This window comes from Flavipsychrobacter stenotrophus (assembly GCF_002954265.1).
Classification (GTDB): Bacteria; Bacteroidota; Bacteroidia; order Chitinophagales; family Chitinophagaceae; genus Flavipsychrobacter; species Flavipsychrobacter stenotrophus.
This window is the reverse complement of sequence record NZ_PPSL01000003.1, coordinates 461,374-519,044: the sequence shown is the minus strand read 5'-3', so window position 1 is coordinate 519,044 and position 57,671 is coordinate 461,374. Positions and strand designations below refer to the sequence as shown.

General features: G+C 43.9%; 48 protein-coding genes and 1 tRNA gene (1 of these 49 running past the window's edge). 21 read left to right on the top strand and 28 right to left on the bottom strand.

The window, feature by feature from the left end:
• Positions 1–467 carry the beginning of a hypothetical protein gene (locus CJD36_RS12175; protein WP_105039449.1) on the bottom strand. The gene continues 604 nt to the left of window position 1, outside the view, so the window shows 467 of its 1,071 coding nt (coding positions 1–467); the start codon lies at positions 465–467; its stop codon lies off the left edge, out of view.
• 359 nt (positions 468–826) lie between these two features.
• Between CJD36_RS12175 and CJD36_RS12170 the strand changes: the two genes are divergently transcribed.
• Both CJD36_RS12170 and CJD36_RS12165 read left to right on the top strand, forming a co-directional pair.
• A complete protein-coding gene (locus CJD36_RS12170; RefSeq protein ID WP_105039448.1) occupies positions 827–1,213 on the top strand; it encodes a hypothetical protein in 387 nt (128 codons plus the stop codon).
• Positions 1,214–1,565: 352 nt separating this feature from the next.
• Positions 1,566–1,964, top strand: a complete 399-nt coding sequence (locus CJD36_RS12165; protein WP_133162622.1) for a hypothetical protein — start codon at positions 1,566–1,568, stop codon at positions 1,962–1,964.
• Between the two features lie 31 nt (positions 1,965–1,995).
• Here CJD36_RS12165 and CJD36_RS12160 read toward each other — a convergent pair whose 3' ends face one another.
• The gene (locus CJD36_RS12160) at positions 1,996–2,394 is read right to left on the bottom strand and encodes a 5-fold beta-flower protein (protein WP_105039446.1); all 399 of its coding nucleotides are present in this window, start codon (positions 2,392–2,394) and stop codon (positions 1,996–1,998) included.
• Positions 2,395–2,526: 132 nt separating this feature from the next.
• Between CJD36_RS12160 and CJD36_RS12155 the strand changes: the two genes are divergently transcribed.
• The gene (locus CJD36_RS12155; RefSeq protein WP_133162621.1) at positions 2,527–3,222 is read left to right on the top strand and encodes a hypothetical protein; all 696 of its coding nucleotides are present in this window, start codon (positions 2,527–2,529) and stop codon (positions 3,220–3,222) included.
• Positions 3,223–3,370: 148 nt separating this feature from the next.
• Here CJD36_RS12155 and darG read toward each other — a convergent pair whose 3' ends face one another.
• The 3 genes from darG to CJD36_RS12140 all read right to left on the bottom strand — a co-directional run bounded on the left by darG (position 3,371) and on the right by CJD36_RS12140 (position 5,272).
• Positions 3,371–4,420: a type II toxin-antitoxin system antitoxin DNA ADP-ribosyl glycohydrolase DarG gene (darG, locus tag CJD36_RS12150; RefSeq protein WP_105039444.1), complete on the bottom strand. Its 1,050-nt coding sequence runs from the start codon at positions 4,418–4,420 to the stop codon at positions 3,371–3,373.
• A gap of 8 nt (positions 4,421–4,428) precedes the next feature.
• Positions 4,429–5,085 carry a type II toxin-antitoxin system toxin DNA ADP-ribosyl transferase DarT gene (darT, locus tag CJD36_RS12145; protein ID WP_105039443.1) on the bottom strand — a complete coding sequence of 219 codons (657 nt, stop codon included), beginning with the start codon at positions 5,083–5,085 and terminating at the stop codon, positions 4,429–4,431.
• Between the two features lie 113 nt (positions 5,086–5,198).
• Positions 5,199–5,272, bottom strand: a tRNA-Ile gene (locus CJD36_RS12140).
• A 149-nt stretch (positions 5,273–5,421) separates the two neighbouring features.
• On the opposite strand from CJD36_RS12140, the gene CJD36_RS12135 reads away from it, so the two are divergent.
• Positions 5,422–6,138: a DUF4476 domain-containing protein gene (locus tag CJD36_RS12135; protein WP_161499293.1), complete on the top strand. Its 717-nt coding sequence runs from the start codon at positions 5,422–5,424 to the stop codon at positions 6,136–6,138.
• 39 nt (positions 6,139–6,177) lie between these two features.
• Here CJD36_RS12135 and CJD36_RS12130 read toward each other — a convergent pair whose 3' ends face one another.
• On the bottom strand, positions 6,178–6,699 hold the full coding sequence (locus CJD36_RS12130; protein WP_105039441.1) for a hypothetical protein: 522 nt from the start codon (positions 6,697–6,699) through the stop codon (positions 6,178–6,180).
• A 57-nt stretch (positions 6,700–6,756) separates the two neighbouring features.
• Entirely contained in the window at positions 6,757–7,422 is a 666-nt protein-coding gene (locus tag CJD36_RS12125; protein ID WP_105039440.1) for an ABC transporter ATP-binding protein, read from the bottom strand.
• A gap of 190 nt (positions 7,423–7,612) precedes the next feature.
• Here CJD36_RS12125 and CJD36_RS12120 point away from each other — a divergent pair, with 190 nt between their 5' ends.
• The 9 genes from CJD36_RS12120 (at position 7,613) to CJD36_RS23090 (ending at position 15,089) form a co-directional block, all read left to right on the top strand.
• The gene (locus tag CJD36_RS12120) at positions 7,613–7,834 is read left to right on the top strand and encodes a DUF2795 domain-containing protein (protein WP_086100095.1); all 222 of its coding nucleotides are present in this window, start codon (positions 7,613–7,615) and stop codon (positions 7,832–7,834) included.
• Positions 7,835–7,929: 95 nt separating this feature from the next.
• The gene (locus CJD36_RS12115) at positions 7,930–8,589 is read left to right on the top strand and encodes a hypothetical protein (protein WP_105039439.1); all 660 of its coding nucleotides are present in this window, start codon (positions 7,930–7,932) and stop codon (positions 8,587–8,589) included.
• 7 nt (positions 8,590–8,596) lie between these two features.
• Positions 8,597–9,700 (top strand): tetratricopeptide repeat protein, encoded by a 1,104-nt coding sequence (locus CJD36_RS12110; RefSeq protein ID WP_105039438.1) that lies wholly within the window; start codon positions 8,597–8,599, stop codon positions 9,698–9,700.
• 109 nt (positions 9,701–9,809) lie between these two features.
• Positions 9,810–10,217, top strand: a complete 408-nt coding sequence (locus tag CJD36_RS12105) for an RDD family protein (RefSeq protein ID WP_105039437.1) — start codon at positions 9,810–9,812, stop codon at positions 10,215–10,217.
• A 71-nt stretch (positions 10,218–10,288) separates the two neighbouring features.
• Positions 10,289–12,064 carry an acyl-CoA dehydrogenase family protein gene (locus CJD36_RS12100; protein ID WP_105039436.1) on the top strand — a complete coding sequence of 592 codons (1,776 nt, stop codon included), beginning with the start codon at positions 10,289–10,291 and terminating at the stop codon, positions 12,062–12,064.
• A gap of 319 nt (positions 12,065–12,383) precedes the next feature.
• Complete coding sequence (locus CJD36_RS12095) at positions 12,384–12,968, top strand: adenylate kinase (protein ID WP_105039435.1); 585 nt, start codon at positions 12,384–12,386, stop codon at positions 12,966–12,968.
• The gene (obgE, locus tag CJD36_RS12090) at positions 12,968–13,969 is read left to right on the top strand and encodes a GTPase ObgE (RefSeq protein ID WP_105039434.1); all 1,002 of its coding nucleotides are present in this window, start codon (positions 12,968–12,970) and stop codon (positions 13,967–13,969) included. The genes CJD36_RS12095 and obgE overlap by 1 nt, the downstream gene beginning before the upstream one ends.
• Before the next feature lie 69 nt (positions 13,970–14,038).
• Positions 14,039–14,635, top strand: a complete 597-nt coding sequence (locus CJD36_RS12085) for a hypothetical protein (protein WP_133162620.1) — start codon at positions 14,039–14,041, stop codon at positions 14,633–14,635.
• Between the two features lie 34 nt (positions 14,636–14,669).
• Positions 14,670–15,089 carry a hypothetical protein gene (locus CJD36_RS23090; protein ID WP_145959414.1) on the top strand — a complete coding sequence of 140 codons (420 nt, stop codon included), beginning with the start codon at positions 14,670–14,672 and terminating at the stop codon, positions 15,087–15,089.
• Between the two features lies 1 nt (position 15,090).
• On the opposite strand, the gene CJD36_RS12075 is transcribed toward CJD36_RS23090, so the two are convergent.
• The 6 genes from CJD36_RS12075 to CJD36_RS12055 all read right to left on the bottom strand — a co-directional run bounded on the left by CJD36_RS12075 (position 15,091) and on the right by CJD36_RS12055 (position 19,003).
• Positions 15,091–16,089 carry a M28 family peptidase gene (locus CJD36_RS12075; protein WP_105039431.1) on the bottom strand — a complete coding sequence of 333 codons (999 nt, stop codon included), beginning with the start codon at positions 16,087–16,089 and terminating at the stop codon, positions 15,091–15,093.
• A gap of 55 nt (positions 16,090–16,144) precedes the next feature.
• Positions 16,145–16,660, bottom strand: a complete 516-nt coding sequence (locus CJD36_RS12070; protein WP_145959413.1) for a hypothetical protein — start codon at positions 16,658–16,660, stop codon at positions 16,145–16,147.
• 65 nt (positions 16,661–16,725) lie between these two features.
• Positions 16,726–17,688: a transketolase family protein gene (locus CJD36_RS12065; protein WP_205685601.1), complete on the bottom strand. Its 963-nt coding sequence runs from the start codon at positions 17,686–17,688 to the stop codon at positions 16,726–16,728.
• Positions 17,689–17,812: 124 nt separating this feature from the next.
• A complete protein-coding gene (locus CJD36_RS23255; protein WP_161499292.1) occupies positions 17,813–17,974 on the bottom strand; it encodes a hypothetical protein in 162 nt (53 codons plus the stop codon).
• Positions 17,975–18,034: 60 nt separating this feature from the next.
• On the bottom strand, positions 18,035–18,625 hold the full coding sequence (locus CJD36_RS12060) for a Uma2 family endonuclease (RefSeq protein WP_105039428.1): 591 nt from the start codon (positions 18,623–18,625) through the stop codon (positions 18,035–18,037).
• 39 nt (positions 18,626–18,664) lie between these two features.
• Complete coding sequence (locus CJD36_RS12055) at positions 18,665–19,003, bottom strand: translation initiation factor (RefSeq protein WP_105039427.1); 339 nt, start codon at positions 19,001–19,003, stop codon at positions 18,665–18,667.
• A 211-nt stretch (positions 19,004–19,214) separates the two neighbouring features.
• Here CJD36_RS12055 and CJD36_RS12050 point away from each other — a divergent pair, with 211 nt between their 5' ends.
• The 3 genes from CJD36_RS12050 (at position 19,215) to CJD36_RS12040 (ending at position 22,968) form a co-directional block, all read left to right on the top strand.
• The gene (locus CJD36_RS12050; RefSeq protein ID WP_105039426.1) at positions 19,215–19,766 is read left to right on the top strand and encodes a ferritin; all 552 of its coding nucleotides are present in this window, start codon (positions 19,215–19,217) and stop codon (positions 19,764–19,766) included.
• A gap of 163 nt (positions 19,767–19,929) precedes the next feature.
• A complete protein-coding gene (locus CJD36_RS12045; RefSeq protein ID WP_105039425.1) occupies positions 19,930–21,876 on the top strand; it encodes a transglutaminase domain-containing protein in 1,947 nt (648 codons plus the stop codon).
• 63 nt (positions 21,877–21,939) lie between these two features.
• On the top strand, positions 21,940–22,968 hold the full coding sequence (locus tag CJD36_RS12040) for a hypothetical protein (RefSeq protein WP_105039424.1): 1,029 nt from the start codon (positions 21,940–21,942) through the stop codon (positions 22,966–22,968).
• An 81-nt stretch (positions 22,969–23,049) separates the two neighbouring features.
• Here CJD36_RS12040 and CJD36_RS12035 read toward each other — a convergent pair whose 3' ends face one another.
• The 4 genes from CJD36_RS12035 to CJD36_RS12020 form a co-directional block, all read right to left on the bottom strand.
• The gene (locus CJD36_RS12035; RefSeq protein ID WP_105039423.1) at positions 23,050–23,928 is read right to left on the bottom strand and encodes a hypothetical protein; all 879 of its coding nucleotides are present in this window, start codon (positions 23,926–23,928) and stop codon (positions 23,050–23,052) included.
• A gap of 22 nt (positions 23,929–23,950) precedes the next feature.
• Positions 23,951–24,829: a hypothetical protein gene (locus CJD36_RS12030; protein ID WP_105039422.1), complete on the bottom strand. Its 879-nt coding sequence runs from the start codon at positions 24,827–24,829 to the stop codon at positions 23,951–23,953.
• A 1-nt stretch (position 24,830) separates the two neighbouring features.
• Complete coding sequence (locus tag CJD36_RS12025) at positions 24,831–25,307, bottom strand: RNA polymerase sigma factor (protein ID WP_105039421.1); 477 nt, start codon at positions 25,305–25,307, stop codon at positions 24,831–24,833.
• Between the two features lie 152 nt (positions 25,308–25,459).
• Positions 25,460–26,833 carry a hypothetical protein gene (locus CJD36_RS12020; RefSeq protein WP_133162619.1) on the bottom strand — a complete coding sequence of 458 codons (1,374 nt, stop codon included), beginning with the start codon at positions 26,831–26,833 and terminating at the stop codon, positions 25,460–25,462.
• A gap of 184 nt (positions 26,834–27,017) precedes the next feature.
• Here CJD36_RS12020 and CJD36_RS12015 point away from each other — a divergent pair, with 184 nt between their 5' ends.
• A complete protein-coding gene (locus tag CJD36_RS12015; protein WP_105039419.1) occupies positions 27,018–27,761 on the top strand; it encodes an electron transfer flavoprotein subunit beta/FixA family protein in 744 nt (247 codons plus the stop codon).
• Positions 27,762–27,880: 119 nt separating this feature from the next.
• Positions 27,881–28,855, top strand: a complete 975-nt coding sequence (locus CJD36_RS12010) for an electron transfer flavoprotein subunit alpha/FixB family protein (protein WP_105039418.1) — start codon at positions 27,881–27,883, stop codon at positions 28,853–28,855.
• Positions 28,856–28,917: 62 nt separating this feature from the next.
• On the opposite strand, the gene CJD36_RS12005 is transcribed toward CJD36_RS12010, so the two are convergent.
• From CJD36_RS12005 to typA, 6 genes are all read right to left on the bottom strand, one after another.
• A complete protein-coding gene (locus CJD36_RS12005) occupies positions 28,918–29,601 on the bottom strand; it encodes a hypothetical protein (RefSeq protein WP_133162618.1) in 684 nt (227 codons plus the stop codon).
• A 116-nt stretch (positions 29,602–29,717) separates the two neighbouring features.
• On the bottom strand, positions 29,718–33,059 hold the full coding sequence (locus CJD36_RS12000; protein WP_133162617.1) for a T9SS type A sorting domain-containing protein: 3,342 nt from the start codon (positions 33,057–33,059) through the stop codon (positions 29,718–29,720).
• The gene (locus CJD36_RS11995; protein ID WP_105039415.1) at positions 33,010–34,833 is read right to left on the bottom strand and encodes a GEVED domain-containing protein; all 1,824 of its coding nucleotides are present in this window, start codon (positions 34,831–34,833) and stop codon (positions 33,010–33,012) included. Before CJD36_RS11995 ends, CJD36_RS12000 begins: the two co-directional genes overlap by 50 nt.
• 301 nt (positions 34,834–35,134) lie before the next feature.
• Positions 35,135–40,651, bottom strand: a complete 5,517-nt coding sequence (locus CJD36_RS11990; protein WP_105039414.1) for a T9SS type A sorting domain-containing protein — start codon at positions 40,649–40,651, stop codon at positions 35,135–35,137.
• Between the two features lie 901 nt (positions 40,652–41,552).
• Entirely contained in the window at positions 41,553–44,492 is a 2,940-nt protein-coding gene (locus tag CJD36_RS11985) for an Ig-like domain-containing protein (RefSeq protein ID WP_105039413.1), read from the bottom strand.
• A gap of 316 nt (positions 44,493–44,808) precedes the next feature.
• A complete protein-coding gene (typA, locus tag CJD36_RS11980; protein ID WP_105039412.1) occupies positions 44,809–46,617 on the bottom strand; it encodes a translational GTPase TypA in 1,809 nt (602 codons plus the stop codon).
• Positions 46,618–46,908: 291 nt separating this feature from the next.
• Here typA and CJD36_RS11975 point away from each other — a divergent pair, with 291 nt between their 5' ends.
• Complete coding sequence (locus CJD36_RS11975; RefSeq protein WP_105039411.1) at positions 46,909–48,375, top strand: MBOAT family O-acyltransferase; 1,467 nt, start codon at positions 46,909–46,911, stop codon at positions 48,373–48,375.
• A gap of 3 nt (positions 48,376–48,378) precedes the next feature.
• The gene (locus tag CJD36_RS11970) at positions 48,379–49,323 is read left to right on the top strand and encodes a hypothetical protein (protein ID WP_133162616.1); all 945 of its coding nucleotides are present in this window, start codon (positions 48,379–48,381) and stop codon (positions 49,321–49,323) included.
• Between the two features lie 195 nt (positions 49,324–49,518).
• On the opposite strand, the gene CJD36_RS11965 is transcribed toward CJD36_RS11970, so the two are convergent.
• Together CJD36_RS11965 and CJD36_RS11960 are read right to left on the bottom strand one after the other, a co-directional pair.
• The gene (locus CJD36_RS11965; protein ID WP_105039409.1) at positions 49,519–50,367 is read right to left on the bottom strand and encodes a hypothetical protein; all 849 of its coding nucleotides are present in this window, start codon (positions 50,365–50,367) and stop codon (positions 49,519–49,521) included.
• Between the two features lie 23 nt (positions 50,368–50,390).
• A complete protein-coding gene (locus tag CJD36_RS11960) occupies positions 50,391–51,644 on the bottom strand; it encodes a hypothetical protein (RefSeq protein ID WP_105039408.1) in 1,254 nt (417 codons plus the stop codon).
• 391 nt (positions 51,645–52,035) lie between these two features.
• On the opposite strand from CJD36_RS11960, the gene CJD36_RS11955 reads away from it, so the two are divergent.
• Positions 52,036–53,583: a reverse transcriptase domain-containing protein gene (locus CJD36_RS11955; protein ID WP_161499291.1), complete on the top strand. Its 1,548-nt coding sequence runs from the start codon at positions 52,036–52,038 to the stop codon at positions 53,581–53,583.
• 12 nt (positions 53,584–53,595) lie between these two features.
• On the opposite strand, the gene CJD36_RS11950 is transcribed toward CJD36_RS11955, so the two are convergent.
• The 3 genes from CJD36_RS11950 to CJD36_RS11940 all read right to left on the bottom strand — a co-directional run bounded on the left by CJD36_RS11950 (position 53,596) and on the right by CJD36_RS11940 (position 57,552).
• Positions 53,596–56,067 carry a TonB-dependent receptor domain-containing protein gene (locus CJD36_RS11950; protein WP_105039406.1) on the bottom strand — a complete coding sequence of 824 codons (2,472 nt, stop codon included), beginning with the start codon at positions 56,065–56,067 and terminating at the stop codon, positions 53,596–53,598.
• Between the two features lie 95 nt (positions 56,068–56,162).
• A complete protein-coding gene (locus CJD36_RS11945) occupies positions 56,163–56,831 on the bottom strand; it encodes a hypothetical protein (RefSeq protein WP_105039405.1) in 669 nt (222 codons plus the stop codon).
• Positions 56,832–56,877: 46 nt separating this feature from the next.
• Entirely contained in the window at positions 56,878–57,552 is a 675-nt protein-coding gene (locus CJD36_RS11940) for a hypothetical protein (protein ID WP_105039404.1), read from the bottom strand.
• Positions 57,553–57,671: the final 119 nt, after the last annotated feature.

Here is a 57,671-nt window from a genome sequence, read left to right as displayed (position 1 = left end):
CATTTCCGAAACAATTTTGTTTTACTGATCAGCTCATTAAAATAGGCTCCTGAATGCGCAGTGGCTCCCATCCTAAACGAAGTCACCTTGTCACCTTTAGTTTGAATAGTAAGCTTCCACGAAGCAGGAGTAAGTTGCAGGAATTTTACCTCGTTGTTACGATCTAACGCGATTATTGTTGTAGTAGTGGTATCATATGTAGTATGCAGGGTTTCGTACTGCGAGTTGAATGCCGCATAATATCGCATGAATGAACCAAGAAAGTCTTGTTTGCCTGCCAAACTATCCTTAACGAAGCTCCTGTTGAAAGTAAAATCATCTGATAGTAGCAGCTCAAGGCTGTCCTTCTGATGTGTGTTGTAGTAATGTAGAAAACGTTTTGCGGGGTTGTTATAATTCTGAGCAAAGGCAGATGTAGTGCAGCCTAGCAGCAGCGAAAGGAATATGTATTGTAGTCTTAACAGCATGTACAATATTAGCCAACATAATATCGGGGATCATTAATAGTTTATAACTGTGCTTAACGGGCTTGTAAGTGCTGTTATACATAAAATAAAAAAGCAGCTACATTTCTGTAACTGCTTTTAGTCGCACTCGGGTTTGAACCAGGCCCCATGATTATGGGCTGCATAAATTTGCCGCAATTATTGTAAAAAGATCTTTTCAAGTTTTGTTCCAGTTCAAGTCTGTAAGAATATGGAGCTTTATTTTGCCGACAAATATTCTCTCCTGAACAGCGGGTGCCTAAGCCAGGCAGAGCGATTTTGCGTCGATAAGGTAATCAATGATTTATACTAAATTTGTTTTATCAGTAGTCTGAAAAATCATGAGAAATATAGTAATAATAATGCTTGGGACTATTGTCTTCTTAAGCTCATGTAAAGGTCATAAAGACCTGAGTCAAAACGTAATTGGAAAATATGTGAATGCGTTTGAGCACAACACCGTTCATTTTGTGGAGTTGTATGATGATTCTTCCTTCCTGCATTACTATAAAAAGAATGATAGCCAATTTGAAAATCGTGGACATTGGAAATTTCGAAATGACAACGGAAACCCAGAAATTTCATTTACCTATTGGAAGAGTTTCGGGGGAAATAAAGACCAGGCATGCGTTAATGGGTGTTTAGCATTTGTAAAAATGAAAAGCAGTGAACTTATTTTTGATGTTGATTTGCCTGATGAGCGGAATTTTAAAAAAACCGGTAAGTAAAGCTACCAGCACCGGTGAGATAAACTTGCATGGATGATAGCCGATGTTGTCTTTAATGATAATAAAATTAACGCATGGAAATGGAGAATTTTGACGAAAAATTCAAGAAATTGTTGCGGCAAATGGGCAATTAACATAATGATGGCCCAGCAGAAGCAGTGTAAAAAATAGGAAAAATGATGACAAACACAGATAGAAAATGATGACTAAGCAAACAGGGAGGATCAAAGTGTGTTACAAAGGCTACATTGGCGGCAGATTTTTTTTCGTGTTGCTAATCGCCCTGTTATCGCTTAATTGCCAGGCACAGGATAGTATTTCATACAAAGGAACATCGGTAAATCACATTTTTATGGGTGCTCCGCAAACTACGCTGAAAAGCCATTTTGGTCGTCCTGATAAAATTATAAGAGATACAGACTATAGCACAGGAGAGGTGTACTATAAACTTGTTTACAAAAAATCAAAGTTCCAGGTTTCGAAAGCTGAAAAGACTTTCTTTGGTTTTGATATCAATGATCCACTTTATACTGTTTGCTATAAATCTGCTTGCTTTAAGATAGGCGATGAAGTTTCAAGTCTGTCGGCGTTATTTCCAGAGTCCTATCAATTTTACCTGCTAGACAAAAAGAAATATCCGAAAGAAAAAATGTTGCCTCTAAGGGTAAAATTTGCCCAAAGTGATTCTTATCTGATTTTCGAGTGTGTGGGTGAACGAATACGTTCTATCAGTACCTGGGATGATTTGTAATGAAGGACATTTTCTATATATCTGGTCCGGCTTATTCAAAATGGTAATAGAAAAAGAATGCAGCTGCTTCGTTGGCGCTAATGCCTTTTGCATAGCCAATAGTGGTGTTGTGCGCATCCTTCACTTCTCCGTCTCTAATATAACCTAGGGTACTGTTGTGCCCATCTTTATATTCGTTTCCATCTGCGCGACCTATAGTGGCGTTGTGCCCATCTTTAAATTCGCCATCCCTTATGACACCGATAGTAGTGTTATGGCTGTCTTTTACTTCACCATTGCTATTGATATGGCCGATAGTGGCATTATGTCCGTTCTTAACTTCGCCATTTTCAATATACCCTATAGTGCTGTTGTGACCATCTTTAATTTCCTGGGCATAAGAATAGTTTATGCACAGGCCGCTGGCTAAAATAAAAAGTATCTTTTTCATGACTAAAGTATATTACGCATACAAGATGGTGCAATTAGTTGAAATTAAAAAAACTTTCAATAATTTGATGCGCAATTGAGGCACCTGAAAATAATTATCGGTTGGCAGCCCAAAATCAAAACACTATCGAACATGGATAAAAATAAAAAGCTCGATGCGGAAAAAGTGATGAGGGAACTCATGGAGAGGTTGAGTGAAACGCCTCTTTCCGAAGAACAGCAGAAGATGTTCAGTGAGATAATCGAATCCAACCTAAATAAAACTGAACCGGCCGTAAGTCACCAGTTGGTAATATACCGTGAGCATTTTTTTGATAGTTTCTCCTCGCGACCGCGGCCACTACATGGCCAAATAATCAGCCCGGATGTAACGAGGAGCACACATGAAGTTGACAATATTGAAGAACTCCTTTCTGCTATACCTTCTTTTCAACTTACAGCATCTTATGTTGGGTCAATCGAGAGTTATCTATGGGCGCTGTCATCCCAGGCATTCCTATATTTTCTGCCTGCTTTCATGTACCATTCATTAGCATCGTGCTATTCTATTTACTTGTTCGTTGCCGAGTTGGTTGAAGATCTGACATTGCCGCTGTATGAGCCCGTAGTAGAGTCTCTTCATAAATATGCACGGATCGAATTAATGCGGAAACAACAGCTTGACTGGCGGCTGACCATGTTTCACGACCGCTTTGATAACGTGACTGATGAAGAGGGTAAAGCAATTTATCTTTTCCTTGCGGCGTTGCGAGAAACTCATGGTGAGGATTTCTTTGAGGGAATAGAGGTGGCAATTGACCGATACTGGGGACGGTTTGAAAGTTTATGATTTTACGAGCGCCTAAAAAAACTGAAACATTATGCGATGTTTAGTGGGGCAGGTAAAATATGGGGCATAAAAAAAGAGCTGTACGACTGTACAACTCTTTAATTTCTAACCTGTGGTCCCACTCGGGTTTGAACCAAGGCCTCCCTGATTATGAGGTGAACAGATACTTATTTTGCAGCAGATGATTGTATGCTATCTCAACATATTCATGTTTGAATAGCTTTTTCTTGCGATCATTCCATTGGCTTATGGCATTTGAAATTTCTTGTAGTGTAAAGTCAGGATGGTCTTGTAAAATAAAATCAACAGAAGCCAATATTTCCAGCGATAAATCTGAAGTAAAGCCAGTTAGCAAGTACAACAGTTTATCCAATCGACCCTTGTCTGCAATGCTGATTTCTTTTTGAATATACTCTTTTACTTCCTCGCATTTTCCGTAGTTCAGATAAAGTGGTTCGAACGCTTTTGCCTGACCTTGCTCAATTCCACGTAAGTATATTCCATTGAGTGAATACAGCACCTTCTCTACTCCAAGAGCATAGGGGCCATAATGATGTGCATGAAAGTTCAACTTAAGCGGCTGCCCCATTCTTTGAAGAAAATAGGCTAGCTTATTAGCTGCAAAAAGGCTGCTATACTCACCCAGACTTTCATACGCATAAAGCATGTAAAGTAATTGGGCGCGAGCCGGTGTAAGTCTGCTCTCTTTTTTTACATCTTGTGATTGTAATATTTGTTTGATGTGCGCATTTGGCTCGTACACTTGTATTTCAATATCAAGGTCACCTAAATGGTCGCTGATCATCGGCTTAACTTTATCCCAGTCAAGTCCTCCATTACCACATCCTAACGGCGGTATTGCGATGCTCTGTATTCCTTTTTCAAGAATTAATTTACGCAAAGCAAGCAGACCATCTTCTATGTACTCATACTTAGACGGACTTTTCCAATGTACTTTTGTTGGGAAATTTATTATGCTTTTGACCCCGTAATGAATGCTTTTATCACTAACAAGCAAAAGCTGGCCCGGAACTAGTAACTTTTGCTTACATGCTTCAACATATGCCATATTGTTTGCAGGAAAGTTCTCTTTAAACTGTAACGCAATACCCTTACCCATTACACCTACAGTGTTTACCGTATTTACCAGCGCCTGAGCTGTGGATTGTAATAGATCACCTGTAACGAAATGTAACATATAAGCAGTTATTGAGGAAAATATAAACGGTTTTCAATATTAACTTTAAGCGTGTTATTGCCCGTATTTACCATTTCCTTTCTAACAAAAGTAGCTGCTTTTTCATTATATACAAATAAGGCGTTAATTGAGGTTACAGGCACATGATTATGAACAAGAAACTCCGCTTGATATCTTCGTGGACGATCGTAATCATCGCCTGACTTACTGAAGTTTTGCTGCTGAATACAATCCCAATCTATCTCCTTGAGCATATTCAAGTCTGTATAATGCTTTGTAACTGCAGAATTAGCCTGCCCATCAGTAAAAAAAAAGCGCCCAACTTCTACAAGATCACTGATCTTACACTGAATTATCAATAAATCCTCAGGGTGAATTTTAGCAACGGGAGGATCCCAATACCCTGTTACGATATTGTATTGCATAATAGATAGCGGTGTGAAATAAAATGGAACATACTCACCAATGTTACCATAGTCATTAATAAGTACCGCGCGATCATCGCGCACGCTAATTATTCCCGGATTGCCAATGGAGATGAAATTAGGGTCTGCTTTGGGGTGATGCTTAGTACACAAACCATTAACAAGTACATGAGTAAGGTTTCGGATATGACAAATCCGATAACAATATTCACGTTTACGATTAATGACCAGTTTCTGCATTCTTTGCAAAATTATAAATGGCTCTTGCCTTTACTTAAAGTATAGTTATTAGCAAGTACAGCATAAAAGCAAAAAAGCAGCTACAAGTAAATGTAACTGCTTCCCTTCTCTTGTGGTCCCACTCGGGTTTGAACCAAGGACCCCCTGATTATGAGTCAGGTGCTCTAACCAGCTGAGCTATAGGACCTGTCGGCTTGCGCCAAACGGATTGCAAATGTAATGGTTTTTTTGAAAAAGGAAAATATTTTTATCGATCGTTTTTTCTTTGCCGGTGAAAATAGGATATGGGATGTTTTGGCATATAAATTGTTATACTTTGTCAAAAAAACCACTGACATGCTTAGAAAACTACTATTTGCCCTTTTTCTTATTTGTTCGGCAGGCTCTGCCCTTCATGCGCAACCATGCGGCATATTACTATATAGCACTGAGGGTAAAAAATTTAAGGTCTACACCAATGGCGAATTGCAGAACGCAAAACCAATGAGCACCATTACCCTTTGTTGCTTTCCTATGGATATTGTGAAGGTAAAGCTTGAATTTGAGGATAAGTCGACCATGGAGCAGACATTATACCTGAGAACTGGGTTTATTGAACATCACATGGTGACGGGTAAAAAGATAGTGTTCGATTCTTATGAAGAGATACCACAACAATACTCTGATGTAACCAACGTGACCATCATTAATATAAATGGCGGTAATACCGGCGGTGGAAATACTGTGGTCACCAGCAGGGCGTCATCATCGGGAGGGCGAGGCTGCTCATCGCCTATGGCCGACAGATCGTTTTACGAGTTTTACGGTGCACTGAAAAACAAGAAGTTTGACAGTGATAGATTGGCTGATGCCAAAGCTGCGGTGCAACGCGATTGCTTTACGTCGAAACAAGTAAAGATAACTTTGGGCGCTTTTAAGTTTGAAGATTCAAGATTAGAATTCGCAAAGTTTGCCTATGCTCATGTGTACGATAAAGGCGCCTACAACACAGTAAAAGAAGGCTTTTCCAATTCATTAAGTGGTAACGAGCTTGATGACTACATAGGCAGGTAGCATTGGAGGCCCACCTGCGCGCGGGTAGGTGGGTAGTTATTACCTGGTTTGCTTTTGCAGCTTGTCAATTTCGGCCTGCTTTCTGGCTTTTTCTTTTTCTATTTCGTCCAGCTCAGTCTGTTTTTGGTTGAGTTGTTCTTTTACGCCTACTTTGTTGTTGAGCTCAGTAAGAAAACCACTGATGGACATTGACAGGTGGCTGTCGTTGGCGCTGGTTACATAATTGTCATACCCCTTAGATACAGCAAAGTGTACTGTGGTCTTCCTCTTGTTGCCGGTTACTTTATAGTAATAATCTTGCTTACTACTGCTTATGGCCATTAGCACAACGCCTTTATAGGTATAAAATCCCTTTTTGTGTTTCGCCTTTTTCAGGCCGGCTTCCTGCATAGTCTCTTTTAGGGTGGCTGCAGTAAGGCTTCTGCTGTGCCGTAGTTTTATGGTATAGCCGGGTATGTGTTCCTTACCCTTCTTCAGCATGGTTTCCTTTGCCTCCTGTGCATGTGCGAACGACGGGAGGGTCAAGGTTATCAATATCAGTAATCTGTATATTCTGTTCATGGAATTTTAGTATTAAGCGCCAACCGGCCACCAACAATGATCTCGTGATCAGAGATCTTATTTCTTGTCGTCCTGTACTATTTTGCCATCACGCATAGTTAGTATGCGGTCGGTCATCTGTGCCAGTGCATCATTGTGGGTGACCATTATAAATGTCTGACCCAGGTCTTTGCGCAGTTGCAGAAACAGTTCATGCACTGCCTGTGCGTTAGCACTATCCAGGTTACCGGTAGGTTCATCGGCCATTACTACCGAAGGGCGTGTAACCAATGCACGGGCAATAGCAACGCGCTGTTGTTCCCCGCCCGATAACTCTGACGGCTTATTATTGAGCCTGCCACCCAAGCCTACACGCTCCAGCATTTCAGTGGCTTGCATTGTGGCTTCCTTTTTTCCTGCATTACCTATCCACAGGGGCATACACACATTTTCTATGGCGCTGAACTCAGGCAACAGGTGGTGAAACTGGAACACAAACCCCAGATGCTTATTGCGAAACGCCGCCTGCTTTCTGCCCGGTAGTTTAAAAATATCCGTCCCATCTATGAGCACACTACCACTATCGGGCTTATCTAATGCCCCCATTATGTGCAATAAAGTGCTCTTACCCGCACCCGATGGCCCCACAATAGATACAATATCACCTTTCTGAACAGTAAACGACACATCATTTACGACAGTAAACGCGGCATAGTTTTTAATGACATTGTTAACAATAAGCATAATAACAGCACTATAATGTTTAAAACGTAAAATTGCACAATAATGGTTAAACCTTTACAAATAGTTTTATTTGTGCCGGCAAACAATAAGAAATCATTAGATGTAGTTATCATTTTAAAAAATAGGTTTTGTTTTTTTGAAAAAAAACTACATTTGCGAGAAATTAAGAAATTTATAAAATAATCACAATATGTTTTGGACACTTGAACTAGCATCGCACCTTGAAGATGCACCATGGCCTGCAACTAAGGATGAGCTAATTGATTACGCCATCCGCTCGGGTGCGCCGCTTGAAGTGGTAGAGAACCTGCAGGAACTGGATGACGAAGGTGAAATATACGAAGGCATTGAAGATATATGGCCCGACTATCCTACACAAGAAGACTTCTTCTTTAATGAGGATGAATATTAATTAGCCGAAAGAAAAACTTAAAAAAGCCACCTGTAATGAGGTGGCTTTTTTATGCTGTGTTCCTAAAGAGATTTTGCATAATTTTATTATTACTTATGAAAAAAATCCTGCTGCTACTATCATTATTGCCGCTACTGGCTACCGCGCAAAATGTGGCTACAACCACGCCCGCACCATCTGCTCCGAAAGAGAAATTGCTGGAGGGTTTTGCACAGGTAGGGTACGTTCATGAACTATGGATCGTTTCCAACAATCTGTCTTACGGTTACTCTTCACTCAGCTATACGGGCAATGGTTTTTATGTTGGTGGTGGGCTAAGATCGCGTATGAACAATAAACGTCCGTTTGGATTTGGCTTATCGCTGGACTACCTGCAGTATAACATGGACAAGACGCTGAATACGAACGAACGTGTACCGGTAGATTATAGCTTTCTACGCGCTACGCCTATGATCTTTTACAGGTTCAACTCTAAGTCTAAATTTACATTTACCGCCCGTGGAGATGTGGGCTGTATGGTGGCTACCACCAACAATGCACACAACTATCTGCAACTTGGCCTTAAGGGCTGCGTAGGCTACGGCGCCTATGAAGCTAATATAGGATTTAACTTCAGCCAGGCCGATGACGCACCTGCCACAGACCTTAACAGTAAATGGCGTGAGCAGATGTTTACGCTTGGCGTAACCTGCTACCCTGGCCGTATCCCGGGCTTCTTACCTCACCGGTCACCAAAGCCTGTAGTAACAAAATAATAGTCTTATGCGTATTGTACTTGCCTTTTTATCAAGCCTGCTTTACCTCTCTGCTTCTGCACAATCTGTGGAGCACTACAGGCAATTGGCGCTGAAGGGTAATGCTGCTGCGCAGGATAGTATGGGGCATTACTACAAAGAAGGGCTGGGGATTGAGAAAAATCTACAGGAAGCGTTTAAGTGGTATCTGCTCTCAGCGCAGCAAGGCAACATTTCGGCAATGGTAGATGTTGGGCATATGTACCTGGATGGAATAGGGACAGCAAAAGACCATGATGAAGCATTAAAGTGGTACGAGCAAGCAGCTAAAAGTAACGATGCCCGCGCACTATGCGCACTGGGGTATATGTACTCAAGCGGCAAGGGGCCAATGCTGGATTACACCAGGGCGATGACCCTTTTTCAACAAGCATCTGCAGCCGGATATGAAATGGCCGATTACAACATTGGATGGCTATACATGGATGGCAAAGGAGTGATGCCCGATGTGCCGCGTGCTGTAGCTATTTTCAACAAGCTGTGTGAAAAAGGAAACTCTGATGGAATGGAATACATGGGCCGCTTATACATGCTGGGCCGTGGCGTGGAGAAAGACACATTGAAAGGACTGCAACTGCTGGAAGCTGCAGCCGACAAAAAGAATAATGCTGCAATAGAACTGCTGGCTTGGGCTTATTTTGAACCAGTTGGCGTACAGCAGGACTCTGCAAAAGGTATACAGTGGCTGAAGAAAGCGGCACTGAACAATGACATACGCGCAGCCAATGTGTTGGGCAGAACATATTATGTGGGCATAGGCGTGCCGCAAGATTACAAAGAGGCCTACAGCTGGTTTCTTCTATCGGCAAAAAACGGCGATACCAGAGGGCAGGAATTTGTAGCCAGCATGCTTGATAAGGGCATGGGAGTGGACCAGAATACACCCGCGGCAATAGAATGGTATTATTCGGCCTACAGGCAAGGGAGTAAGTATGCGGCAGGTGCACTGGGGCAAATACTTTACACCGGCACAGGAGGACTGCAAGACAAGAAAAAGGGAAAAGAAATGCTGAATGAAGCCGCAAAATATGGCGATAAGAACGCCATTGAGTACTTGAAGAAGATCAAGTAGGCACTATCAATCAATTAGTTATTTATTTTATATTTTATAATTAATTATTTAAAAATTATTATTTGTCTGATTTTTAATTTAACTTGAAGTTGAATTAAAACGGCAGAGGATGGATAAAAATGTACTCAACGAACATACTACCAACTTCCCTAGCTTGCTGAGAAGATGTCAGGCAAATTTTATAGACAGAATCATCACCTATGCAATAATGGCGGTGTTACTTTATTTGGCATCTGAAGTAGATAATGATAATTGGCCGCTTAAAATATCTGCTATACTTATGGCACTTTCTTATGAACCATTGATGGTGAGTTTCCTGTGCAGAACCATAGGCCAAAGGATAACAGGTATCACAGTAGTATCGCTAACAGTAGATCAGAAAATATCACTACTTAATTCATTCACCCGTTTTGGATTAGGCATGATACTTGGCTGGATCTCCTTTCTGGCCATACATTCTAACAATGAACGCAGAGCATTGAATGACCTTGTTACAGACACAGTACTTGTGATCTGATCAACAACTGTTACCGCAATTTAACAACTCAATCACCCTGTTTTTTACTAGCTTTATAGAAACACATACACATGGCTTCTACAATGGCTTCTATACAAGGCGGCGGCTTCCTTATACAATCATCAACACCCGAAAATACTTTTACTCCGGAGGACTTTAATGAGGAGCAGCTTATGATAGCTGCCATGTGCACCGAGTTTCTTGAAAAGGATGTATTGCCCCACCTTAATGAAATAGACGACAAGAAAGAAGGGCTCATGCAGGAACTGCTTGATAAAGCAGGAAGTCTGGGCTTGCTGGGGGCAGGGTTTCCCGAAGCATACGGCGGACTTGGCGAAGACTTCATCACATCCACACTTATTACAGAGCAGCTGGGTGGTGGGCATTCATTCATTGTAGCAATGACGGCGCACAATGGCATTGGCTCGCTGCCTATTCTCTACTTTGGCACTGAAGCACAGAAGCAGCAATACATGCCTAAGCTGGCCACCGGCGAAATGAAGGGAGCCTATGCACTTACGGAGCCAGGATCAGGATCGGACGCGCTGGGCGCTAAGACCACTGCTGTGTTAAGTGCAGATGGTAACAGCTATGTGCTGAACGGACAAAAGATATGGATCACTAACGCCGGCTTTGCTGATGTGTTTACCGTATTCGCAAAGATAGACGGGGTGCAGTTTACAGCCTTTATTGTAGAGCGGGGCACACCCGGTTTATCTTACGGCGAAGAGGAGCATAAGATGGGCATAAAAGGCAGTAGCACCCGTCAGTTATTTTTTGAGAACTGTGTTATACCAAAAGAGAATTTATTGGGTGAAATTGGCAAGGGCCACGTTATAGCCTTCAACATTCTGAACATAGGCAGGTTGAAGCTGTGCGCAGCAACATCAGGAGGAGCAAAGCTTGCGGTAAAAACAACAGTGGCATATGCTAAGACGCGGGAACAGTTTAAGCAACCCATAGCCAACTTCGGGGCTATACAGCACAAGCTGGCTGAGATGGTGATCAAGCTGTTTGCCGCTGATAGCGCTATGTACCGCACTGCCAAATGGATAGACGATAAGGAGAATGCACTGGCAGCAGACGGTAAGCACGACAATGCCCTGCTAGGCGCCGCTGAGGAGTATGCAATTGAGTGCGCCATACTGAAAGTACTGGGATCTGAAGCGCTGGATTATGTAGTAGATGAAGGGGTGCAGATACATGGGGGTAATGGCTTTAGCGATGAATATAACATTAGTCGCGCCTACCGCGATGCCCGCATTAACCGGATCTTTGAAGGCACGAATGAGATCAACAGATTGCTGATACTGGACATGTACCTGAAGCGCGCCATGAAGGGCCGTATCAACATAATGGGTGCCGCCATGGATGTGCAGAAAGAGATGATGAGCATACCCGACTTCAGTGCAGACGATACACCTTTTGCTGCTGAACAAAAAGTAGTAGCCAATTTTAAAAAGGCCATACTCATGTGTGCCGGTGGTGCCGCACAAAAGCTGATGATGCAGCTGGAACACGAACAAGAGATATTGATGAACCTGGCCGATATGGCCATAGATACCTTTCAGGCAGAGAGTGTGTTGCTAAGGGCGATGAAGATGAAACAGGACGGAAACGACCTGGCAGATGTGGCTATGGATATAGCGCACACCTTCCTGTATGATGCCGCAGACCGCATTAACCACGCAGGCAAGGCCGCCATCAATGGTTTTGCCGAAGGGGATGAACAGCGCATGATGTTGATGGGTATAAAACGTTTTACCAAAGCAGATAATTATAACACAAAGGATGCCCGCAGAAGGATAGCTGCGGTGCTGATAGAAAAGGGGCAGTACTTTTTCTGATGAATTAGTTTACGTTAAACTAAAACAATAGGTTCGAATACGAAAGCGGGTAGTAAATCTCAAAGAGGTACACCCCGAGAGCCAAAGATTGCCATGGATTCGAGAACCTCACCATGACAATCTTTGGCGGTGCTGCGAATAATCCATTGTAAATATCCCAATACCTTGTTGCGTTAGCCAGACTTCCTAGCCCTTCAAATGTTAATTTATCTCACATTTTTCATATTTATTGATAAATAGGTATAGCTATTGTGGCAACAAAATATTTAAGTTCATAACTAATAGCTATTTTTGCGCGGTATATCAATTACGATTATTCATGTTTAACCTAGTGTTATTTGGCCCTCCGGGAAGCGGTAAGGGCACCCAGTCTGAAAATATTGTAAAAACCTACCAGTTGCAGCACATCTCTACAGGAGATCTTTTGCGCGATGAAGTAGCCCGTCATACCCCACTTGGCGTTGAAGCTCAGAAATATATGGATCAGGGCATTCTTGTTCCGGATGAGGTAGTGATAGGTATGATCAGCAGCAAAATAGATGAAACACCTGATGCCCGCGGATTTGTATTCGATGGTTTTCCACGTACACGTGCACAGGCTGAAGCATTGGACAAATTGCTGGAGTTCAAGAACACTAAGATAGATCTGGTTTTGGCACTGGATGTAAGCGAAACCGAGTTGATAAAGCGCCTTGTAGGCCGCGGTCTCACATCGGGCAGAAGCGATGATAATGAAGAGGTAATTACCAAGCGTATAAAGGAATACAGGAGCAAGACAGAACCTGTAGCCAGTTATTACGATGCTTACGGCAAATTGGAAACAGTAATGGGCAACCACCCTGTAGACGAAACGTTCAAGCTGTTGGCTAAGAATATTAACAAGTACATACTACCCGGAGCATAGTGGAGAGAGGAAATTTTGTAGACCATATACGTATATTCGTTCATTCTGGTAAGGGTGGTGCGGGTAGCGCGCATTTTGCACGCACCAAGTTCAATCCTATGGCTGGTCCCGATGGGGGTAATGGCGGCCGTGGTGGCCACATCATATTGCGGGGCAACTCGCAGTTGTGGACACTACTGCACATGCGTTACTTTAAGAACGTTATAGCCAAAGATGGTGTGAACGGTATAAAGAACAAGTGTACCGGTGCCGACGGAGAAGATATAATACTGGAAGTACCACTGGGCACTATAGCCATAGATGAGGAAACCGGAGAAACAGAAGCAGAGATACTGGAAGACGGACAGGAGATAGTGTGGATACCGGGAGGCCGTGGCGGCTTAGGTAACTACAACTTCGCCACCTCTACCAACCAGGCACCTGACTACGCACAACCAGGCGAGCAAGGAATAGAAGGCAACAAGGTACTGGAATTGAAGATACTGGCAGACGTAGGTCTGGTAGGCTTCCCTAATGCCGGTAAGTCTACCCTGCTATCTGTAGTGAGCGCAGCCAAACCTAAAATAGCCAATTACGCATTTACCACACTTGTACCGCAACTGGGTATTGTAGCCTATAAGGATAACCGTTCGTTCTGCATGGCAGATCTTCCGGGTATCATAGAAGGTGCTGCTGAAGGTAAAGGTCTTGGACATCGTTTCTTGCGCCATATAGAGCGTAATGCTGTGTTGTTGTTGCTGATACCTGCCGATAGCGATGATCATGCACGTGAGTATGAGGTGCTGATGAATGAGCTGGAAGAGTACAACCCCGAGCTGCTGGACAAGGAAATGATACTGGCCATCAGCAAAAGCGAAATGCTGGATGATGAGCTAAAAGAAGGCATCATCAACTCACTACCTGAAGATGTAGAACCCGTTTTCATCTCATCATTAACTAATCAGGGTATTGGTGAATTGAAGGATAGGATATGGGAAGCATTGACTGCGGTGAATGAATAAAAGATAATCAATAGAAATAGTAACTTAGGCAAGCGATATCGCTTGCCTATTGTTTTTATAATGCCTGCCATGAGAATAATCGTTCTAATTCTTTTATTTTGTTCTTCATTCTGCTTTGCTCAAAACAAGGTGAATGAGAAGGGGCAGAAGTATGGGCATTGGGAGCACATTGATTCCTTTGCCATCGTATACCGGAATACAGGCAACTACAAAATTGTCAGTATCGCTGCCTTCAATACTACTACATGGCGACAAGATTATGATCGCAAAGATGGTAAAATGTCGGTGCGCAATGGTATGTGGTTGGGATACAACATAGCAGGCAAGAAGGTACAGGAAGAGGACTATAGTGATGGCATATGCAAAATTGTAAAGGATTATGATAGTGCCGGTAATCTAACCTCACTTACATATATCGACACTTTGGGCAATGGAAAAAAATGGACGATCTCATATAGAGGCGGACGCCCATTTGCAAAATGGCCATATAATGGATGCCCATGTGATGTGGTCTACTATCCCGAATCAAAACTTCACATATCTAACGCTGAATTTGACCATGAGGGCAATTTCATGTCAGATACGGTTTGGGATGAGATGGTTACTTTGCGGGCGACGGACGACATAGAGATAATGGGTAATAAGCAAGGCAGTCGATATTTTTGACCGTAGCCACAACGCAGTATCTATGCCGGTTCGTATGAAAAAGGGAGATACCGCATCGTGGCTGCTACGGTATCACGCGCGAGCGGCGACTTACACCGGTGAAGACACAATTCAACTGCTGACGTCCGACACAACGATCTACAAAATTTATTGTTTTGAGCGTATAAGTCATTTATCTCCTTATAATATAGGCGATATTCGTATAATAGCGCTAAGTGCATTAAAAGACAAGTACCTTTTTATTGAAACACGGGGAGAGGACGGATATACATATATTAAGTCCGCCTGCATCACGGGTATTGCAGGAAAACAAGACTGTATATCCTATGATTACCATAAAACCGGGAAATTGGATATAAGTAAATACGAACCTGGAAATTATGGTCTTCTGCTTGAGACCAGCGGTTTTGGTGAGGTTAAGAATCGAGTGATAACTCTTGTGATAACGAAATGAATCACATCGCCTTATTCCCCGCACTCTCATAGATTACCTGTAGCAAAGTTTGCCCTACGGCCTTAAGGGTGTTTTTGTCTATGATCTGCATATTATCGTTGTGGGTGTGCCAGTGCGCGGGAAAGGGTGATTGCGGATTCTGGCTGAGGTTGATGATGTCAATGGTTTTGATGCCTGTTATCTTGTTTACAGGATCATGATCATCTACGATTGCCGGGCCTTCTGTATAGGGGAAGTAGGATGAGAACCCTGCATGGCCGGCAGCCTGCCATACCATCTGCTGCACACCATCGGCATACTGGCGCGACACACCCTCCAGCAGGAACTGCGCGCCACGTGCGCCTACCATATCCAGCAGTATGCCAAATTCAGCCTTATAGCCTGCTACATGCGGGTTTCTGCACCAGTATTGAGTGCCCAGGCAGTAAGAATCTTCTCCCCATACGTCTTTGCCGTAATCTTCTACATCTGTCAATAATATGTCTATGCCCAGGTCGGGAGAAAGCCCCATTTTCTTCACTTGCCTGGCTACTTCTATCAGCACCCCTACCCCGCTGCCACCATCGTCTGCAGCAAGCACAGCTTTGTCTTTATCTTTTGTATCCTGGTCGGCCCACGGGCGGCTATCCCAGTGGGTAAGGAAGAGTATGCGTCTTTGTGCTTTGGGGTTGATGCTGCCAATGAGGTTGATGCAGGGCAGTTCTTTCTTGTCGCCGCCTGTTACTTTTACGTTCTGTATATAAACAGTATCGCATACCTGCTTGAGTTGTTGCTCCATCCATGCGGCACATTTTTTCTGCGCCTCAGAGCCGGGCGTGCGCGGCCCGAATGCAACCTGCGTAGCCACCGCATTGTATGCGCTATCGGCTTCAAAGGTTGGTGTTTTTACCTGTGCTACCGGTGGTGTTGCAGTTGCCTCGTCTTTCTTTTGTTCATCTTTACACGACTGCAAAAGGAAAACGGGCAGCAATACAGGCATCAGCAGATAAATGGATCTCATAAAAAAACCGGCTATTAGCAGCCGGTTTCAAAATTAAGTTATTTGGCTTAGAACACTACCTCCGCATATTGCGCTTGAAGGTCACCCTATCCTTGCGGATCGGGATCTCCTGCACCTGGTCTCCGGCGCTTATAGAAATGGTATCTATATTGCAATGTGCATTCTTGGTTTCAACAACTATATACCCTGTCACCATTGCACCCGGCTCTATACTTGCCACTCGCGAAAGAAGGCTGTCGGAGAAAACAGGATCCTGACTATCAACATTCCATTTCTCTGAAATTGCCCTGTATCGTATATCTGTAATAATAGGCAATGCAGGTATTGTTTCAATCACTACATCATCAAGATCAGTATCCGTTTTATTCTCTATAGTAATGCTCAGAAATATGTAATCTTTACCCGCATAAGTATTTACAAATGACGTTACATAATTCATGATTATGTTGAACGCCTTTTTCGAGATCTCTACCGGCGCTATGGCCTTGGGCTTGCGGTTTAACTTCACTACAATACTCAGTATTGCAGCTATAGCCAGCACAATACCCAAAACAATAAAGAAGGCGGTCATATTCATAGATTCTACTTTAATGGCAAATTATCCCTCTTTCAAAAACATGCCACGGCGTTTCTTTATTAACCATTTTTGCGGCTTATGGCTTTTTCAGCAGCTGCAACAATGTGAGCAGTTGTCAAACCATATTTATCCAACAGTTGATTAGGTGTTCCGCTTTCGCCGAATGTGTCCATTACCGCTACATACTCATGCGGCACAGCGCAATTGCGTGACGCTACATTGGCAACGCTGTCACCCAGTCCCCCGTTAATCTGGTGTTCTTCAGCGGTAACCACGCAACCTGTTTTGGTCAATGACTTAATGATAGCAGCTTCATCAAGCGGCTTGATGGTGTGCATGTTGATGAGATCAACAGAAATACCCTTTGCTGCCAATATCTTAGCCGCCTCTACCGAGCGCCACACCATGTGTCCGCAGGCAATGATGCTAACATCAGTACCTTCAGCCAGTACCTGTGCCTTACCCAGTTCAAATACCTGGTCTTCGGCAGTAAAGTTTGGCCACTTGGGGCGACCAAAACGCAGATAAACAGGGCCATGATACTCAGCAATAGCTATAGTAGCTGCCTTTGTCTGGTTGAAATCGCAGGGAACAACAACTGCCATACCCGGCAGCATCTTCATCATGCCTATATCTTCCAGCACCTGGTGAGTAGCGCCATCTTCACCCAGGGTAAGACCCGCGTGAGAAGCACATATTTTTACATTCTTATCGCTATAGGCTACCGACTGACGGATCTGGTCGTAAACACGCGAAGTAGAGAAATTAGCAAACGTAGTGGTGTACGGGATCTTACCGCCAATGGTCAATCCGGCTGCAACGCCTATCATGTTGGCTTCGGCTATACCACACTGTATAAAACGATCAGGAAATTCCTTGATAAAGGCATTCAGCTTCAGTGAGCCTGCAAGATCGGCGGTGAGTGCAACCACATTAGGGTTGCGGCGACCCGCCTCTAAAATACCTTCTCCGAACCCTCCGCGGGTCTCTTTTTCATTTAATATCTGTATATCTTCTAACATGATGTAGTAGCAATGAGCCGCAAAAATACGTTTATCATTTGGTTATTGAAAATGGGATTTTCAATGAGAATTAGCGCCGAAAAACAAATTATGAAGTATACCTAACTACTTTTAGTTGCCACCTCTAGCCTGGAACATTCTCAACTTGAGACGTGCTATTATTTTCCCGTCTTTGATGAATTGCCTTCAAATCACTTTCTATCAATAAAAAAATAGCCATCAAATGCTCTTCATCGGCGAGATCAACATATTCATGAAGTTTCCTTCTCAGCTCAATAATATCCATATTTATAGGTTGTTACAAATTTGTAGTACGATTTAAGGTTTGTTGGCATTTTGACCAGTCTTATTCACTTTCATATCCAACAAAAATTTCGTTCACATCAAATGAAAAGCCTTCCAATACGCCTGAGGATACACGATCTCCGGTAACATAAAAGCGGGAAGCGGCGAACTTGCCATCGCTGAGTGTATAGATCATCAAAGTTTTTTCTGTTGGAAAGATCACCCAATATTCCCTTACTCCTGCCTCCTGATAAACTTCGTACTTTAATTTCAGCTCCTTTTCACTATTAGATGGTGACAGAATCTCCATAACAATATCGGGTGCGCCTATACAGCCCTTCTTGTCAATTTTCGTAGGTTCGCAGATAACGCAGATATCGGGTTGAACAACTGTAATAATGTCTTTATCCTCCCTGGATCTGCGAGGGATACGTACATCGAACGGGGCACTAAAAAACTGGCATGGCTTACCTTTCAAAAACTGCCATAGCAGGCCTGAAACCTCTCTTGAAATGACCTGGTGGGCAGATGTAGGTGCAGGGCTCATTTTAAAAATGCGCCCCTTTATCAGTTCTATGCGTTCTTCAAACTTCCACTTATAGTAGTCTGCGTAGGTGTAAACCTTATTTATGTCCAGATCAGCCAGCTTCATTTGCTCAAAACTAATTAAATATTATAAAATTCAGGTTTATCATTTGGTTAAAACATACCCCCATTCCTTAAGCCATGTAAGCACTTTTACCTTGTAGTCGCCTTGTATAATTATGTACCCATCTTTTATGCTGCCGCCGGCACCGCACTTGGTTTTCAGCTGCTTGCCAAGGGCCTCCATATCTTCCTCAGAGCCTACAAAACAATCTACCATTGTTACCACTTTGCCGGCGCGTTGCTTGGTATCGAGTGTTACCCTTAGTTTTTGTTTTTCCTTGGGCAGGGTATCTACAGGTCCATCGGCCGGAAAATCGTTGAAGAAATCCTTGTTGGTTGAATAGGCCAGGCCATCGGGGCGTGAAGATGTTTTTTTAGACATGGTTATGCAATTAGCTGCTGTAAAGATAATAGAAAAAGAGAGCATGAGCGAAAGAGCGGAGAGCGGTGCTATAAGCAAGGATTTTTAGCCAGGTTACGCTATAGTGTTACGCAGGGCAGGGCGAGCCCAGCCCCTACCGCAATTATCCGCCCTTCCTTTGGCAGGGTTTTTATATTGTTAGTTACACACTTCACTTTAAAACAGTTAGACCATGAATACCAACAGACTTTCCAAGACGCTTGCCAAAGCACTGAATGACCAGATGACCAAAGAAGCACATGCTGCGCAGATCTACTTATCGTACGCAGCATGGGCCGATGACCAAGGCTATGCGGGTGTGGCCAACTTCTTGTTCAGGCATGCACATGAAGAGCGCAACCATATGATGAAGTTCCTGGAATACATACTGGAGCGCGGGGCAAAAGTGATAGTGACTGCTATTCCGGCACCTCCTTCCGACCCTTCAAGTATCAACAACTGTTTCGAAAAAGTGTTTCAGCATGAGGTTGATAATACCAATGCGGTGTACAACATAGTAAACCTGGCACATGAAGAAAGAGACTGGGCTACTTTCAACTTTATGCAGTGGTTTGTAAAAGAACAGCTGGAAGAGGAAACACTGGCGCAGACCCTGATGGACAAGATAAAGATAGCCGGTGGCGAAAATGCCAAATCTGATGCACTTTATGCACTGGATAAAGACCTTGAAAAAACGCCCGATGATGCAAAAACCGCAGAAAAGGCGACCGAAGAAAAACCATAACATGTTTCACTCCGGGGTGATTTTTCCGGGGGATATACAAAAACTGAAAGGCGCATGCAGGCAAATACCCTGTATGCGCCTTTTCAATTAGCAGATATAGCGATGTATTAGTAACTAAAAGTGACTACATTTATCCGGTTTTTTCCGTTAGTAACACTTTTCTATGCGCACACTTCTATTATCACTATTGTTCTTATTGCCCGTCACTCTATTTGGCCAGATAAAGGTGGACACCGTTGTGGGCGTTTCCATGGCACGCGGTGGCAAAGATTATAAATCGGTAGCTCATGCCCTATGCGATGGCCTGCAGGGCGATCAGCTTAAAGCCAATGCCATATACAACTGGATAACTCATACTATAAAATATGATGTAAAAAAAGTGCAGTCGGGCAAGATAAAGCCGGATAAGATAGAAACTGTGATGAAAACGCATATTGCTGTGTGCGATGGTTATGCCAAAGTGTTTACCGCTATGTGCAATGAGGTAGGTCTGAAAGCAGTAAATGTAGATGGCTACGCCAAAGACTGGATATTTGACAATGGTGATCAGCTAACCATACCCCGACACCTGTGGAGTGCGGTATTGGTGAGCGCACAGTGGCAGTTGGTTGACCCTACGTGGGGAGCAGGACACTTGGTACAGGCGCCCACCGTTATGCGGAAGATCATCAACAAGGTGACCTTTAAAAAGGTTACCTACGCCAAGAAACTGAAATTTGAGTTCAAGTATGATCCTCAGTATTTCATGCAAGACCCTGAAACATTCAGACTAAAGCATTTACCCGCAGATCCATATTGGCAGCTCACAGACACAGCCATGCCGCTGTCCGTTTTCGAAGCAGGAGACAGCGCCATTCTTGCCTTTAATAAGATCAGCGAAACAAGACAAAACAGCAGTGAACTGATGCGCATAAGTACGCTTGATGAAGATTCAGTAAAGTATGAATCGAGCGACCGTGCGTATACATTTAATGAGCGCTTTCCTGTAGCACTGGCATTGAAACAAACAGCGAGGGTAGATGCTGATGTGGCGCGTGTACTGAAAGAGAAAGACCCGGAGAAAGGACAGGAAATGTGGAAAGACGCTGAGAAGGCATTGAAGATAGCAGAGGCGCATATAAAGGAGCAGAAGAAGTTTTTCCCCGACCAGTACAACATTCTGAAGAAGAAGAACAGGACAAAGAACATTGATGCAAAGCAGTACATGATGCAAATAAAGACCGACGATAAGAAGTTGGCCGCACAGAGCAACAAGTACCAGCGCAATGCAGTGACCAAAGCCAATAAGGTAGTCAAGAAATATAACCAAACACAGCAGCGCAAACGCGGGCTGAATCCTAAAAAGATAAATAATCTGGAGCCTGCCAAAACACAGAAATCGGCTAAGTCGCCTGAGATGCTTGCCATCTCTGATTCTATATCGGCCAGGGAAAAAAGAATTGATTCTTTAGATAAAGACCTGGAGCAGCGCGCACTAGTGATCAATAATTACAAAGAAATGAATAAGCTAAGGCTTGACTCATTGGCCACTTGTCTCGTCCTGTCCGACTCCTTCCTGATGGGTGAAGCCAAAGCCCGCCTGCAGATGCACGACAATTACGACGACGAGGTGATCAAATGGAGCTCGCTGTACAAAACAGAAAAGTACAAAGTAGCAGATACACTGCACAAGTATTACGTTACCTACTATGATACTATAGTGATACGCAGCGAGGAGCGCCAGAAGGTAAAGGCCATGCAGCTGGACGCCTATAAGAAGAACATCAGCGATATAGAGAAGTATGCCAAATGGAACACATCTGACACCGCGATCACAGACAAGTATGCCGATGTAGTGAACACTTATATAGAGCGCATAGACTCTAACTGCAAAGAGATGCTGGAAACAACAGCTTATATAAAGGGCAATAAGAAATTATTCTATAGCCTTGAAAAACTCTACAAGCGCCAGCTGGTGATAGTGGGCTATATGAGTAATGTAGAGGAGATAAGAAAGAAGCTGGAACTGGGCACCATACTGGCCAAGCAGTCGATGGATGTAAATGAGAACAAACAACAGGCAACGAGTGTGAAAGGTGCGATAAAGAGGATGGAGAAGGTGTATAAGTAGGGGAAGTTAACTTAAAAGTAAAAAGTGAAAACTAAAAAGTGTTTACTGCATTATTCTAGACACATGCGCCCCATACTTTCCTCAGCCCTACTAGTTACTATAGTCGCCATATCTGGTTGCGGACGAATCAATAATAATGAAGATGCAGAGTTTCCCAAGGTAATACCAATTGGCAGTCTCAGCAATACCTTTTTTGTACCCTCACTTAACAACGACGCACCTTCAACCGGCAATGTGATCTATACACCGGTCTTCCTGTTTGCCTGGAATGAATTGAGACAGGCATTGGGTGGAACGTTCACAATGGAGAAAGCAGATAAAATGCTACAGGAAGCAGACACAACAACCTTATTCAAAAGTGCACTTACACCAGGCGAATACGAGACAAAGGTAAATGCAGATGACGGGGCTGTGCAACTCTCCGCCTATTTTAAAAAGGCTCTCCCATTCATTGAAACAATGGACACCGTTGATAAGGGGCAGCCCTTTGCATTCTATGGCTATCCTATAAAAGCATTTGGCATGCTGCATTACAACGAAAAGATAGCAGCGCAGATTGCCATATTATACTACCGCACCAATGACCATTTTATAATTAAGATCACACCTAAAGATCAGGCACAGGAAGTTATTTTGGCGAAGGGGCTGACCAATGAACGGACTCTAGCGGGACTGCTCGCCGAGACAGATAAACTGATAAAGGTTGGCGCAGCCGAGCAGAAGAGTAAAATGAAAGAGGACAAATACAGGCTTAACCCTATCGACCAGGTTGTTATCCCTGTGCTCCGCTTCAATCTTGAAAAGGATTATACCGACTTTGCCGGTACTTTATTACACCATTCAAAAAAAACGAACACGCTCTTATCCGCTACTCAGCGCACAGCTTTTGTGCTCGATGAACACGGAGCCAAGGTAGAATCTGAAGTAACAGTGTCCACCGATTCAATGCCAGACATTAACATTAGAAGACCCGACCTTTCAAAATTACTCTGGTTCGATAAACCATTTGTAGTCATTCTCCGTAAGACTGGTATCAGCCAACCCTACCTGATGATGAAGATTGAGAATACAGAATTGATGGTGAAGAGGTAAACGCGGATATGCCTATCAACAAAAAAGCCCGTTCACAGTTGCGAACGGGCAATAAAATGGTGAAGAGATGATGGGGGCTGATCAGATACCGATAAGTTTTATACCTATTGATATTGGGTGTTGGTCTATGTTGTTGTTTTTGTAGATGGAGGTAAGCTGGTAAGAGCCATAGAAACGGATAACATCATCTATACCTATTTCAGCAGTAAGGCAGCTGTTGAAATCGTTCAATCCGAAATCATCGTGCATCTTTACCTTACCACGTGCATCAGATTTTTGTTTGGTCCAGGCCGAGATCCTGTAGCCTGCGGTGATGCCTGCGCCATATACTAACCATGTACTTTTTTTGCCACTTTCAGACTTGTGTATCCTTGTTCTAAAGGTGAAGGTCAAAGGCACATTCAGATAATCAATAGCCAGCTTGTTCTTAGTGAATGATATTGTGTCTTGTATAATAGACGGGGTCTTGGTATAGCTGATGTTATTGTCGTAGCGGAAGTTATATATCTGTAATCCCAAACCCGATGATATAGTGAGTTTCTGCGCCTTGTGATCTATTGCTTTAAACGCACGCAGCCAGTATACATTGAAATTTATAGACTTAGCCTGGTTAAGATTGAACAACTGTGCATTCTTCTTTGCGCCCGGCACATTAGACAGATAATTGATCACGCTGGGGTCGTTATAGTTGGTATTGTCCTGTAAAAAATTGGCACCCAGATTTACAGAGATGGTACTGAAGAAACGCCTAGCTGCTTTCTTCTTCTTCCATGTGCTATCGTTACTACCCATGTATATGCCGTCGTTAGATATGGTGATGGCATTACGGTGTAACTTCTTTTTACCTGCTGTATCTGTAGTGGTCACCTCGGTTTTTACGGTAGTAGTGGTTTGCGCAAAGGTGTTGCCGGCCAGTAATAATGCGGTGGTAGCTATAATGGTGCTGAATGTATATTTCATAACTTGTTGTTGTTAGTGTTGGTTAAAATGATACGATCAAATTTTTGTGTTCTACTCTTAGTGACAGATGCTTCTTGCTGATGTTCTCAGTGACATTCTCTTTAAACTCACTTATCTGCTCACACTTATTGGCAACTGCCAGGGCTACGTTGGAAAGGCTCTTCTTTTTGCTCTCTTCGAGTGGTAGCCTGTCTATCCAGGAGCGCTTTTCTTCGTTTTCTATTTGAGGCAGTTCATAACCGGGAACATTTACCGTGGCGACTGCTGCTGGTTGTGTTTTTTCTACCGGCAATTCATTGAACTTGCTGACCGGCACACTATACATGGTCTGCTGTGTTCTTGTTGTTACGGCAAGACCTTCGTTGTCATTGTGCTTCTGTACTTGCTTTACTTTTGCTACTCCTGTAGTGTTATCTATTGGTAATGTCTTAATTGCTTTTTCCTGCTTAGGTGTTTGTACCTGTGCCGGCGCATCATTTACAGATGTCGGTGTTGTATTGTTTACCAGCTGTTCTTTAGGATTGTTTGTGATCGTTGGCTTTATGCTGTCAACCGGTGTGTTGGTAGCTACAGGTGGTAAGTCCTGATTACTACTATTACCCTGGCGCAATGCGAACACTGTGCAAACTATGAGGGCTGCCACACCTGCGGCTACTGCATACGTCCTGAAACGCGGCAGAGCAATTACTTTCTTTTCGGCCAGTGGCTTCATCAGCGATTCCTTCTGCTTATACACCAGGGAATGATCGGGTGTAAGGCGTACGGTCTCGTAGAGGGCCATCTCGGCTTTAAGCGTGGGGTTGTCGTTGAGGAATGCCTGCAATGCCACTTCTTCGTGCGGTTGCAACTCGCCGTCGGCGTGCATCATCATGTATTCCTCGTAGTTTTCCAGCGTTATCATATTATATCACGTGTTCTACACTTACCAAATAATCTTTTAGTGTTTTGCGTGCGCGGTGCAGGTACACTTTCACCTGTGATTCGGAGAGGTCAGTTATTTGCGCTATTTCTTCATAGCGGTATCCTTCGTAGTCTTTCAGCAGCACCAGTGCCCGGGCCTGATCATCGAGCTGAGCCAATGCCCTTTCCAACACCCTCTTCAGGTCGGGGTTAGATTGGGTATAGCTTTCTTCCGGTGCATCGACATAGGAAATTCGCGACTTTTTCCTGTAATTATCTATCGACTGCCTGTAAGCCACCTGGAATAAAAAAGGTTTTGCTTTTCCTTCCTGTATGTCTTCTTTTTTCTGCCAAAGAACTTCAAAACTGTTTTGTACCACATCATGCGCATCATCTGCATTTCCGGTGCATTTGCAGGCAAACCGAAAAAGGGCATCTGACCATTCCTGTACGCATGTATTGTACTCTCTAACGTTCATTCGTATATAAATCGGCGGTTGAAAGAAAAAGTTACAAAAAACTAAAAATATTTTTTTGTTTAATGATGATTCACGCAAAGGACGCGAAGATTATGCGCGAAGAGACGCAAAGATGTCTTTTTTTGAGGGCGCAAAGGTGTTCTGGAAACCCCTCACTTCCTGTCAAAACGCTCCTTAATTTCTTCGTTCAGGTTGTGTTCGGGCATCAGGTATTTATCCACCTGGGCATTATCGATCTTCGTTTTTCCGAATATCTTCCAATAAAATGCTTTAGACATGCGATCGGCGTGAAGAATAAACAGGCCGTATTGGTAGGACTGGAACATATTCAGCGTGATCAGGCAACTGAACACAACCAGCATAGCCCCGGTAAGCACTTTCTTTTTTAAAGATAGTACACGCTCTGCTAGCGCTCCCAGCGGTAGAGCCATCACTGCCAAAGATTCTACCATGCCCCGCGCACTAAAGCCGCCACCATACCACCAATTGCGCCAGCTAAATACCACGTAAATGATAATAATAAAATATAAAATGAATGCGGAAGCCAATGTCTTTTGCTTCTTCCAAAGGAAAAATAGTCCGGCAATGCCCAAAAGCGCCATTGGGGTATATACAAACCAGCCTTTTTGATAGCTGAATAACCCTGCCCATATTTTCGGTTTCAGGAAGTTAAAGCCATCATTCTGATAAGAAAAGAAGATCCAGTGGCCGGAGGTGTACTTCCAGTAGCTCATTTGTATCATTGCCACGGCAAGGAAGCAAATCATAGCTATGGCTATGTGTTTACTTTGTTTGGCCAGATAGCTTAACCTGAGTTTTAGCGATTCCAGGCTATTTACTTCCCACAAAAGTGTAATGAGGAATATGATTATGGCTATAGGCCTTGTTATAACAGCCAGGCCTGCCAGTGCACCCAGCATATATAATTGCGAAGGTTTGCCCTGCGCATACCACCGCTGTGTGTAATATAATATGCAGCTAAGTATTACGAACACGTAAGGGTGACTCATACCCGGAATAAAAGTGCTGTATGTATACAGGTTGGTGCCAAAGGCAATACAAGCCAATACTATAGCGGTAACCGTGTCTGTAAAATACACTTTCAGAAAACGCCGCAGCACAAACAAGCCAAGCATTACCCATAAAATATTACTTAGCCTCCCGGCTATTTGGAACGGCACACTGTATCCATCAGGATTATACCCTGCCACATTATCGCTCCATGCCCAGGCTATCAGGAAGCAGGGCAATTCGAATAATGAGGTGCCAATGGCATACATATTGGTTCTTCTACCTGTCTGTGGTTGATCAAAAACATAATAGGTATCGGGGCTTACCCCAAAATCGGCCTCTGCCTGCTTATGAAAACCCATTTTTCCTAGATCGTGATAAAGGAAAGTAGCAGGCAGATACATGTAATATCCGTCCACATCATAGCCATACATATTTCCCTTCCATTCCTCACGGTTGAAAAATATATAAATACTTATAAATGCAAACAGGAAAACGACTAGTCTGGATTTCACTGTGTAAATATATTAAATAGCTGCTTGGCTACGTAATCTACAATAGTCAGAGTAAGGCAAGCCAACCTATAGTTTTAGCCAATAGTATTTAGCTCAACCATGGTCAAAGTGTGGTTTATTTATATTGATTTACGCTTTTTTGCGTAGTTTCGCACTCGATTTTATAAGGTTCAAATTTATTTTAATGAAAATATTAGTTTGTATCAGCCAGGTACCCGATACCACGGCTAAAATAGCGTTCAGTGATAATAACACCACCTTCAATACACAGGGTGTTACCTTCATTATTAATCCTTACGACGAATGGTATGCATTGGTAAGGGCATTGGAACTGAAAGAGAGCGGACCTGCTACTGCGGTGCACCTGGTAACTGTGGGTAAAGCCGATGCTGAACCTGTTATCCGTAAAGCACTGGCGCTTGGTGGTGATGAAGCTATCCGCATTGATGCAGACAGCAATGATCCTTACTCAATAGCTGCAAATATTGCCGACTATGCAAAGGCTCATAATTATGACCTGGTATTGTGCGGTAAAGAATCGATAGACTATAACAACGGTAGTGTTGGCGCAATGGTTGCCGAGCTGCTGGATATGAACTTCCTGGGTTTTGCATCTAAAATAGACGTGGCAGGTACTACTGTAACTGTGAAGCGCGAAATAGATGGTGGCGAAGAAACAGATGCATGCGAACTACCACTGGTGATCTCTTGCCAGAAGGGTGTAGCAGAAGCACGTATTCCTAACATGCGTGGCATTATGGCTGCACGTACCAAACCATTGACAGTGGTTGCCGGTGCCGCAGTAGCTGCCGTAAGCAGCATAACAGGCTACGAAATGCCACCTGCCAAGAGCGGTGTAAAGATGATCTCTGCCGACAATATGGACGAGCTGGTAAAGCTGTTGCATAGTGAAGCGAAGGTTATTTAATAAAATGGCTTAATTGCTCAATGGCTCAATGTGGTTGATGCTAACGCGATTAAGAATGAAGAAATGGCAATGCGCTGAGCACCCGTTTTTAATTTTTGAATTTTAATTTTTGAATTTTTATGATAGTTGTATTAGTAGAACATTCACAAGGAGTTTTTAAAAAGAAGTCGCTGGAAGCAGTTTTGTATGCAGCGCATATAGCAAAAGAAATGGGTACCGATATTACAGCCGTAGCCATGGGTAATGTACCTGACAGCGAAATGCAGACCCTGGGTGCTTATGGTGCGCAGAAAGTATTGCACACTACTGATGCCCGCCTGGATAATTTCAACTCTAAGGCTTATGCTAAGGTTGTTGTTGCCGCGGCACAGAAAGAAAACGCTAAGGTTATTATCGGCCTTCACGACACTACAGGCAAGGCAGTTATGCCACGTGTAGCTGCCCGCCTGCAGGCTGGTCTTGTTGCCGGTGCAGTAGGCTACCCCGACCTGTCTAAGGGTTTTACAGTAAAGAAAAATGTATTCTCTGGTAAGGCATTTGCATTTGTAAATGTTACCAGCGATACTAAGGTCATATCTCTTATGCCTAACACTTTCCCTGTAGTAAAGGGAGAAGGCAGTGCAACGGTTGAGCAGATGGAAGCAGGTCTTTCTGATGCCGACTTCTCAGTAAAGGTATTGGAAGTAAGCAAGGCTAGTGGTTCTGTACCATTGTCTGAAGCTGAACTGGTAGTATCTGGTGGTCGTGGTTTGAAGGGCCCTGAGAACTGGTACGTACTGGAAGCTCTGGCGCAGGAACTAGGTGCAGCTACAGCATGTAGCCGCCCTGTAGCCGATGCACACTGGCGTCCGCATGGTGAGCACGTAGGTCAGACAGGTGGTACCATCCGCCCTAATCTGTATATAGCAGTAGGTATATCTGGTGCTATTCAACATCTTGCCGGTGTTAACGGATCTAAGACCATAGTTGTGATCAACAAAGACCCTGAAGCGCCATTCTTTAAGGCTGCTGATTATGGTGTGTTGGGTGATGCAATGGAGATCGTTCCAAAGTTGACTGAGGCTGTGAAGAAATTCAAGGCAGGACAGAACTAAGAAAATAAGTGTATTATTTATAAATGCCCGGGCTTTGGTTCGGGCATTTATTGTTTTGTATATTATTTATGATCTACACTATCCAATAACGCACCGGTGAAATTGTCGTATTTCTTCCATACTCCTACCTTGCGCGTTGAATCGAGTATAACAACCCTATATTGCGCTGAGTGATCGTCATATACAATTGTATCAAGCCGATCATGTTCTGCTACCAATTCCAGATTGCCCTGCCACCTGTAAGCGTACGTGCTATCCCATTCCACCACTTCTGTCTTGTGGTATTGGTTCCTGTTGGCTAGTTCACACCTCCTGACAGTGCCACCCTTGAAATAGGTTAGATACATCTGCATAGAATCGTTTACCTGTATAATTCTATCTGACGGATGACCAAACGACCGAACCGACTCATACTCATTTTTGTCTGCGTTCAGCAGGGTCTTCTCAGAATAAGACGTATAGTCGCCAGTGTGGAAATCAGATGAGTATTTTGATACCCTTTTTATATAAACGCGCTCACTTACAGCTACGCCCTGCTTGTGTTCGGTCCATTCCTTCTCCCCTATTTTTTTGTCTTTATAAGCCTCACGGGTGTAGTATTCGAGTTCTATATACGTGGTGGTGTCTGCGCAGCTGGGGTAGATGTACATTGTCCACCATTTCTTTCCGTCTTTGCACACCATCTTTTGGCAGATGGTAAAACTGCTGCAAACTATGATGGCGAGAATGGAAATGATGTATTTCATGGCAAACAGCTTATGTACAATATTACAAATTCAATGCAATAAAAATTGACACAAAAAAGAGGGGAGCCATTTTACGAAATGGCTCCCCCTACTTTGCTAAAAACTATTTACCAAGGCTATTGACTGACGGTAAAGCGAATGGCCTGGTGTGCATTGGCGGAATTAATACGCAGCATATACATGCCCGATGACAGGTCTCCGCCTATCTGTACCTGTTCGTCGATCTTGTAATTATTTATTGTTATACTCTTTTTATAAACTACCTGACCAAGCAGGTCTATGATCTCTATTGTGGCTTCATTGTCTCCCTCTATCCATGAACCCGACAATGTGAATGAACCCGCATTAGGATTAGGATAGATGCTACAATTAATGTCATTTACAGTAACTGCACCTACGCCAAGTGCCGCGCACTGAGCCGGGGTATATACATAAAATGGATAGCGGGTAGTATCTGTGCCACACATATTACTTACAACATAGTAAGCAGTGTCCACACCCGATGTAATACCCGTAACCAATCCGCCGGTGCTGGTAATGGCAGCATGATTATTCACCACATGCCATGTACCACCGGTAGTATAGTTATACAACCTTATAGTATCACTCATGCAAAGGCGCACCGGGCCAAAGATATTACCCGCATCGGGCGCAGTAATTACATTTACAGCAATGGTGTCTGTAACCGGTGCACCGCAGCCATTGCTCACCGTGTAAGATATGATGGCAGTACCAGGCATCATGCCTGTTGCAAGGCCGGAAGATGCATCGATAGTGGCCACTGATGGATTATTGCTGGCCCATGTGCCACCGCTTAAACCACCAAGATAAAGAGACGCTGACCCCTGGCATAGCATTGAAGAACCTGTAACAGGAATAAATGTAGGAATAGGTAAGATAGTCACTGTAGTAGTTGCCAGTGCTGTACCGCAGCTATTGGTATTGGTGTAAGAGATCATAGCTGTTCCGGGTGTAACACCTGTAACTATGCCCATTCCATTTATTGTTGCAACAGCGGGGTTGGCACTACTCCATACCCCACTCAATACAGTATCAGAAAGGTTGCTGACACCGCCCACACATATGGTAGTGCTGCCGGTTATTGGCCCCATGGCTGGTAAAGGTGCTATAACTATAGATGCTGTAGCTGTAACCGTAAAGCAGCTGTTACCGGCAGACAATGTATAGGTACCCGATGAGGCTGTGCTTGCTGTAAACGCAGGCGGATTAAGCAATGCCGAATTATACCCGGCAGGACCTGACCAGTTGTAATTAGTAGCATTGGTGGCAGTACCCACAAGAGACATTGGAAAGCCCGAGCACAAAGCACCCACAACAATATTGGCAGAAACTCCTGTTGGCGGACCAACCACTATCACCGAAACCGTTATAGCGGTAGTATTGCCACATGTGTTGGTAGCAGTAAGGGTATAGATCCCGCCCGATGCAGGTGTTGTAGTAAAGCCCGCAGGATTAAGTACAGCCGAAGAATAACCACCAGGGCCAGCCCATGAATAAGTAGTAGATATAGGACTGGTGGCTGTACCTGTTAGTGTAAGCGTAGCACCGCTGCACACGGATGTTGGTGTTGCGCTTGCAGTTACTCCTGTCGGTGTTCTGTTTACTATAACAGATGCAGTAGTAGCTGTAGTACTGCCACATATATTGGTAGCTGTTAGTGTATATACACCCGCAGACAATGTTGATGTTACAAAAGGTGCCGGGTTCAGCACTGCCGATGAATAACTGTTAGGACCAGACCATGAGTAAGTAGTAGTAATAGGACTGGAAGACGTACCGGTGAGCGACAATGTACCACCACTGCACAAAGTAGTTGGCGATGCAGTTGCTGTCACACCTGTTGGCACAGTGCGAACAATAACTGAAGCAGTAATAGCTGTTGTACTACCGCAGCTATTGGTAGCAGTAAGTGTATAAACTCCCGCTGATGCAGTTGAAGTAACGAACCCGATCGGGCTAAGATCAGTTGAGGCATATGCATTAGGGCCCGCCCATGAATAAGTTGTTGTTATGGGGCTGGTGGCTGTGCCTGTAAGGGTAAGCGTAGCTCCGCTGCATAACGGTGTCGGTGCAGCGGTAGCGGTAACCAATGTGGGTGTTCTGTTCACAGTAACCAATGCGGTAGTACCCGTTGTGCTACCACAACCATTGGTGGCCGTAAGCGTATACACCCCTGTAGACAATGTTGATGTGATGATAGCCGCAGGATTCAGATTGGTCGACACATAACTATTAGGGCCATCCCACTGGTAGCTGGTGGCATTGGTGACAGTGCCGGTTAGTGTCAATGCATCGCCCGCGCAAAGCGTGGTGTCTGATGCAATGGCAGTAACGGCAGAAGGGATAGTATTGATAACAATTGCCGCTGTAGTGGCGGTAGTATTACCGCAGGTATTAGTAGCGGTAAGTGTATATACACCTGCCGACAATGTTGAAGTAGTAAAGCCAACAGGGCTTAGATCTGTTGAAGTATAGCCATTGGGGCCACTCCATGAATATGTAGTAGTAATAGGGCTGGTTGCTGTGCCCGTAAGCGTCAGTACATCGCCGCTGCATAGCGCCGTGGCGTTAGGGGTTGCTGTTACAGCAGTAGGCACTGTGTTGACCACCACTGATGCCGTAGTAGCCGTAGTGTTACCGCACGCATTAGTTGCAGTGATCGTATATATCCCTGCCGATGCTGTGGTAGTAGTTATAACCGGCGGATTTTGCGCTGATGATGAATAACCTCCCGGTCCGCTCCAGCCATAGGTTACAGGAATACTACTGGTAGCTCCTCCCGTAAGTGTCAATGCATCGCCTGCACAAACAGTTGTAGAGTTAGCAGTAGCGCTTACTGCTGCAGGCACTGTATTAATAACCAGACTTGCGGTAGTAGCCGTAGTATTACCGCAAACATTAGTGGCCGTCAATGTATAAATGCCTGCCGACGCTGTTGATGTAGTAATTACCGGCGGATTAAGCACAGCAGCTGAGTAGCTGCCCGGACCACTCCATGAATAGGATGTGGCACCTGATGCGGCACCCGTTAGCGTAAGTGCATCACCTGCGCACAAAGGCGTGGCCGATAAAGACGCCGTGACAGCAGTTGGAACCGTAACTATGGTTACAGATGCTGTTGTAGCGCTAGTATTGCCACATGTATTGGTAGCCGTCAATGTATAGATACCTGCCGATGCCGCAGTGGTGGCAAAACCAGGAGGGTTAAGTGCCGCAGCGCTGTAACTACCTGGCCCTACCCATGAGTAAGATATAGCGCCGGTTGATGTACCTGTAAGAGTAAGTGTATTGCCCAGGCATATTGTTGTCGCTGATGCTGTTGCAGATACGGTTGTAGGCATTGTGATCACTGTTACCATACCGGTATTAGTAGTGGCACTGCCGCAGCTATTGGTAACCGTTAATGAATAAATGCTCGATGATGCTGTAGATACCACAAAAGAAGGGGGGGGTGAGCACAGCTGACGAATAGCTTGCAGGCCCGCTCCACGAGAATGATGTTCCCCCTGTAGCAGCACCGGTAAGCGTGAGCACGCTACCACTGCACAATGTAGTGGCCGATGGTGTAGCCAATACCGCACTTGGTGGTGCGGTAACTGTTATCGCAGTAGTGGTAACGGTAGTACTGCCACACGCATTGGTAGCAACAAAAGTATATATACCCGCGCTGGCGGTACTAACTGTAAAAGATGCAGGTGTAAGCGATGCTGATGTGAATGAATTAGGCCCTGTCCACGCATAAGAAGTAGCCGTTGTGGCAGCGCCCGTAAGCGTGAGTGTGTTACCCGCGCATAGCGCAGTGCCCGATGGTGTGGCGGTTACCGCTGTTGGCGCTGCGGTACATGGTGATACAATATTTACATAGTAGTCTTGTGTCTGGCCATATGTATAGTTGTTACATGGGCTAACAGTATATGTTATACCATTATAATTACACCTCAATCTGAGCACCGTTATTCCGGGAGTAGCACCTGCAGGAATTGTTACACTCACTACATACGTGTTGTTATCGCCACTAGACGAATAGCTTGTCATTACGTTTTCCCCCGTAGCGAAAGTTCCATTCTGATTATAGTCTATCCACCCCTGGGCATCATCTCCGCCAAACGAGCCAAATGTAGATACGGTAAGTGTATACGTAGAACCAGCAGTCAGATTTGGACATGGACTGGTATATAAGGATACGCCACTGGTCAATCCTGTACAGCCAATACTATTATTTATCGTAGCGAAAGTAACGTTGGTGAAATGGTCATCAGCACACCCGCTTGTTGTAGTTGGGGTGCAATAGGTGCACAGAAAACCAGTTGTAATGTTCACTGTAAATACAGTCGACGTATCGGACAAACTACTCAAAGTACACAGATCTATGACCCGGTAATAAGTTGTTGCTGTAATACCGGATGAGGTATACGTACTACCCGTTCCAACATTTGTCCATGGGCCGGATGCAGATGAAGCACTTTGCCACTGATGGGTAATACCGGTACCCGTGCTGGTGGTAGTTGATAGCGCGAACGATGTACTGGCGCATATGGTAGAAGTACCGGAAATAATAGGTTCAGGTGGTGTCCCTGTACAATTAGGATAAAAGTCTACAGAAACATCATCGATCTGAATATCATATCCGAAATTAGATATACCCTGAAAGATTATGTAATTAGTTGCAGTACTATAGCTTGCCGGAATAGTGTAAGTATACTGATACCACCCCTCGCTGGAAACAGCAGGAGCGCCTGTAATATCCTGTTTTATTGTAGCCAGAGTTGTTGCACCAGTGGCAGAAGCCGAGGTATTTACATACACTTTTACCCTGTCATTATATGCAAAGAAAATATCCTCTTCACCACCTCTGAACATCCAGAAAGATACAGTGTACACACCTGCACCGGTGAAATCCAATACTGGTGTGACGAGGTTTGCAGTACTGCCACTGGAATAACTGAAGCTGTTAAAATATGCCATCCCGGCACCTGTGTGTGTTCCCGGATTACCGGTAACCCAAGAGGCGTCAAGTGAAGTCGCTGCTGTCGCTCTCTTCCATGTATCTCCGGCAGCACCGCCGCTTACATGCGCTCTTGTCCACGTACCTGCGGCAGTAGGCGGAAAGGTAGTGGCATCAAAGCTCTCTGTCAAAATATTAACCTGCGCATGGCTTCTTAAAGCGATGAGCGAAACAAACAGTACAATTAGTAGGTATAGCTTTTTCATACTTGCTAAAGTTTATTATCCAATTCAATAGTCTACTTAATTAGTAGTTTATAAACTTAACGACTTTATTCTACAAGAAAAAATTATTACATATAGGCTACATAAGTCCTTCAAGTATTAATTTTTGGTTGCATTTTGTGTAAACACTATCCCATAAGAATGTCAGGATCATACAAAATTTCCGCTTTGCCCTGTAATGGTTACGAGTAAAATTCAGGGCCGATGCTATCCAATTTCCAAAAACAAAAAAGGTAGCCGTTGATAACAACGACTACCCTTTTCAATAAAACGAAGTATTATACTATTGACTTGTTGTAAACCTTATGGCATCATGCGCATTGGCTGAATTGATGCGGAGCATGTACATACCTGCCGACAGGCCATTACCCATCTGCACCTGCTCATCTATTTTGCCATTGCTTATAAGGATATCCTTCCTGTACACCACCTGGCCCAGCAGATCTATGATATCTATGGTGGCGTCATTATCGCCCTCTATCCATGAGCCCGACAAGGTGAATGAACCTGAGTTAGGATTAGGGTAGATGCTCACCTTAAAGTCGGTAACGTTAACCGCACCTACGCCCAGTGCCGCACATTGTGCAGGCGTATATATATAGAACGGAAAACGGGTAGTATCTGTTCCGCAACTATTGGTCACCACATAGTAAGCTGTATCTACACCCGATGCATTACCCGTAACCAGGCCACCGGTGCTTGTTATTGACGCACGGCCGTTCACTACATGCCATGTACCACCCGTAGTATAGTTATACAACCTCATGGTATCGCTAATACAAAGGCGTATAGGTCCAAAGATATTACCTGCAACAGGCGCGGTAATTACACTTACGGCAAACGTATCCGTTACCGGCGTACCGCAACCATTATTTACGGTATAGTAGAAGATAGCACTACCCGTCATCATACCGGTTGCCAGTCCTGTAGCACCGTTAATGGTAGCTACTGCAGGGTTGCTGGTACTCCATGCACCACCGGTAATAATATTACTATAAAGCGATGCTGAACCCTGGCAAAGTAATGATGACCCTGTAACAGGCGTAGATGCAGGAACCGGTATTACAGCTACTGTAGTAGTAGCAAGTGCCGTTCCGCAGGTATTAGTATTGGTATACGAGATAGTAGTTGTGCCCATAGCCACACCCATTACCGTACCTATTGCATTAATGGTAGCTACCGATGGATTACTACTGCTCCACACACCACCCAATACTGTATCAGCCAGGTTACTGGTGCTACCCTCGCAGATAGTTGTTATGCCCGTAATCGGACCCATTGGAGGCAGTGGCGCTATTACAATTGATGCTGTTGCAGTAACTGTAAAACAACTGTTGCCCGCAGCCAATGTGTAAGTACCCGAAGATGTAACGCTTGCCGTAAAGGTTGGCGGATTAAGCAAAGTAGAACTATAACCTGCAGGACCAGACCAGCTGTAGTTGGTAGCATTGCTGGCGCCGCCAACAAGCGACATTGGGAAACCTGAGCATAAAGACCCTACAACAATATTGGCTGTAACACCCGTTGGCGGACCAACTACTATTACTGATGTTGTGGTGGCTATGCTGCTGCCACAGGTATTAGTAGCAGTTAGGGTATAGACACCTGCCGATAAGGTTGATGTGATAAAGCCGGCAGGATTAAGCACTGCAGACGAATAACCTCCCGGACCTGACCATGAATAAGTAGTTGTGATCGGGCTGGTAGCAGTACCCGTTAGCGTAAGCGTAGCACTGCTGCATACCGATGTTGGCGAGGCACTTGCTGTCACGCCGGTTGGGGTTCTGTTTACTGTAACAGAGGCTGTAGTTGCTGTAGTACTGCCGCAGATATTAGTGGCAGTAAAAGTATACACACCCGCAGACAATGTAGATGTTACAAAAGGTGCCGGATTCTGCACTGCCGACGAATAACTATTAGGTCCACTCCATGAATAGGTAGTGGTAATAGGACTGGTAGATGTACCTGTAAGCGATAACGTACTACCACTGCATAGCGTTGTTGGCGATACAGTTGCGGTTACCCCTGTAGGAACCGTACGAACTACAACCGAGGTAGTTACTGCCGATGTACTGCCGCAGCTATTGGTAGCCGTAAGTGTGTACACGCCTGCCGATGCTGTAGAGGTAACAAAGCCGGCCGGATTAAGATTAGTTGATGAATATGCATTAGGACCACTCCATGAATAAGTAGTTGCTATAGGACTGGTGGCGGTACCTGTAAGGGTAAGCGTAGACCCGCTGCACAGCGGCGTTGGTGCTGCTGTAGCAGTAACCGCCGTAGGTGTTGAATTGACCGTAACAAAGGCAGTGGTATCAGCAACACTACCGCATACATTGGTAGCCGTAAGCGTATAGATACCGGTAGACAATGTGGTTGTAATTATTGCCGCCGGGTTAAGGTTGGTCGATGAATAGCCACCAGGACCATTCCACAGGTAAGTAGTGGTAATAGGGCTGGTCGATGTACCGGTAAGTGTCAGCGCATTGCCCGCGCATAGTGTGGTGGCAGATGCGGTAGCGGTAACTGTAGACGGTACTGTATTAATGATAATTGACGGTGTAGTTGCTGATGTGCTTCCGCACACGTTAGTTGCCGTTAAAGTATATACACCTGCTGATAGTGTGGAAGTCACAAAGCCTGCAGGGCTCAGCACTGCTGATGAATAACTATTTGGCCCACTCCATGAATAAGTAGTAGTTATAGGGCTGGTTGCGGTACCGGTAAGGGTAAGCACATCACCGCTGCAAAGCACTGTAGCATTAGGGGTAGCTGTCACTGCTGTAGGCACTGTATTCACTACTACAGCCGCTGTGGTAGCAGTGGTGTTACCACACACATTGGTAGCGGTAATGGTATACACACCCGCAGAGGCAGTAGTAGTTATTATAGCCGGTGGATTCTGAACAGCCGATGAATAACTGCCCGGTCCGCTCCAACCATAGGTTACAGGAATAGTACTGGTAGCAGCACCTGTAAGCGTTAATGCATCGCCCGAGCACAATGTGGTTGGGTTGGCCGTAGCTATTACCGCAGTAGGCACTGTATTAACTACAAGACTTGCCGTATTGGCAGTGGTACTGCCGCACGTGTTGGTAGCTGTAAGCGTATACACACCTGCCGATAAGGTAGTAGTAGTAATAACAGGTGGATTGAGCACCGCTGCTGAATAGCCACCCGGGCCGCTCCACGAGTAAGTAGTGGCAATAGGGCTGGTGGCAGTACCTGTTAGGGTAAGCGGATTACCGGCACAAAGCGGTGTAGCAGATATTGCTGCCGTTACAGCCGTAGGCGGTGTGTTTACAGTTACAGATGCGGTAGTAGCATTATTGCTGCCGCACGCATTGGTTGCTGTTAGCGAATAGATGCCTGCGGAAAGCGTTGTAACTGCAAAGCCTGCAGGATTAAGCACAGCCGCGCTGTAGCCACCCGGACCACTCCAAAAGTATGTAGTAGTTATAGGGCTGGTAGCAGTACCCGTTAATGTAAGTGTATTGCCCGCGCATAGCACCGTGCTAGATGCAGTGGCCGATACTCCAGTTGGAATAGAGTTAACCGTAACGCTTGCAGTTGTGGCAACAATAGCGCCACAAGTGTTGGTAGCCGTAAATGTGTAGATGCCGGAAGATGATGGAGTTACCGCAAAAGATGATGGAGTCATAACGGCAGCAGAATAGCCGCCCGGGCCGCTCCATGAGTAAGACACTCCGCCTACCGCAGTTCCTGTAAGCGTTAATATATCACCACTGCACAATGTTGTGGCCGAAGCTGTGGCAGTAACACCTGCCGGGCCTGCTGTTACCGTTACCGATGCTGTTGTAGCAGTAACAGTACCGCACACGCTGCTGGCAACAAGAGTATAGATACCACTTGATAACGTTGATACCGTTATACCCGCCGGACTCAATGCTGTTGACGAATAACCACCCGGTCCGCTCCATGAATAAGTGGTAGCACCAGTAGCAGTACCGGTGAGTGTCAGCGTATTACCCACGCATAATGCTGTACCCGACGCTGTAGCGGAGACGCTGGTGGGCGGTGTATTGATCGTCACTGCTGTTGTATCCATAGAGCTACAACCAGATCCGGTTACTGTGGCTACGTAGTTTACAACAATAGGAGATAATACGGTAGTTGGATGCACATAAACATTGGTAGCCGGTGTACCCGCTACATAAGGAGTAGTAAACCCTGGATCACTAAATAGGTGTGTTGTTGGAGTCCATGTGGGTGGTGTAGATGATGTTGGTGTGCCTGTAATAAGGATATTATCGAGCGCCCACCAAAATCCCCAGGTAGATGTATAGTTAAACCTGACCATGCAATTGGACATCCCTAAATACGCTGTTAGAGGAAAGCTGGCAGTTGCGAAAGAGCCAGTAGCACCTACATCCACGCCGCCCGAAAAATAATTATTAATTACTGTCCATGTTAATCCGCCATTTGTAGATATTTCAGCATTTACATTCACGTCTCCGGTAGCCCAACGTCTGTAATTATGTTGAAAAGAAAATGTTGCTGCGGAATACCCAACTAAAGAAAATACAGGTGATGTGATTCGTGTTGATGTAACAGAGCCGGAACCACCCGCATCGGGTATTGACAATAAAAACTGTGTATTATCAGGGCTGTTAAAGGTTACTGAATATGGAGAATAGAAATAACCATTAGGCTGCAATTGGAAGGGTGACAATGCAGCGGCGGTAGTACTACCGGTATTGTCTACAACCCATGGCGCAATCGAAGTATTAAAATTCTGAGACAGTATTGTACCTGGGGTAGGAGGTACTGTGGCTGTAAGTGTAACGTTTCCTCCGTTACAAATAGTTGCTACCGATGGGGTAATGACAGGAACAGGAGCTGCTGCAAGGAAACTAACAGTGGTAGTAGCGGTGGTCGTGCAGGTGCCGTTGGTGGCAGACAACGTGTAAGTACCCGCTGTAGCTCCAGTAATAACCGGGCTTAAGGATAATGAACTGTAGCTACCCGGACCAGCCCATGAGTAAGAAGTGCCGGTTGTAACACCTGTCAGCGTAACCGTACCACCCGGACAAACCGGACCGCTATTACTTGCAGAAGCTGTAACCGCGCAACTATACCAACGATATATTTGTCCATTTGCGGGTGAGGTAGCAATGGTGGTCGTAAACGCAGTGCTTGAAGAGGTAGGAGCCGCGCTAGGCGCAGAAAGTGTCTGGTAATCTGAACCACTATTGGAAATGCCGATAGTAGCAGTTGTGCTTGCAAAATTGCCGGTACCATACCAGTATTCAACAACGTTAGAACTTTCATATAGTTTTATCTGAAAATTTGCTCTTGTAGTAACGAAAAACGGAGTAAACTCTTTCCATTCAAACGTGAATACCCTATTTGGAGAAACACCAGTTGTTAAATAGTACGCAGTACCTGCAGGAGAACTAAAGGACCCTCCATCGAGGTCGTCCCAGTATGCCATCAAAAAGCCCGCACCTATGGTTGTTGCATTTGCCGTAGAATTACCTCGCCCTACTGCCGCAGAAGGAAGTGCTCCCGAAAGTGACAACCATCCATTTGAGCACGCCGATACGGTATTATAGGTAATGCCGCTAAAAACAAATGGGAAACCTATCGGAATGGCAGCCTGGTTGGCATCATCGGCACATACCGCACCCACGTAAGTACCCGTTCCGGATATAGAGCTGTATGTACCGGTTAGCGAAGTAAAATTATAGGTAGATGCTAACTGAGCATTACTAACGCCTGCAATACAAATTGCAGTTATCAGCATGATTAGAGATCTTAGCGAGTAGATATTTTTCATAATAAGCTTATTAAATAAAAAAACATTAACGTAAACTTAATAAATTCCAGCCTTTAAAACAACTTTAAAATATGTGTATCATTAGCTGATAAGTAACATTGTTTGCAATTATTTAATTCTTAGTTACTTTATTTATACAGATTACATCCAATATATATCCACCACAGCACTAACTATCACTTAAAATCATCGCTTTATATCAGGTAGGTAGCTGATTCACAGATTATTGTGCCTCAACCTACCTTTTCCCCTACCTTCTAGGGCAGGATTTTTGTCGACTATACCCCGAAAAAAAACATATCCACACAAAAAAACTACCCTAAAACCCTTACCCATAGGGCATTACAGCCGATTTTTCCGCAAATTTTGTGGATATGTTTATTTTATCATGTCATTTTCTCACATTAATTTGCACCCAATTCAGATGAAGATCTGTACGTTCTTTGACATTATGAACCCATATGAAAAACGATCACCCCCGCACACGTAGGGGCTGAAGATCTTCAGCCCTGCAGCAACCAGGCAGCCGTCTAGGCACAGAAAGAAAAAAGTGGAAGTAATCGGAAAAAAGTGGAAGAAAGTGGAAGTTTTAGGAAAGTTGTTAAAACACCCTGAAACTCAATACCACAGAGCATTTCAGCCAAAACACCCGAAACAAAACTTCCGTAAACAAGAAAAAACTTCCACTGGCAGAAAGACTCGTAATACTCACCCTAGCTGGTCATTGGCAGGCACGAAGCAAGCTAGTAGTGGGACGTATTCGTAACTAATACACCATACTGCGAGACCAACATGTAAACAAAAACCGGGATTATCTAACCAACAAGTAAACCGCTCCGGCATAGCCCTAAAACAACAATGCCCTCACATGGAGGGCATTGTAAAAGGAAAGCTATTCAGACTACCTTATAAGTGTCACATCGCCTTTGGCAATAAGTTCTTTAGCACCACAGTCATACTTTATTACATAGTAGTAAACATCCATATCCTGCGGAACGCCATTGTATTTACCATCCCATGCCATATTGCTGTTGGTAGATTCAAATACTACCTGTCCCCACCGGTTGGTTACACGGAAGCCATGGAACCTGTGATAACCCTGGTAGATAGGGCGGAACAGATCGTTCTTACCATCGCCATTAGGCGTAAATGCAGATGGGAAGCTAACTGTGCAGCAATAGTCTGGTGTCAGCAACAGGCTATCGGTGTTCTTACAGCCAAACGCATCTCTCACTTCCAGAGACACATAACCGCTTGTTTCCACTTTACCCCACACATCAGCACCAATGTTCAATGCGAAGAAATGCGATGGATACCAGCTATAGTTATAGCCATAGTTGAAAGAATCTGCCTTAAACTCTACACTGTCTTCCAGGCACAACGGGCCATCGCCCACTATCCTGAAACGGGCATCCGGTATCACATGTACATTTACGGTGTCATTAACTGTCTGACTCCTACAGCCAGCTACAGATACCCCATAGATCTTGATGACGTGTATACCTGTAGTAGGCCAGCTAACCGTATAAGGGCCTCCGCTGTTAGAGTTATGAGTAATGATGTTGGCACCTGCGAAATCCCATACGTAGGTCGATGCATTGTCTGAGTGCGCTGTAAGTGCCAATCCTACCGTATCTCCCTGGCACACATTCTCTTGTATGTACGGATCAACAATTGGCGTAGGCGATACAGAGATACGAATGGTATCATAAGTAGCACAGAAATTTGCATTATCACCTATACGCAGCACCACATCCTGCAGATTCAACGAATCGAAGCGAACGACAACTGATGTAGAAGAAGCCGTACCGCTAACAAAAGATGCGCCCTGCGGCAATGTCCAGGTATAACCGGCACCTATTGGTGTAGCACCAAAATAGCTGAGTGTCAATGTATCGAACTGGCACACATATGGTCTGCTCTGCGTAATGGTAAACGTTGGCAGGAACATGGTGGTCACCATTAAAGACGCAGGATTGCTGATGCAACCATTCACCATTTGTGTAACAAACCATGTGGTGCTACCAGACACCGTAGTTGGTGGTACAGGCGCTGTACTGCTGCCCGATCCGCCCAATGTTGTATACCAGAGCAGGTTACTACCTATAGCGGTAAGAGCCGGAGCGGGGAAGAACTGGCAATAAGAAGTATCGGCAGTCACCGGTGGCGCAGGCTTTGGTTTGATGGTGACAATATCCCTGGCGCTGTCGCTGGTGCAGCCCAATACTGTTTGTGTTACATAATAGGTATCTACTCTTGCCAATGTTGTAGAAGGCACCGGTGTAGCGGCAGAAGGCGCAGTAACACCGGGGCCATACCAAAGCAAGCCGGTACCTGTTGCGGCCAGTGGACCGGAAGGATCGAGCTGGCAATAAGTAGGTGGGGCAACTGTTGGTGGTGCAGGCTTAGCGTTAACGGTAACTACAAACGCAGCGCGAGGGCTTTCACAACCTGTATCTGTTTGTGAGGCATAGATGGTTGTAACACCCGCTACGCTCGTATTTACAGTTGGCTGTGTAGTGCTGCCTGTGCCGCCTGTGGGCACAGTGTACCATTTAATATTGGTACCGGTTGCCGTAAGTGGTGTGTAAGCATTGTACTGGCAATAAGTTGATGTACCTGTAAGTAAAGGTGCCGCCGGCGTAGGGTGTACCACTGTTGTAAATGATGCCCTGTTGCTCTCGCAGCCCGATACTATCTGGCTAACCCATGTAGTGGTAGTTCCTGCCACGCCGGTATTTACGGTTGGTGTGGTCGTAGAAGCAGTTCCACCTGTAGCGGCAGTATACCAGTTAAGTGAGCCGGTAGTACCTGTTACCACAAAAGGAATAAAAGTTTCGCCGGTGCAATAAGGCGTATGGCCCGACAATACCGGTGCCGCAGGTGGTGTACCTACTATTACCTGTATTGTAGCCGCCGGGCTGATGCATGAGCCTGAACCCTGGCGCACATAGTAGTAAGTGCTGCCAGTAGTAGCAGTAGATGGTGTTGGCGCACCTGCAAGCGGGGCCATTGTAGTATCGGTATACCAGCTGTAAGGGCCGCCGCCACCCGCTGTAAGCGGAGAAGCTGTAGCACCGAGGCAATAGTTAACCGGAGATACTACAGTAGGCATAGGCGAAGTACTGGTAGATACTACATGTACATCTTTTATACGCTGATCGCTGTAATACAAACCTGTGCTAGAGCTGAAACCAAAATAACCGTTGATGGTCATTGGGTATACACCCGTAATGATTGGTGTAGTAGAGTAGTTGACATATACATTGATCGTACCCGCTGTGTAATCAACCTTCACGTGGTGCCATGTACCATCGGTCATATAAAACTGGTTGGTAGCAACTGTGCCCAATCTTCCGGTAGTAGAACCCTCTACATAAGAAGTAATGGTACCATTATAACCCAGCAAAGTGATCAGTGGATTATCTGCACCCGCCGCGCTGTTATTATCATAAGTATCCAGTACCAGTATCAAACCATTGGCATTGTTTGGAATACCACACCCACCACCACCTGTTACGGCAATTGGTGGATTGCTCAGGTACCAGAATGCGATACCATCGGCCACAGGCGTACCTGCCGTAACAACGATCTTGTAGTCAAAGTCAACAGTAAAATGGCCGCAGGTAGTCAAATTGGTTGCTGTATTGTAATACACATAACCATTCTGTGAACTGGCCGCGCCGGTAAGCCTCATAGTACTATCTATACCGGTAGAAGACCCTCCTAAGATCCAGCCGGTAGTACCAATAGGATTGCCGGTAAGTGTAGCAGTAAACTGAGCAAGCAGCGTAGTATGTACAAAAGCACTTGCCAGTAAGAATAGAAATATCTTTTTCATAAATTATTTTTCAAGAGCGTCAACAGGGATAGTTAGTTTAACATTTAACGTATATCAAATGTTAATTCTGTAAAATTACTACGAATACTATTTAAGCGTTAGTCGCAAATCACGAATAAGTTCTACACTAAATTCAAGTATACCAACTACTAAGACAGACAACATTGGCAAATACGATGGGTAAGTTGGTCAAGAATAAGTTCTACAAAATTAGCCATTGTACAGTCTCTGCAGGTGTATTTTGAGCAACCGGGCCTAAAAAACCCCGCATCTTACAGATGCGGGGTGTACTAAACAATGCAAGACTTTAATATGATTAAGCTTCTGATTTCATCATTTTAGAAGATTTCTTTCTTTCTTCTTCACCCAACTGGATCTTACGTAGACGCATGTTCAAAGGTGTTATCTCTATACACTCATCCTGCTGTATGTACTCCATACACTCTTCAAGCGTCATCAATATCTTTGGAGTTATACGAACTGAATCATCAGTACCGCTTGAACGCATATTGGTCAACTTTTTGGTTTCCGCAACATTCACCACCAGATCACCTGGCTTAATGTGCTCACCAATGATCTGACCTTCATACAATTCCTGACCCGGATCGATGAAGAAAGAACCGCGATCCTGCAACTTATCGATAGAATAACCTGTTGCCTTACCGGCAGCCTTAGCGATCAATACACCATTGCTACGACCAGGGATAAATCCTTTCCATGGCTTGTATTCTGCAAAACGGTGTGCCATTACAGCTTCACCCTGTGTGTTGGTCAGCATCTGCGAACGCAGACCTATCAAACCACGTGATGGTATGTCGAATTCCAGGTGCTGCATTTCGCCCTTAGTTTCCATGATCAGCATTTCACCCTTCTTCTGCGTAACCAGGTCAATAACCTTACCGCTGAACTCAGCAGGAACGTCAACTACAAGTACTTCATATGGCTCGTTCTTCTTGCCATTAACTTCCTTGGTAATAACCTGTGGCTGACCTACTGTCAACTCATAACCTTCACGACGCATAGTTTCTACCAATACGCTTAAGTGGAGGATACCACGACCGAAAACAAGGAATTTATCTGCATCGTCAGTTTCCTGAACGCGAAGAGCAAGATTCTTTTCCAGTTCCTTCATCAACCTGTCACGTATGTGACGGCTGGTAACAAACTTACCTTCTTTACCAAAGAAAGGTGAGTTGTTGATAGAGAACTGCATGTTCATTGTAGGCTCATCAATAGGTATGATGGTTACTGCTTCAGGATTGTCGATATCAGCGATCGTTTCGCCGATCTGGAAGCCTTCAACACCAACTACCGCGCAGATATCTCCGCACTGTACTTCGGTAACACGCTTCTTACCCATGTCTACGAACACATAAAGTTCTTTCACACGGCTGCGCTGCATAGTACCATCTATTTTGCAAAGCATAATAGGCTGGCCTTCCTTCAACACACCACGGGTGATCTTACCAATAGCTATACGGCCAAGGAAAGAAGAGTAGTCAAGTGAAGTGATCTGCAACTGAACCGGACCTTCTACAACTGTAGGGGCAGGTACAACTTCGATAATCTTATCCAGCAATACAGTAATGTCTTCTGTAGGGGTCAATGAAGTATTGAACCAACCTTGCTTAGAAGAACCATATATTGTAGTGAAGTTCAACTGCTCTTCAGTAGCATCAAGCTGGAAGAACAATTCAAAAACCGAGTCATGAACTTCATCAGGACGGCAGTTTGGCTTATCTACTTTATTAATAACAACGATAGGACGAAGATTAAGGTTCAACGCCTTCTGCAGTACGAAACGAGTCTGTGGCATAGGGCCTTCAAACGCATCTACCAACAACAAAACGCCATCAGCCATCTTCAATACACGCTCCACTTCACCGCCGAAATCGGCGTGACCCGGAGTATCAATTACGTTGATCTTTACACCTTTGTAAGTAACAGAAACGTTTTTTGCCAAAATGGTGATACCGCGCTCACGTTCCAGGTCATTGCTGTCCATGATAAGGTCGCCGGTTTCCTGATTGTCGCGGAAAACGTTAGTAGTGTGCAAAATTTTATCCACCAGAGTTGTCTTACCGTGGTCAACGTGCGCAATGATGGCAATGTTACGAATATCCATAAAAAACTTCCTATATACTCTGCTAAGAGTATGATTTTTTTGTAATTTGCTCCTAAAAAATAACCCTGCCTGTAGAAGCAATCAGGAAGGGCCGATTCATTTCAGGGTGCAAAAGTACGGAAATACTTTAATAAAAAGACATGTTTAAACCTGCGGGGTTGTTATAAAAACATTAAGGTTATTCTTTAAGTCTTACCTTTTAGTGAATAATGAGCAATAGCTACGTATTACCTCTTAATTTGTACCTACTTTCACCTGCCGTCAACAATTTCTTTCTTAACCGGGTATACAATGCTTTTCAACTCCTTAGCGTTCCTGATATTTTTCCCGGTAGTCACCCTACTCTATTTTCTGGTGCCTCATGCACTCAGGTGGGGATTATTGCTTTTTGCCTCTTGTTTCTTCTATATGTTCTTCAAGCCGGAGTACATACTTATACTTGGCGCTACCATTTTCATAGACTATTGGGCGGGTATATTAATAGAAGGGGCCACTGAACCGGGAAAGAGAAAAAGATACCTGTCGCTGAGTATCATAGCCAATGTGGGCGTGCTGGCCGTTTTTAAGTATTATAATTTTTTCAATAATAGTGTTTCGGGCCTGGCGCTGCTATTTGGTGTAAAGAATATGTTGCCTGTGCTGAAGATGGCCTTACCCATAGGCTTGTCTTTCCATACCTTCCAGGCAATGAGCTATACCATAGAAGTGTATAGAGGCAAACAGAAGGCGGAACGACACTTTGGTATCTACTCTTTATACGTGATGTTCTATCCGCAATTGGTGGCAGGGCCTATTGAAAGGCCACAAAACCTTATCCACCAGTTCAGGGAAAAGCACAGCTTTGACTATGATATGGTGATGAGCGGGCTGAAGTTGATGATGTGGGGCATGTTTAAGAAGGTGGTGATTGCCGACAGGTTGGCATTGGTTACTGACCGGGTGTTTGGCAATCCGCATAAATATTCCGCTACAACGCTGGGTATTGCCGTTGTGTTTTTCGCATTCCAGATCTATTGCGATTTTTCGGGTTACTGCGATATAGCTATTGGCAGTGCCCGGGTGATGGGATTTAAGCTGATGCGCAATTTTAACCGGCCCTATGCGGCCATAAGCATTGCCGATTTCTGGAGGCGCTGGCACATTTCTCTTTCCGGCTGGTTTAGAGACTACCTGTATATACCATTAGGAGGCAGCAGAGTAAGCATACCGCGCATGTATGTGAATATTATGATCGTATTCATCATTAGCGGACTGTGGCATGGCGCCAACTGGACGTTTGTAATATGGGGTGCGTTATATGGGGTATATTATATAATCGGCATTATAGCGCGAAAGATCAGGAGCAATTCCGCCATCTTTACCGGCATAGGCAAAATATCGTGGCTGGATAAAACATTGCAGATCATCGCCACCTTTACACTGGTGTCGCTGGCTTGGGTGTTTTTCAGGGCTAATAGTGTTGCAGATGCCTGGTATATTCTACAGTCATTATTGTCTGTTCCCGGCGAAGTGGCCAGGATGGTGCTCCATCATTCTTTTGTGTCAGATGCCCCTACTTCACCGTTCAAACTACTAGAGTGCGTATTGGTGATCATACTCCTGGAAGTAGTGCAGTACGTACATGCACAGAAAAACATCAACACTTTGCTGGCAGCTCAACCCCGATACCTGAGATGGGGCGTGTATTACGCGGTTGTACTGGCCATCATTTATTTCGGGATATTCGAAAACAGGGAGTTCATCTATTTTCAATTTTAAAGCATGAAGCGATTTATTATCCGCATACTATTGTTCATGATCCTACCCATACCATTGTTGTATGGGCTGAACTATATTGTGGATAAGGGCTTGCAAAGATCGAACTACATCTACTATTCCGAATGGAACGACCTCTTTGCGGGTAAGATAAATGCGGACCTGCTCATTTGCGGTTCATCCAGAGCCCTGCAGGATATTTCGCCGGCCATCTTAGATACATCCCTTGGGCTCAACACCTATAATCTTGGAATGGATGGCACCCACTTTTCCATACAGTATGACAGGGTAAAGATGTATCTACTCTACAACAAAGCACCAAAGTACATTGTGCAGACAATGGACTTCACCTCCTTCGCCGAGCGCAACTCAATGGATAACCAGCTGCAGTTTATGCCCTATCTTTCTAATCCTATTGTTATAGAATATACTGCTAAATACAAAGATCATTATAGCTGGTCGGAGCGCTACTTCCCTTTGTTCAAATACAATAATCAATGGCCCATAATTGAGGAAGGTGTGAAGAGCTACCTGGGGCACGGCATGCCGCCAATAAAGATCAAAGGCTACTTTGCGCAAAACAAGAAATGGGACTACACCTTTGACCGGTATATACAACGCGTGCCCTACCCCGTGGGGGTACATCTGGCCGGTTATTCACTAAATAGGTTTTATGATTACCTGGCGTTCTGTAATAAGAAGGGTATAAAAGTGATCATAGTCTTTCCGCCGGTCTATTATGAGTTTCTACGCTACTGTAAAAACAGAGATTATATATTGGGCATCTTCAGGAATTGCCAGGCAAAATATGGCACTACTTTTCTCGATTATTCTAATGATGAATTGAGCCGATCGAGAGACAACTTTTATAATTCCCAACACCTGAATAAAGGTGGCGCCGAGATATTTTCAAGTAAACTGGCCAATGACCTGAAACCACTGCTGAAGTAGCTACTTTTAGTGAGATGACATGGTATACAACAGCATCCACAGTGCACTCATAAAAAATATGAACGCTAATAGCAGGTAACCGATCAGCTTTCTTATCTGTTTTGGGGTGTATTTGCTCATAGCTGCAAAAGTAATAAAATAAAAATGCCTGCCCATTTTCTTACAAACGGGCAGGCATTAAAATATTAAGTGTGTTTATTTCATTGGCTCAGATGCAGTCATGTTGAATGAACGGGTAGCCGTGGTCATAGGCCCTTCAACCGCCTTGCCGTCTTTATCTAACAGGGTGAGCATAACCTTACACTTGCCGGTACCCAGGTTCTGAATGAAGTTAGATTCCCATGTTCCAATAGTTACAGTAGTATCTATTTTCAGGTCTTCATTCATTATCTGCGCCTTTACTTTGTATCCATCAGCACCCAGTGTGGTGTTCATTACGTAGAAGTCAAGCAATACATTAGCAGTATCCTTACCTATGTAATCGCCCTTAGGACGGCTGTAAAACAGCATTGGCGTTTTAGGATCTTCCAGTTTCTTGTAGTTGCCCTTTTCATCTACCTTAAAGTGCAACACAACTGCCGCATCCTTATTCTTCAGCGACTCGTGATAAGAACGGCTGAGGAAACAAACCAGGTAATGCTCAGTATTGTTGGCAACAGTTACTTCATTCTTAGGCTCATACAATGCCTTATATGGCGCATTGTCTAGTATAAAATGTATATGCTGGCCCTTGTCTGAATTATTGCAACCCTTACCGCTATTATCGGCAGTCTGCGCTTTAAGATCATATCCTTTCACATCAAAGTTGAAAGTGAGTTTAGCAGAGTCTTTACCTACCTTCTCGGCAGTAACCGGCTTCATAGCCAGCTTTGCATCTGCAAACTCAGGTGATGCACCCACCTTTGCGATAGCAACTGCTGCGCGTGGTGTAGCTTTAGTAGAATCGGCAGTTGACTTGTTGCCTTCTGTGCCGGCATTATTACATGCAGCAAGTCCCAACGTGGCTACCGCAGCAATAGCAGATAATCGTACTAAATTTTTCATGTCGTTGAATATTTGCAGCAAAATTAACTGGTTAATGTTTCAATTGCATCAAAAGATTCAGGAATTGAGCTGCTAGGGACAACTATGTCTTTTAAATCATACTTTTGAATTTCAATGACTCTATCTAGCCTAAAGTATCGCGTGTCCTTTTTGCTATGGCACCAACCTTTTAGGTACTGGTATGTATCTTCTGTTTCTGGTATTATCTCTGACGAGTCCAAAATCAAACAATTGCTTAAATACCGAACAGTCGTCTTCCCATTATATCTTCCGATATACTTAATTTTGTAGTAGACATCTTTAGAATTGTCGGTAATAGTCACAGCAATATTCGGGATATTGCCGTACGCGAGTATTGGGTTTCCATTCCCATCTACTCGTTCGTCGTATCGTGAGAAAATTTCAGTGTTTGCTCTATAAATGTGAAAGTTCCCTTTTAAATCGTTGATGTTTTCGTCAAAAGAAATTCCATTAATAACATCTATACAATCAACAAGATACGAACCAGAACAATAATATATCTTTCCAGTTTCAACTAAAGTATTATCTTGATTTTCACGAGGACTTTTTGATCTATAAACTATTTGTCTTGGCATACTAAAATATAGAAGATCTTCTTTCAAAACGTCTTCCACATACTTTATCGACTCTACCGGCAAAACAATTTCCGAGAATTTGTCTGACAATTGATTGAAAAACTTGCATTTTACGAGAAGCTTAGAAATCTCCCTTTTCCTATTACCTGTTTTGCCATCGAAAACAGGTTCCTTGGTTTCGCTCTTTAATATACCTGTTATCTCAAGAATAGGGCTCGCAAAAGTCAACAACGCATTTATTTTCTTCTTTGGCCCTTGGTTATAGTCATTTTTTTCCTCGAGAGAACTTTTCCTTTTTCCTTCTTCCATTTTGGAGGTAATAAAGTGAACCTTTGTACCGACACCCATTTTTCTCAACTCATCAAAGGATAAATGTTCTGTAGCTGCGGCTTCAATTACCTTCAATAGCTTTGAGGAAATCCACGTTTCCTCAAATTGCTGCGTTTTAGTAGAAAACCAAATGCACTTGCACTGGCTTGATGATTTAGTTGTTTGAGACATCCCCGTCATCTCATCAAAATGATTCTTTGTATCTCTAGTGATTTCGCCAATTACCATTAACGGAGAAATGTGCAATGGCTCCCCGGAAAGCACAATTGAAGTATGACTATCAGAAGCAATGAAAGGATGTGAACCAAGAGCGACAATATCGCCAATGTTGAAAGATTTATCAAGTGACATGTAGAAAAAGATTTTACTAATTACGAACTAATCACAAAATAGATATTATATTTGATAACCCTTGCACAAGCTTGAAGATTGAAGACATCTGGTTAGAACTGTAATATTTTTCGGAAGAAAAATACACTTTCGCTGAAAGAGCTGAAAGGATATGGATTACTAATGGTTACATTGTTCAGAATCTCGGCAACATGCCTTACCGATTCGAAACAGTGGACTATACTCAATATAGCAAATAATACTGGAAGTACCAAATCTTTCATATCCATTGTATATATTATTTTATTCAAAATTTTGTGACTCAAGAATTTGGGTACTGGTTCGGCCCTTAATTGGGTGTATGTTTTCAAGGTTTCTGATACACAAGCCTGCAAGGTCTTTTTATTATACTATGGAGAATCTCCCAAATATTTGGCTAAAAACGAAAGGATACCTGCACATTACTGCGCAAATAGATGTTGAAAAACGAAAACATGAGATACTTAAAAAGGTCTTAGATCCCAACTACGTTTCAACCTATGCATTTTACCCTCTAATTCACTCAATTATTAAAGAGAGAAAGTATAAAGCTGGAGGAGAAAAAGGAGAACGAGCGCATGTTCATATTAAAGACGGAAAGCACTTACAGACTGCAAAGGCTCGTCCACTGCATTACGCAACGCATTTGGATGCAATTATATTCGGATGCTATGCCGAGAAAATTCAAATACAATATGAGATTGAATTATCAAAACAGCCACAGTTATCAGAGAGTATAATTGCTTACAGAAAACTACCTTTACAAAATGAAATTGCGAATAAGAGCACAATACATTTTGCAAATGAAGTTTTTACAGAAGTCAAACGTCAAATAAATTCAACAGGGAACTCTGTCGTATTAGCGTTTGACATAAAAAACTTCTTTCCAAGTCTTGACCATAATATTCTAAAAGGAATCTGGGCTAAATTATTTAGCTGTGAAAGGCTCCCCCCCGATCATTATAATGTATTTAAGGCAGCTACTCAGTTTTCATACATTATGTTAGATGATCTAAGAATGTCAAATAATGGAAGCAGCAAGCTTGGCTATAATGAGAAGGAGCTAGCTAAAATAAGAAACATACATGGAGTAAACGCTTTCTTTGAATCCCCTAAACATTTTAGAGATAAGATAAAATCAGGTGAAATAAAACTTCATAAATATCCATTCAGGAATATAGATAAACAACCGGTAGGCATCCCTCAGGGTTTGCCTATCAGCGCCACATTAGCCAACCTGTACCTGCTTGATTTCGACAAAGCTATTATCAAAAATTTGGTCGAACAGCTTGGATGTTTTTATCGTAGATATTCCGATGACATTATAGTCATATGCACAGAGGAACAATCAGATCATGTAAACAAGTATGTTACTGATAAGATGACGGAGTTTAAGGTTGAAATAAGCAAGGCTAAGACAGAAAAATTTCATTTTTCAAGATTAGGTAATGACAAAAATATTTGTATCAAAACTACTAATGATGGCAAAACAAAAAATGCACCTTTAGTATATCTTGGATTTGAATTTAATGGAAACGTGATTAGAATCAAGTCCGCTAATCTCGCTAAATTTTATAGAAGAATGATTGATTCAGTGCGACGGAAAGCTAAGAGAGCTATAAAACAGGCCGACAAAATACCAGGCTCTGTTCCCATAGTTTTCAGAAGGCAATTATATAAGCTTTATACAACAAGACCCCTTAGCAAAACCAAAGTTTTTACTAGACACAAGCGGCTAGTAAAAAATGCTGTTGGCGAATTTAGAATCGTATCAACTAAAAAGAAAAAACTATTGCGGAGTAACTACTTGTCGTATGCCCGTCGGGCCAGTGAAATAATGAATGAGCCAGCAATAACTAAACAAATCAGAAATCATCATCGCATATTTAATCAGGCAATAAAAAAGCACTTAAAGAGATAACTCCCAATTCACCTATCCACCCATAACTGGTTGGTTATTCAGGTAGTTTTCCTCGTCTTTGTTCTTCTTAAATTCAAGCTTGCCAAACTTATAGGTGAAGCTGATACCCACGGAGCGATAAGGGACAGACCGCACACTATAAGAAGTATAACTTCCTGAATTTATTGTGGTTACCTGCCGTGTATATTCATTGAAGAGATTGGTGGCTGTAACACCTATACTGGCCTTCTTATCCCAAAACTGCTTTCTGAAGGCCATGGTGTAGGATATGTTTTGCGGCGACCTGCCCTGTATATTATTGGTTGCAGAATTATAATTCCCAAACGCTTCTGCTACCAGGTTATGCGGAAATACATATGATATATTGAGGTTAACTCTCAATCTTATACCCGCATCTATATTACCGCTGCCTATGCTGGTCATAAGGTATCGGTGCGTGGCAAAAACATTGCCCCTCAGGCTCAGCTTTTCTTTGATATTATATGAGCCTGACACATTGATACCTGTATTATATTCCGTACCGGTATTCTGCACATTGGTAACAGATACATTGGTAAGTACAGAATCACCCGCCTGGTACTCGGGGTAGAATGTGGTGATCCGCTTATGGTCTTGTGTATTGATGCGCTCTATTAGTGCTATATACACATTGCCGCTCTTACCTAAACTCTTGTTGAGGCCCAGCTCCGTATTGTTACCGATCTCGGGCTTCAGGAAGGGATTGCCCGTGGTAATGTTATATGGGTCTGAGCGATTAAGAAATGGATTGATATCGCCATAATCGGGCCGCTCGAGTCTGCGTGAGTAAGACAGTTTGATGAACCCATTTGTAAAGTCATGAGAGAACGTAAGCGATGGCATCAATGAATTATAAGCGGGAACGGAGGTATTAGGGAAGTCGATCTTAGTATTGGTATGTTCATAACGCAGCCCGGCCTTAATCTTCAGAAACGACGAGAGCGGCATAGATACCGAACCATATGCGGCATATACCTGCCTGTTGTATCGCAGGTGATACGATTGTCCGGCATCATGCACATAATCATGAGATAGTGGTGTCAGATCATTAACATCGGCTATACTGGTTATATCTTGTAGCTGTGCTTTAGCACCCGCTTCTACATTCACCTTAGATGAAACAGGATGGGTATAATCAATAGAAATGGCCTGCTCATTATCGGTACCGGGATTGTTGCTTATCGTGCCGTTGTAGGGCAGATTATTGAGGTCTGATGTGAGTGTTTGTGAGTAGTCGGAATGTGGCCGGCCAATACTGGTGCTGTATAGCATATTCAGTTCTTGCCCTTCCTTCTTAAATTCCTTCTTGTAGTTGAGACTTGCATCTATTGAATTAGTATGGAAGTTGCTGGTAGCGTTCCGCGTGATAGCAGGTACAGCTATTCCTACAGAATCTTCAATAATACGGGTGATGCCGGAACCACCATTGCCATAATGATTGTAACTGAGCGATGCCGTGATGTTGTCGTGTTTGGTGATGCTCCAGTCGAAACCGATACCGCCCTGGTAACCATCGCGCGCAAAATCTGTATATCCATCCTGCACAAGATGCGTAACACCACCGGCATTGTCGGTAGATAACCTGTCTTGTGTAGCGGGGGTGTGAGAAGGTATCTGCTTATTGCCACTTAGGTAGGTATTTATACCCCAGCAGCCATGTCTTACATTCAGATTGGCAGATGCATTATTGAGCCGTGTGCCACCCGACAGGTTGATACTGCCATTGATGCCCTGTATCTTATTGTCTTTGAGAATGATGTTGATGATACCCCCTGTGCCCTGCGCATCGTACTTAGCACCCGGACTGGTGATGACCTCTATACTCTTTATCTGACTGGCGGGTATGGCAGCCAGCGCATCGGTAATGCTGTTACCAAATACGCTCGATGGCTTGCCATTGATAAGAAAACGAATATTGGCGTTACCCTGCAGCTCTACATTGCCATCTATATCCACATTTACCTGCGGCACTTTCTTCAATATATCCAATGCCATGCCGCCTTGCGCAGTAATGTCGTTAGCAGCATTATACACCAGCTTGTCTATCTTATTCTCTATGATAGGTGCGCTGCCAGATATAGTTACGGCCTTTAGCGTTTGTCCGGCCGGCGATAACAATATTGTACCCAAAGGCACATTCTTAGCCGTTACTGCAACGCTGTCTATGATCTTCTTTCTGTAACCGATAAACTCTATTGATATACTATATATGCCCGATTGAATACTCTGCACTACAAACTGTCCGGAAGTATCTGTGATAGCACCACTCACTACCTTCTTTGTGATGCGATCTGAGATAGTAAGCGTTGTGTATTCAATTGACTGCCGTGTAACAGAGTCTATGACACGCCCCGTGATCCTGAACGTTGATTGCGCATTGGCTACCTGCGATAAGCACAGCGAGAGTAGAAATATAATAAAGCGGATGCAGGATGAACTGTATAGCCGATTGTTACCTGAATACATGAATGACCACGATTAAAATTGCCTGCGACAGGATGGGCTGCGAAAGTAATTAAAAATTCTGCAACTGATCATTTATGAAATGTACCCGGCAGCAGTTACAACTTTAGCGCAAGGCCGGCATTTAAGATGCCTTTATAACCATAGCCCAGCTCGGCATACCAGCAAAGGTTTTTACCGCCACTCAAACCCACCAGAGTAATGTGGACCTTTACAATATCCTTTGCCTTATGCATTGTGCCAGGATAGTAAGATGCTGTATGGCTGCCGGGCGGATAGAATGCTATTACGGAATCTTTGGTACCCTTGCCAAATTCGTATCCAATACCACCCGAACAATATAGCACCTTCGAAGTATTATGGATACGGTCGTAAATGACCTGGCACTCTGCTGCACCGCCTATTACACTATAAGTGGTGTGATACTTGGTCTGTATATGCGGGATCTGGTCATTAATATCAAGAGGATCGTACACTGACCCAACCGTACTGTTATAAGTTCCTTTGCAGTAGAATCCGCATATCGACAGTCCAATATCCTTACCTATCCAATATTGCAGCGAACCTGAATAAATAAGATTGGGCTGCGTAATAGCCTCCTTGGCGTTGAAGTAGACAATAGACATAACCCAGTCGGACGAATAGGCCCCCACGGCACCCTTTAAGATAAACCGGCCTTTATCTGTTGCGCTTGAATCTGATCTACCATAAGCACTTATCGAAAAAGTGAATACGAGCAAAAAAACTGAGGAAAGTGATAATTTCATAGTAGTGATGTTATGATGGTACTAATGCTGCTGCAATATAGTCAAATCACAATTTGTATGATAGACCGGCATTCACGATGCCTTTATAGCCATACCCCGCCTCGGCATACCAACCTATTTTTTGGCCACCGCTAATGCCTATGGGTGCAACGTAAGCAGTTATTTTATTCTCGTCGATAGCAGGGGGAGTAAGCGAGCCTACAAAACAAGTTCCATAAGGAGGCCAGTTTACATACACTGCATTACTTTTATCATCAACATACCCGGTAGTGTGTGTTATGCCAAAACCGGCGGTGCCATATAAATTCAAGTTGCCCTTTTTAAAGCTGTAGTAAGTGTACGAGGCTTCCACAGTTGCGTACGCTGTATGTCGCAGATATACAATAGAAGTGTAGAGTATCTGGTAATCGCCTGCTGTAGGTGACAACAATGGTGTAGCCACACTACTCCCTTCGGTGTAACCAGTACTATGATAAAATCCAGCTGTAATTCCTATCGCCAATTTACTTGTGACAAAATACTTCACTGACGCATTAATGTTGCGCACCGGTTTCAATACCGGCGCCAACTGGTAGCGTGTCTGGAATTGGGAGTTATTGAGATCGGTATTGGCAACCCCGGTGCCTATGCTGAAAAGCCAACTATGTGCCTTATTTGCATTCTGCGCATTTACAGGCAGGGAAAGGGGAAAAATAGCCAGAGAAAATAGTAAGCGTTTCATAGCGATGTTGTTTTAAAGGTGATTGTCTGATGTAAATATACAGATTAAGCGTATTGTCTTATGCAAACTACAGCACACATTTTTCGGAAAATTTTAATGATTCATCTAATTACATACGC

What these genes read in the sequence shown, in the direction of transcription:
- CJD36_RS12170 (WP_105039448.1), top strand. Translation starts at nt 827, where the DNA reads ATGAGAAATATAGTAATAATAATGCTTGGGACTATTGTCTTCTTAAGC.
- CJD36_RS12165 (WP_133162622.1), top strand. Translation starts at nt 1,566, where the DNA reads ATGGGTGCTCCGCAAACTACGCTGAAAAGCCATTTTGGTCGTCCTGAT.
- CJD36_RS12160 (WP_105039446.1), bottom strand. Translation starts at nt 2,394, where the DNA reads ATGAAAAAGATACTTTTTATTTTAGCCAGCGGCCTGTGCATAAACTAT.
- CJD36_RS12155 (WP_133162621.1), top strand. Translation starts at nt 2,527, where the DNA reads ATGGATAAAAATAAAAAGCTCGATGCGGAAAAAGTGATGAGGGAACTC.
- darG (WP_105039444.1), bottom strand. Translation starts at nt 4,420, where the DNA reads ATGTTACATTTCGTTACAGGTGATCTATTACAATCCACAGCTCAGGCG.
- darT (WP_105039443.1), bottom strand. Translation starts at nt 5,085, where the DNA reads ATGCAGAAACTGGTCATTAATCGTAAACGTGAATATTGTTATCGGATT.
- CJD36_RS12135 (WP_161499293.1), top strand. Translation starts at nt 5,422, where the DNA reads ATGCTTAGAAAACTACTATTTGCCCTTTTTCTTATTTGTTCGGCAGGC.
- CJD36_RS12130 (WP_105039441.1), bottom strand. Translation starts at nt 6,699, where the DNA reads ATGAACAGAATATACAGATTACTGATATTGATAACCTTGACCCTCCCG.
- CJD36_RS12125 (WP_105039440.1), bottom strand. Translation starts at nt 7,422, where the DNA reads ATGCTTATTGTTAACAATGTCATTAAAAACTATGCCGCGTTTACTGTC.
- CJD36_RS12120 (WP_086100095.1), top strand. Translation starts at nt 7,613, where the DNA reads ATGTTTTGGACACTTGAACTAGCATCGCACCTTGAAGATGCACCATGG.
- CJD36_RS12115 (WP_105039439.1), top strand. Translation starts at nt 7,930, where the DNA reads ATGAAAAAAATCCTGCTGCTACTATCATTATTGCCGCTACTGGCTACC.
- CJD36_RS12110 (WP_105039438.1), top strand. Translation starts at nt 8,597, where the DNA reads ATGCGTATTGTACTTGCCTTTTTATCAAGCCTGCTTTACCTCTCTGCT.
- CJD36_RS12105 (WP_105039437.1), top strand. Translation starts at nt 9,810, where the DNA reads ATGGATAAAAATGTACTCAACGAACATACTACCAACTTCCCTAGCTTG.
- CJD36_RS12100 (WP_105039436.1), top strand. Translation starts at nt 10,289, where the DNA reads ATGGCTTCTACAATGGCTTCTATACAAGGCGGCGGCTTCCTTATACAA.
- CJD36_RS12095 (WP_105039435.1), top strand. Translation starts at nt 12,384, where the DNA reads ATGTTTAACCTAGTGTTATTTGGCCCTCCGGGAAGCGGTAAGGGCACC.
- CJD36_RS12085 (WP_133162620.1), top strand. Translation starts at nt 14,039, where the DNA reads ATGAGAATAATCGTTCTAATTCTTTTATTTTGTTCTTCATTCTGCTTT.
- CJD36_RS23090 (WP_145959414.1), top strand. Translation starts at nt 14,670, where the DNA reads ATGAAAAAGGGAGATACCGCATCGTGGCTGCTACGGTATCACGCGCGA.
- CJD36_RS12075 (WP_105039431.1), bottom strand. Translation starts at nt 16,089, where the DNA reads ATGAGATCCATTTATCTGCTGATGCCTGTATTGCTGCCCGTTTTCCTT.
- CJD36_RS12070 (WP_145959413.1), bottom strand. Translation starts at nt 16,660, where the DNA reads ATGACCGCCTTCTTTATTGTTTTGGGTATTGTGCTGGCTATAGCTGCA.
- CJD36_RS12065 (WP_205685601.1), bottom strand. Translation starts at nt 17,688, where the DNA reads ATGTTAGAAGATATACAGATATTAAATGAAAAAGAGACCCGCGGAGGG.
- CJD36_RS23255 (WP_161499292.1), bottom strand. Translation starts at nt 17,974, where the DNA reads ATGGATATTATTGAGCTGAGAAGGAAACTTCATGAATATGTTGATCTC.
- CJD36_RS12060 (WP_105039428.1), bottom strand. Translation starts at nt 18,625, where the DNA reads ATGAAGCTGGCTGATCTGGACATAAATAAGGTTTACACCTACGCAGAC.
- CJD36_RS12055 (WP_105039427.1), bottom strand. Translation starts at nt 19,003, where the DNA reads ATGTCTAAAAAAACATCTTCACGCCCCGATGGCCTGGCCTATTCAACC.
- CJD36_RS12050 (WP_105039426.1), top strand. Translation starts at nt 19,215, where the DNA reads ATGAATACCAACAGACTTTCCAAGACGCTTGCCAAAGCACTGAATGAC.
- CJD36_RS12045 (WP_105039425.1), top strand. Translation starts at nt 19,930, where the DNA reads ATGCGCACACTTCTATTATCACTATTGTTCTTATTGCCCGTCACTCTA.
- CJD36_RS12040 (WP_105039424.1), top strand. Translation starts at nt 21,940, where the DNA reads ATGCGCCCCATACTTTCCTCAGCCCTACTAGTTACTATAGTCGCCATA.
- CJD36_RS12035 (WP_105039423.1), bottom strand. Translation starts at nt 23,928, where the DNA reads ATGAAATATACATTCAGCACCATTATAGCTACCACCGCATTATTACTG.
- CJD36_RS12030 (WP_105039422.1), bottom strand. Translation starts at nt 24,829, where the DNA reads ATGATAACGCTGGAAAACTACGAGGAATACATGATGATGCACGCCGAC.
- CJD36_RS12025 (WP_105039421.1), bottom strand. Translation starts at nt 25,307, where the DNA reads ATGAACGTTAGAGAGTACAATACATGCGTACAGGAATGGTCAGATGCC.
- CJD36_RS12015 (WP_105039419.1), top strand. Translation starts at nt 27,018, where the DNA reads ATGAAAATATTAGTTTGTATCAGCCAGGTACCCGATACCACGGCTAAA.
- CJD36_RS12010 (WP_105039418.1), top strand. Translation starts at nt 27,881, where the DNA reads ATGATAGTTGTATTAGTAGAACATTCACAAGGAGTTTTTAAAAAGAAG.
- CJD36_RS12005 (WP_133162618.1), bottom strand. Translation starts at nt 29,601, where the DNA reads ATGAAATACATCATTTCCATTCTCGCCATCATAGTTTGCAGCAGTTTT.
- CJD36_RS11995 (WP_105039415.1), bottom strand. Translation starts at nt 34,833, where the DNA reads ATGAAAAAGCTATACCTACTAATTGTACTGTTTGTTTCGCTCATCGCT.
- CJD36_RS11990 (WP_105039414.1), bottom strand. Translation starts at nt 40,651, where the DNA reads ATGAAAAATATCTACTCGCTAAGATCTCTAATCATGCTGATAACTGCA.
- CJD36_RS11985 (WP_105039413.1), bottom strand. Translation starts at nt 44,492, where the DNA reads ATGAAAAAGATATTTCTATTCTTACTGGCAAGTGCTTTTGTACATACT.
- typA (WP_105039412.1), bottom strand. Translation starts at nt 46,617, where the DNA reads ATGGATATTCGTAACATTGCCATCATTGCGCACGTTGACCACGGTAAG.
- CJD36_RS11975 (WP_105039411.1), top strand. Translation starts at nt 46,909, where the DNA reads ATGCTTTTCAACTCCTTAGCGTTCCTGATATTTTTCCCGGTAGTCACC.
- CJD36_RS11970 (WP_133162616.1), top strand. Translation starts at nt 48,379, where the DNA reads ATGAAGCGATTTATTATCCGCATACTATTGTTCATGATCCTACCCATA.
- CJD36_RS11965 (WP_105039409.1), bottom strand. Translation starts at nt 50,367, where the DNA reads ATGAAAAATTTAGTACGATTATCTGCTATTGCTGCGGTAGCCACGTTG.
- CJD36_RS11960 (WP_105039408.1), bottom strand. Translation starts at nt 51,644, where the DNA reads ATGTCACTTGATAAATCTTTCAACATTGGCGATATTGTCGCTCTTGGT.
- CJD36_RS11955 (WP_161499291.1), top strand. Translation starts at nt 52,036, where the DNA reads ATGGAGAATCTCCCAAATATTTGGCTAAAAACGAAAGGATACCTGCAC.
- CJD36_RS11950 (WP_105039406.1), bottom strand. Translation starts at nt 56,067, where the DNA reads ATGTATTCAGGTAACAATCGGCTATACAGTTCATCCTGCATCCGCTTT.
- CJD36_RS11945 (WP_105039405.1), bottom strand. Translation starts at nt 56,831, where the DNA reads ATGAAATTATCACTTTCCTCAGTTTTTTTGCTCGTATTCACTTTTTCG.
- CJD36_RS11940 (WP_105039404.1), bottom strand. Translation starts at nt 57,552, where the DNA reads ATGAAACGCTTACTATTTTCTCTGGCTATTTTTCCCCTTTCCCTGCCT.